The 56160-nt window shown below is 67.5% G+C and carries 56 protein-coding genes (1 of these 56 cut by a window edge); 35 read left to right on the plus strand and 21 right to left on the minus strand.

The genetic code is table 11. The features are described 5' to 3' along the window. Positions 1-92: 92 nt before the first annotated feature. Complete coding sequence (locus BLS42_RS14035; protein ID WP_090582153.1) at positions 93-590, minus strand: universal stress protein; 498 nt, start codon at positions 588-590, stop codon at positions 93-95. A 151-nt stretch (positions 591-741) separates the two neighbouring features. Between BLS42_RS14035 and BLS42_RS14040 the strand changes: the two genes are divergently transcribed. The 3 genes from BLS42_RS14040 (at position 742) to BLS42_RS14050 (ending at position 2499) form a co-directional block, all read left to right on the plus strand. Next, positions 742-954 (plus strand): hypothetical protein, encoded by a 213-nt coding sequence (locus tag BLS42_RS14040; RefSeq protein ID WP_090582278.1) that lies wholly within the window; start codon positions 742-744, stop codon positions 952-954. Positions 955-1033: 79 nt separating this feature from the next. Continuing rightward, the gene (locus tag BLS42_RS14045; RefSeq protein ID WP_090582155.1) at positions 1034-2158 is read left to right on the plus strand and encodes a WD40/YVTN/BNR-like repeat-containing protein; all 1125 of its coding nucleotides are present in this window, start codon (positions 1034-1036) and stop codon (positions 2156-2158) included. Between the two features lie 14 nt (positions 2159-2172). Next, complete coding sequence (locus BLS42_RS14050; RefSeq protein WP_256336473.1) at positions 2173-2499, plus strand: MoaD/ThiS family protein; 327 nt, start codon at positions 2173-2175, stop codon at positions 2497-2499. Positions 2500-2503: 4 nt separating this feature from the next. Here the strand turns inward: BLS42_RS14050 and BLS42_RS14055 are convergent, their stop codons facing one another. From BLS42_RS14055 to BLS42_RS14065, 3 genes are all read right to left on the minus strand, one after another. After that, the gene (locus BLS42_RS14055) at positions 2504-2740 is read right to left on the minus strand and encodes a hypothetical protein (RefSeq protein WP_090582157.1); all 237 of its coding nucleotides are present in this window, start codon (positions 2738-2740) and stop codon (positions 2504-2506) included. Between the two features lie 152 nt (positions 2741-2892). After that, positions 2893-4662 (minus strand): alpha-amylase family protein, encoded by a 1770-nt coding sequence (locus BLS42_RS14060; RefSeq protein WP_090582159.1) that lies wholly within the window; start codon positions 4660-4662, stop codon positions 2893-2895. After that, positions 4659-5654: a TIGR03885 family FMN-dependent LLM class oxidoreductase gene (locus tag BLS42_RS14065; protein WP_090582161.1), complete on the minus strand. Its 996-nt coding sequence runs from the start codon at positions 5652-5654 to the stop codon at positions 4659-4661. Before BLS42_RS14065 ends, BLS42_RS14060 begins: the two co-directional genes overlap by 4 nt. A gap of 116 nt (positions 5655-5770) precedes the next feature. On the opposite strand from BLS42_RS14065, the gene BLS42_RS14070 reads away from it, so the two are divergent. Next, entirely contained in the window at positions 5771-6859 is a 1089-nt protein-coding gene (locus BLS42_RS14070) for an ATP-dependent DNA ligase (RefSeq protein WP_090582163.1), read from the plus strand. Between the two features lie 163 nt (positions 6860-7022). Here BLS42_RS14070 and BLS42_RS14075 read toward each other — a convergent pair whose 3' ends face one another. Further along, entirely contained in the window at positions 7023-8339 is a 1317-nt protein-coding gene (locus BLS42_RS14075; RefSeq protein WP_090582165.1) for an MFS transporter, read from the minus strand. Positions 8340-8564: 225 nt separating this feature from the next. Here BLS42_RS14075 and BLS42_RS14080 point away from each other — a divergent pair, with 225 nt between their 5' ends. From BLS42_RS14080 to BLS42_RS14135, 12 genes are all read left to right on the plus strand, one after another. Further along, positions 8565-9407: an IclR family transcriptional regulator gene (locus BLS42_RS14080; RefSeq protein ID WP_371129583.1), complete on the plus strand. Its 843-nt coding sequence runs from the start codon at positions 8565-8567 to the stop codon at positions 9405-9407. Positions 9408-9588: 181 nt separating this feature from the next. After that, positions 9589-10470 (plus strand): shikimate dehydrogenase, encoded by an 882-nt coding sequence (locus tag BLS42_RS14085; protein WP_090582167.1) that lies wholly within the window; start codon positions 9589-9591, stop codon positions 10468-10470. Beyond that, positions 10470-12497 (plus strand): sugar phosphate isomerase/epimerase and 4-hydroxyphenylpyruvate domain-containing protein, encoded by a 2028-nt coding sequence (locus tag BLS42_RS14090; RefSeq protein WP_090582168.1) that lies wholly within the window; start codon positions 10470-10472, stop codon positions 12495-12497. The genes BLS42_RS14085 and BLS42_RS14090 overlap by 1 nt, the downstream gene beginning before the upstream one ends. Before the next feature lie 42 nt (positions 12498-12539). Continuing rightward, a complete protein-coding gene (pcaH, locus tag BLS42_RS14095) occupies positions 12540-13430 on the plus strand; it encodes a protocatechuate 3,4-dioxygenase subunit beta (protein ID WP_090582170.1) in 891 nt (296 codons plus the stop codon). Beyond that, positions 13423-14007 (plus strand): protocatechuate 3,4-dioxygenase subunit alpha, encoded by a 585-nt coding sequence (pcaG, locus tag BLS42_RS14100; protein ID WP_090582283.1) that lies wholly within the window; start codon positions 13423-13425, stop codon positions 14005-14007. Before pcaH ends, pcaG begins: the two co-directional genes overlap by 8 nt. Further along, positions 14004-15590 carry a lyase family protein gene (locus BLS42_RS14105; protein ID WP_090582172.1) on the plus strand — a complete coding sequence of 529 codons (1587 nt, stop codon included), beginning with the start codon at positions 14004-14006 and terminating at the stop codon, positions 15588-15590. Before pcaG ends, BLS42_RS14105 begins: the two co-directional genes overlap by 4 nt. Beyond that, positions 15583-16401: an alpha/beta fold hydrolase gene (locus BLS42_RS14110; protein WP_090582174.1), complete on the plus strand. Its 819-nt coding sequence runs from the start codon at positions 15583-15585 to the stop codon at positions 16399-16401. The genes BLS42_RS14105 and BLS42_RS14110 overlap by 8 nt, the downstream gene beginning before the upstream one ends. After that, positions 16398-16853: a 4-carboxymuconolactone decarboxylase gene (gene pcaC, locus BLS42_RS14115; protein ID WP_090582176.1), complete on the plus strand. Its 456-nt coding sequence runs from the start codon at positions 16398-16400 to the stop codon at positions 16851-16853. Before BLS42_RS14110 ends, pcaC begins: the two co-directional genes overlap by 4 nt. Then, positions 16850-18076, plus strand: coding sequence for a thiolase family protein (locus BLS42_RS14120; protein WP_090582178.1), 1227 nt, complete (start codon positions 16850-16852; stop codon positions 18074-18076). The genes pcaC and BLS42_RS14120 overlap by 4 nt, the downstream gene beginning before the upstream one ends. Positions 18077-18079: 3 nt before the next feature. Continuing rightward, positions 18080-18769 (plus strand): 3-oxoacid CoA-transferase subunit A, encoded by a 690-nt coding sequence (locus tag BLS42_RS14125; protein WP_090582180.1) that lies wholly within the window; start codon positions 18080-18082, stop codon positions 18767-18769. Between the two features lies 1 nt (position 18770). Continuing rightward, positions 18771-19469: a 3-oxoacid CoA-transferase subunit B gene (locus BLS42_RS14130; RefSeq protein ID WP_090582182.1), complete on the plus strand. Its 699-nt coding sequence runs from the start codon at positions 18771-18773 to the stop codon at positions 19467-19469. Positions 19470-19529: 60 nt separating this feature from the next. Further along, positions 19530-20336 (plus strand): IclR family transcriptional regulator domain-containing protein, encoded by an 807-nt coding sequence (locus tag BLS42_RS14135; RefSeq protein ID WP_090582184.1) that lies wholly within the window; start codon positions 19530-19532, stop codon positions 20334-20336. A gap of 26 nt (positions 20337-20362) precedes the next feature. Here BLS42_RS14135 and BLS42_RS14140 read toward each other — a convergent pair whose 3' ends face one another. Further along, the gene (locus BLS42_RS14140) at positions 20363-20989 is read right to left on the minus strand and encodes a hypothetical protein (protein WP_143019197.1); all 627 of its coding nucleotides are present in this window, start codon (positions 20987-20989) and stop codon (positions 20363-20365) included. Positions 20990-21105: 116 nt separating this feature from the next. Beyond that, positions 21106-21336, minus strand: coding sequence for a hypothetical protein (locus BLS42_RS14145; RefSeq protein ID WP_143019198.1), 231 nt, complete (start codon positions 21334-21336; stop codon positions 21106-21108). Positions 21337-21509: 173 nt separating this feature from the next. Between BLS42_RS14145 and BLS42_RS14150 the strand changes: the two genes are divergently transcribed. Beyond that, positions 21510-22469, plus strand: a complete 960-nt coding sequence (locus BLS42_RS14150; RefSeq protein WP_090582190.1) for a diacylglycerol/lipid kinase family protein — start codon at positions 21510-21512, stop codon at positions 22467-22469. Positions 22470-22505: 36 nt separating this feature from the next. On the opposite strand, the gene BLS42_RS14155 is transcribed toward BLS42_RS14150, so the two are convergent. Both BLS42_RS14155 and BLS42_RS14160 read right to left on the minus strand, forming a co-directional pair. Further along, positions 22506-23291: an ACT domain-containing protein gene (locus BLS42_RS14155; RefSeq protein ID WP_090582285.1), complete on the minus strand. Its 786-nt coding sequence runs from the start codon at positions 23289-23291 to the stop codon at positions 22506-22508. A 197-nt stretch (positions 23292-23488) separates the two neighbouring features. Then, positions 23489-24082, minus strand: a complete 594-nt coding sequence (locus tag BLS42_RS14160) for a DinB family protein (RefSeq protein WP_090582192.1) — start codon at positions 24080-24082, stop codon at positions 23489-23491. Positions 24083-24224: 142 nt separating this feature from the next. On the opposite strand from BLS42_RS14160, the gene BLS42_RS14165 reads away from it, so the two are divergent. Then, positions 24225-24641 (plus strand): hypothetical protein, encoded by a 417-nt coding sequence (locus tag BLS42_RS14165; RefSeq protein ID WP_090582194.1) that lies wholly within the window; start codon positions 24225-24227, stop codon positions 24639-24641. Further along, complete coding sequence (locus BLS42_RS14170; protein ID WP_090582196.1) at positions 24638-24859, plus strand: helix-turn-helix transcriptional regulator; 222 nt, start codon at positions 24638-24640, stop codon at positions 24857-24859. The genes BLS42_RS14165 and BLS42_RS14170 overlap by 4 nt, the downstream gene beginning before the upstream one ends. On the opposite strand, the gene mscL is transcribed toward BLS42_RS14170, so the two are convergent. Further along, entirely contained in the window at positions 24856-25350 is a 495-nt protein-coding gene (gene mscL, locus BLS42_RS14175; RefSeq protein WP_090582198.1) for a large conductance mechanosensitive channel protein MscL, read from the minus strand. The genes BLS42_RS14170 and mscL overlap by 4 nt on opposite strands. A gap of 229 nt (positions 25351-25579) precedes the next feature. Between mscL and BLS42_RS14180 the strand changes: the two genes are divergently transcribed. After that, positions 25580-26674: an FUSC family protein gene (locus BLS42_RS14180; RefSeq protein ID WP_090582200.1), complete on the plus strand. Its 1095-nt coding sequence runs from the start codon at positions 25580-25582 to the stop codon at positions 26672-26674. Positions 26675-26684: 10 nt separating this feature from the next. On the opposite strand, the gene BLS42_RS14185 is transcribed toward BLS42_RS14180, so the two are convergent. Further along, positions 26685-28013 carry an MFS transporter gene (locus tag BLS42_RS14185; RefSeq protein WP_090582202.1) on the minus strand — a complete coding sequence of 443 codons (1329 nt, stop codon included), beginning with the start codon at positions 28011-28013 and terminating at the stop codon, positions 26685-26687. Positions 28014-28144: 131 nt separating this feature from the next. Here BLS42_RS14185 and BLS42_RS14190 point away from each other — a divergent pair, with 131 nt between their 5' ends. From BLS42_RS14190 to BLS42_RS14205, 4 genes are all read left to right on the plus strand, one after another. Beyond that, positions 28145-28924, plus strand: coding sequence for an IclR family transcriptional regulator (locus tag BLS42_RS14190; protein WP_090582204.1), 780 nt, complete (start codon positions 28145-28147; stop codon positions 28922-28924). Between the two features lie 91 nt (positions 28925-29015). Then, entirely contained in the window at positions 29016-30206 is a 1191-nt protein-coding gene (locus BLS42_RS14195; RefSeq protein WP_090582206.1) for a 4-hydroxybenzoate 3-monooxygenase, read from the plus strand. Between the two features lie 129 nt (positions 30207-30335). After that, on the plus strand, positions 30336-30728 hold the full coding sequence (locus BLS42_RS14200) for a nuclear transport factor 2 family protein (RefSeq protein WP_090582207.1): 393 nt from the start codon (positions 30336-30338) through the stop codon (positions 30726-30728). 44 nt (positions 30729-30772) lie between these two features. After that, positions 30773-31825: an FAD-dependent monooxygenase gene (locus tag BLS42_RS14205; RefSeq protein ID WP_176803440.1), complete on the plus strand. Its 1053-nt coding sequence runs from the start codon at positions 30773-30775 to the stop codon at positions 31823-31825. On the opposite strand, the gene BLS42_RS14210 is transcribed toward BLS42_RS14205, so the two are convergent. From BLS42_RS14210 to purB, 5 genes are all read right to left on the minus strand, one after another. After that, entirely contained in the window at positions 31764-32198 is a 435-nt protein-coding gene (locus BLS42_RS14210; RefSeq protein ID WP_079555099.1) for an acyl-CoA thioesterase, read from the minus strand. The genes BLS42_RS14205 and BLS42_RS14210 overlap by 62 nt on opposite strands. A gap of 78 nt (positions 32199-32276) precedes the next feature. Beyond that, on the minus strand, positions 32277-32780 hold the full coding sequence (locus tag BLS42_RS14215; RefSeq protein WP_090582212.1) for a GNAT family N-acetyltransferase: 504 nt from the start codon (positions 32778-32780) through the stop codon (positions 32277-32279). 155 nt (positions 32781-32935) lie between these two features. Then, positions 32936-37783: an NAD-glutamate dehydrogenase gene (locus tag BLS42_RS14220; protein ID WP_090582214.1), complete on the minus strand. Its 4848-nt coding sequence runs from the start codon at positions 37781-37783 to the stop codon at positions 32936-32938. Between the two features lie 157 nt (positions 37784-37940). Then, the gene (locus tag BLS42_RS14225) at positions 37941-38612 is read right to left on the minus strand and encodes a histidine phosphatase family protein (RefSeq protein WP_090582216.1); all 672 of its coding nucleotides are present in this window, start codon (positions 38610-38612) and stop codon (positions 37941-37943) included. After that, positions 38609-40051: an adenylosuccinate lyase gene (gene purB / locus BLS42_RS14230; protein WP_090582218.1), complete on the minus strand. Its 1443-nt coding sequence runs from the start codon at positions 40049-40051 to the stop codon at positions 38609-38611. Before purB ends, BLS42_RS14225 begins: the two co-directional genes overlap by 4 nt. A gap of 149 nt (positions 40052-40200) precedes the next feature. Between purB and BLS42_RS14235 the strand changes: the two genes are divergently transcribed. Continuing rightward, positions 40201-40548 carry a hypothetical protein gene (locus BLS42_RS14235; RefSeq protein WP_256336477.1) on the plus strand — a complete coding sequence of 116 codons (348 nt, stop codon included), beginning with the start codon at positions 40201-40203 and terminating at the stop codon, positions 40546-40548. Next, positions 40548-42026: a hypothetical protein gene (locus BLS42_RS14240; protein WP_090582223.1), complete on the plus strand. Its 1479-nt coding sequence runs from the start codon at positions 40548-40550 to the stop codon at positions 42024-42026. The genes BLS42_RS14235 and BLS42_RS14240 overlap by 1 nt, the downstream gene beginning before the upstream one ends. Here the strand turns inward: BLS42_RS14240 and BLS42_RS14245 are convergent. Continuing rightward, entirely contained in the window at positions 41977-42363 is a 387-nt protein-coding gene (locus tag BLS42_RS14245) for a phage holin family protein (RefSeq protein ID WP_090582287.1), read from the minus strand. The two genes, BLS42_RS14240 and BLS42_RS14245, sit on opposite strands and share 50 nt — an antisense overlap. Before the next feature lie 119 nt (positions 42364-42482). Between BLS42_RS14245 and BLS42_RS14250 the strand changes: the two genes are divergently transcribed. The 4 genes from BLS42_RS14250 (at position 42483) to BLS42_RS14265 (ending at position 47575) form a co-directional block, all read left to right on the plus strand. Beyond that, entirely contained in the window at positions 42483-43601 is a 1119-nt protein-coding gene (locus tag BLS42_RS14250; RefSeq protein ID WP_176803438.1) for a histidinol-phosphate transaminase, read from the plus strand. A gap of 147 nt (positions 43602-43748) precedes the next feature. Next, positions 43749-45026: a thiamine pyrophosphate-dependent dehydrogenase E1 component subunit alpha gene (locus tag BLS42_RS14255; RefSeq protein ID WP_090582225.1), complete on the plus strand. Its 1278-nt coding sequence runs from the start codon at positions 43749-43751 to the stop codon at positions 45024-45026. Continuing rightward, on the plus strand, positions 45026-46006 hold the full coding sequence (locus tag BLS42_RS14260; RefSeq protein WP_090582226.1) for an alpha-ketoacid dehydrogenase subunit beta: 981 nt from the start codon (positions 45026-45028) through the stop codon (positions 46004-46006). Before BLS42_RS14255 ends, BLS42_RS14260 begins: the two co-directional genes overlap by 1 nt. 9 nt (positions 46007-46015) lie before the next feature. Next, positions 46016-47575, plus strand: coding sequence for a dihydrolipoamide acetyltransferase family protein (locus tag BLS42_RS14265; protein ID WP_090582228.1), 1560 nt, complete (start codon positions 46016-46018; stop codon positions 47573-47575). Positions 47576-47720: 145 nt separating this feature from the next. Here the strand turns inward: BLS42_RS14265 and BLS42_RS14270 are convergent, their stop codons facing one another. Then, the gene (locus tag BLS42_RS14270) at positions 47721-48059 is read right to left on the minus strand and encodes a hypothetical protein (protein ID WP_090582230.1); all 339 of its coding nucleotides are present in this window, start codon (positions 48057-48059) and stop codon (positions 47721-47723) included. A gap of 243 nt (positions 48060-48302) precedes the next feature. On the opposite strand from BLS42_RS14270, the gene BLS42_RS14275 reads away from it, so the two are divergent. Then, positions 48303-49943, plus strand: a complete 1641-nt coding sequence (locus tag BLS42_RS14275) for an AMP-binding protein (RefSeq protein WP_090582232.1) — start codon at positions 48303-48305, stop codon at positions 49941-49943. A gap of 4 nt (positions 49944-49947) precedes the next feature. Here the strand turns inward: BLS42_RS14275 and BLS42_RS14280 are convergent, their stop codons facing one another. The 3 genes from BLS42_RS14280 to BLS42_RS14290 form a co-directional block, all read right to left on the minus strand. After that, positions 49948-50376: a universal stress protein gene (locus tag BLS42_RS14280; protein ID WP_090582234.1), complete on the minus strand. Its 429-nt coding sequence runs from the start codon at positions 50374-50376 to the stop codon at positions 49948-49950. A 127-nt stretch (positions 50377-50503) separates the two neighbouring features. Continuing rightward, complete coding sequence (locus BLS42_RS14285; RefSeq protein WP_090582291.1) at positions 50504-51796, minus strand: aminotransferase-like domain-containing protein; 1293 nt, start codon at positions 51794-51796, stop codon at positions 50504-50506. A 153-nt stretch (positions 51797-51949) separates the two neighbouring features. Then, positions 51950-52513 carry an NAD(P)H-dependent oxidoreductase gene (locus tag BLS42_RS14290; RefSeq protein ID WP_090582236.1) on the minus strand — a complete coding sequence of 188 codons (564 nt, stop codon included), beginning with the start codon at positions 52511-52513 and terminating at the stop codon, positions 51950-51952. Between the two features lie 126 nt (positions 52514-52639). Between BLS42_RS14290 and BLS42_RS14295 the strand changes: the two genes are divergently transcribed. The 4 genes from BLS42_RS14295 to BLS42_RS14310 form a co-directional block, all read left to right on the plus strand. Next, positions 52640-53272, plus strand: coding sequence for a TetR/AcrR family transcriptional regulator (locus BLS42_RS14295; RefSeq protein ID WP_218122113.1), 633 nt, complete (start codon positions 52640-52642; stop codon positions 53270-53272). A gap of 360 nt (positions 53273-53632) precedes the next feature. Next, on the plus strand, positions 53633-54619 hold the full coding sequence (locus BLS42_RS14300; protein ID WP_090582237.1) for an ABC transporter permease: 987 nt from the start codon (positions 53633-53635) through the stop codon (positions 54617-54619). A 2-nt stretch (positions 54620-54621) separates the two neighbouring features. Continuing rightward, positions 54622-55626, plus strand: coding sequence for an ABC transporter permease (locus BLS42_RS14305; protein ID WP_090582239.1), 1005 nt, complete (start codon positions 54622-54624; stop codon positions 55624-55626). Continuing rightward, positions 55623-56160 carry the beginning of a dipeptide ABC transporter ATP-binding protein gene (locus BLS42_RS14310; protein WP_090582241.1) on the plus strand. Its footprint extends 1619 nt past the window's final position, so the window shows 538 of its 2157 coding nt (coding positions 1-538); its start codon is at positions 55623-55625; its stop codon lies off the right edge, out of view. Before BLS42_RS14305 ends, BLS42_RS14310 begins: the two co-directional genes overlap by 4 nt.

Consider the following 56160-nt stretch of genomic DNA (forward strand, 5'->3'; position numbering starts at 1 on the left):
GCAGCTTTGGGGTAGGCGGTTCGTCCGGCCTACACATCGAGCTTACTCGGCAGTAGTGGGTAACACCAGCACCCCGAATAAGTACTTTCGCTTTACTTTCTGCCTGCCGGGGCGACCGCCGGAACTATCAGGATCGGACGATCCTGATGGTGGCTCAGCCACGCCGCCACAGAACCGTTGAGCGCCGCGGAGATGCGGTGGCCGATGCCGCGTTCGGGGGTCCCCACCACGATCATGCACGCGTTGGCGTCCGCGGCCAGCCTGCCGATAGCCCGGGCGGGGTCCCCGGCCAGGGTGCGCAGCGTCCAGTCGATCCCCATGCTTGCGCAGCGTGCCTCAATGACGGAACGGAGCTCCTGGGTGGTCGTCCGGATCCGGGTGTCGTCCGCGTCCGGGTGCAGGGACAGGCGGTGCGCGGATCGCGCCGGATCCCACTCCACGAGGTAGCTTGCCTCATCCACGTAGGCGCAGATCATGGGCGCGGAAAGGGTCTTCGCAAGGGATGCCGCCACCTGCAGCACCTCGGGATGCTGTCCCGGAACGACGCCCACCACGAGGGGCGCCGGGCCGTTTGCGGAGTCGTCAGGCATACTTCATTCTGGCGCCGGTGTGCCGCCCTGAACAGGGGCTTCCGCCCCGTTTCCGCAGCTCGGGACGGCGCTGACGCCGTTTCCCGCGGAGTCCCTTGAACAGCCCGTGAACGGGGCCTACGGTTGAAGAACACAGGAGGAGGTGGCCGCCGTGGAGATCTACATGTGGTGGTTGGATCTGGATTTGGCGAGCAAGGAGTGGCTTCGGGAAAACCTCCGGACCATCGAACTGCCCGAGGCCGTGCGGCAGGGAATCGCCGCCGCCGGTGGCCCCCGTCCCGCTGAATCATCCGCCGGCGGGACCTCAGTCTTGACGGCTGCGGACTGGGACTTCATTGAGACGCAGTCGGAGTTCGTCGACTAACACGGATGCCACCGGTGCGGTAGCGCATCCCGGCGGCGCGGGTAGAAAATCATTGCGGCCGTCCGGCGGGGATGGTTGCATGGGACGCATGGCTACTGCAGAGAGTTATGTCCTGGCGATCGGGACCAAGAAGGGTCTTTGGCTGGCGACCAGCCCGGACCGAACGGACTGGTCCCTGTCGGGACCGCATTTTCTGATGAGTGAGGTGCCCAGCATCGGCATCGATACCCGCGATGGCAGGACCCGGATCCTGGTGGGGGTCCGCTCCGAGCACTGGGGTCCCACGGTTTTCCACTCCGATGACTTGGGCGAATCCTGGAGCGAACCCGAAAACGGTGCCATCACGTTCCCCGACGGCACCGACGCCGCCTTGGAACGGATCTGGCAGATCCACCCGGACGCCGACTCCCGCCCGGGCGTCGTGTGGGCAGGCTGCGAACCGATCTCGGTCTGGAAATCGACCGACGGCGGCGAGCACTTCGAGCTCAACCGCGGCCTCTGGGACCATCCGCACCGCAGCGAATGGGGCGCAGGCTATGGCGGCGCCGCCGCGCACTCGATCGTCGTTGACCCCACGGGAGAAAAAGTCCACGTTGCCATGAGCACGGGAGGGGTCTACCGCTCGCTCGACGGCGGCACCTCCTGGGAGCCGCGCAACAAGGGGATTTCCGCGTACTTCATGCCGGATCCCAACCCGGAATTCGGCCAGTGCGTCCACAAGATCGCGGCCGACGCCGCCGTCGACGGCCGCCTGTACGCTCAAAACCACCACGGCGTGTACCGCAGCGACGACGACGCCGAATCGTGGGAGTCGATCGCCGAGGGGCTGCCGGCGGACTTCGGTTTTGTCATGCTGACGCATCCGCGCCGGGCCGGCACGGCCTGGGTGATCCCGCTGAAGGCTGACGGCGAACGAATTCCACCGGACGGGAAGTTGGCCGTGCACCGGACCGATGACGCCGGCGCCACCTGGAAACGGCTCGACGCCGGGCTCCCGGAAGCCGAGTACAACGCCGTGCTGCGCGATGCTGCCAGCGTCGATGGCGCGGAGCCCGCGGGCGTCTACTTCGGGACGCGGGGAGGCAGTGTCTACGCCAGCGCTGACGAGGGGGAACACTTTACCGAAGTCGCGTCGCACCTGCCGGATGTGCTGTGCGTGCGGGCAGCCGTGGTTTCCGCGGCCCTGCTCCCGGCGCAGCCGTGATGGGGTAGAAGCGCATGAACAGCGCCATGATCAGCGGCGACTCCATGCCGGCGGACTCGGCGATCAGCGTGGTCCTGCCGAGCGTCCTCCAACCGCTCGCCGGCGGGCAGTCCATCCTGACTGCGCCCGCGGAGGCGGCGGTAACCGTGGAGTGGTTGCTGGATGCGGTGACCGGGGACTATCCGGCGTTGTCGCGGCGGTTGCGGGACGAGACCGGAGCTGTTCGCCGTTACGTGAATATATACGTCAACGGGAATGAAATCAGGCGGCTGCAGGGCCTGGTGACTGCCGTGGTTCCGGGCCAGGAAGTCCTCATCATCCAGTCTGTGGCGGGAGGCTGACGCCTCAGGCGACCCGCCAGAGCGTGCATTCGTCCGCATTGACGGCTTTGCGCATGCCGGTTTGGCGGTCCATGATCCAGACGACGCCGATTCCGGGGGCGGTGTCCTGGACGCTGCCGCGGCGGATCACGACGTCGTCGTAGTTCGGGCCCACCCGCAGGCGGGCCTCGATCTCATCGCCGCGGTGCAGCTGGTCGAGGGTGCGGACGCGGGTTACCTGGGCTTTCGCGTCTTTGAACATGGCGGGGCCTCCCGGACTGGAGATGGTGCCTGCTCTTGCCGGCACTTCCAGTGTCCTGCGCCAATGTTGCGTCCGCGTTTCAGCACGGTAAGCGGCCGGTTAGTTTTCGACGGCGCCGCGGTTGCCGGCCCGCTTTTTGCCGGCGGGCGCCCTCAGGGGATTTGACGTTCCCCCGGGCGCTGGACCCGGAACCACCGATACCCGTAGCGGTCCAGCGGAAGTTCGAAAGCGCCGTTGTCGGAGAGTGGGATGTCCTCGCCGCCGAGCAGGTCCCGGAGCACGGCCCCGGCGTACGAACGCCCCGCATCTCCCTGCGCGTCCGGCCCCTCTGGCCCGCCGCCCTCACCCTCCTGCGGCGGCGGCGACGTCGCCCCAGCCGTCTCCACCGCCGTCTCCACCGTGGCCGTCACGGACGCCGGCTTGGCGCCGAAGTTGTGGGCGACAATCACGGTGGAACCGTCCCAGGTGCAGCGCTGCAGCAGCACCGCCGGTGAGGCGTGCTTGATGAGTTCGAACGTGCCCCAGCCGAGCTCGGGACATTCCCGGTAGCGCTGGATCAGCGTCGCGACGAAGTTCCACAGCGAGTCGGGATCCCGTTTCGCGGCCGCGGCGTTGATGTGTGCCGGCCCGTAGGGCCCGTCCACGGGCTGGGCCACGAGGTCCCCGGGCGGCGCGGTCGAGAAGCCGCCGTTCCCGCCGTCGTCCCACTGCATGGGGGAGCGGACGGCCGAGCGGCCCTTCGCCCGCAGGTCTTCGCCCATCCCGATCTCTTCGCCGTAGAAGAGCACCGGGGTGCCCGGCAGCGAGAACATCAGGGAGTAGACCATGCGGATCCGGGCGGGGTCGCCGTCGAGCATGGTGGGCAGCCGCCGCCGCAGTCCGCGGCCGTACATCTGCATGTCGGGATCGGGGCCGAAAGCTGCGAAGACCTCCTCGCGTTCGGCATCGCTGAGTTTGTCCAGCGTGAGTTCGTCGTGGTTCCGGACGAACATGGCCCATTGGTTGTCGGGATTGATTTTCGGGCGGCTGCTGAGCGTCCGGGCCAGCGGCCGGGCGTCCTGCCGGGCCAGCGACAGGTACATGTTCTGCATCGAGAGGAAATCAAACTGCATGTTCAGCTCGTTGCCGGCCGGGCCGCCGAAGTATTTCAGCTGCTCTTTGTACGGGAGGTTGACCTCGCCCAGGAGCACGGCACTGCCGTGGCGGCGGTTGAGGAAGCTGCGCAGGGCGCTCAGGTACTGGTGCGGATCGATTTTCGCGGCTTCGTCCTTGGGCTCGCCGAGCAACTCCAGGAAGAACGGCACCGCGTCCAGCCGGAAGCCGTCCAGGCCCAGCTGCAGCCAGAATCCCATCGAATTCGCGATCTGGTCCCGCACTTTGGGATTCATCACGTTAAGGTCCGGCTGGTGTTTGGAGAACATGTGCAGATACCACTCACCGGTGGCCTTGTCCTGGGTCCAGATGGACGTCTCCTCGCCGGGAAACACCACCTGGTCCGAGGTGTCCGGGGGTGTGTCCTTCCGCCAGACGTAGTAGTCGCGGTAGGGGTTGTCCACGGACTTGCGGGCCTGGACGAACCACGGGTGCCGGTCGGAGGTGTGGTTGATGACAAAGTCCGCGATCACCCGGATGCCGCGATCGTTCGCGGTGCGGATGAATTCCACCAGATCCCCCAGGTTCCCGAGCCGGGGATCCACGCCGTACATATCGGTGACATCGTAGCCGTCGTCCCGGTCCGGGGAGGGGTAGAAGGGCATGAGCCAGATGCAGGTGATTCCGAGCGCGGCAAGATAGTCCACGCGCTGGATCAGTCCGCCGAAGTCTCCGGTGCCGTCGCCGTCGCCGTCGAAGAATGTCTCCGGGTCCAGGCAGTAGATCACCGCGTTTTTCCACCAGAGGTCAGAGGTTTCGGCGATTCTCACAGTGCACCGTCCGTTCCGGTCATGGCTTGTCCCGCCGGGCGGAGCTGGGGGAGGACGTGTTCGGCGAAGGCGTCGATAAACGGCGCCTGCTCCTGGCCGACGAAGTGCAGGTACAGCTCATCGAATCCGAGGTCCAGGTAGGAGGCGAGCCATTGGGCGTGCTGTCCGGCATCGGCGGAGACGTTGACGGCCGCCCGCACTTGGTCCTCCTGGACGCCGGCGCTGACGCCGTCGAAATGGGCCGCCGTGGGCAGGTCCCAGGGAATCGGCGGCGCAAAGACGTTGGTGCGCCACTGGTCCACGGCGATCGCGACGGCCTCGGCCTCTGTCGGCGCCCAGGACAGGTGGACCTGAAGGGCAGCGTTCCCGCGGCCACCGGCGTCGCGGTAGGCCGCTAGCATGTCCTTCAGCTTTTCCGGCGGCTGGTTCACGGTGACAAGTCCGTCCGCCCAGGCCGCCGCCCGGCGCGCTGTTTTCACGCTCACAGCCGGCGCAATCAGCGGCGGTTTGGTCTCTGGAACGTCCCAGATCCGGGCTTGCTCCACTGTGACGAGGCCGTGGTGCGTGACCACGTCGCCAGCGTGGAGCCGGCGAATGATGTCAACACACTCCTCCAGCCGGCGCTGCCGCGTCTCCTTCGGCGGCCACGCCTCGCCGGTGACGTGCTCATTCATGTACTCGCCGCTGCCCGGGGCCATCCAGAAGCGGCCGGGAAACATGTCCGCCAGGGTGGCTGAGGCGTGCGCGATGATCGCCGGGTGGTAGCGCTGCCCGGGCGCCGTCACCACCCCGAAGCGCAGCCCGGTGGTGGCCAGCGCGGCCCCGAGCCAGGACCAGGCGAACCCGGAATGGCCCTGCCGGGCGGACCACGGTTCAATATGGTCCGAGCACATGGCGGCATCGAAGCCGGCCTGCTCGGCCAACTGCACGTCCTTCAGGAGGCGGCCGGGGCTGATCTGTTCATGCGAGGCGTGGAACCCGATGGTAGCCATCACCCATGTCTACCGTGGGGGCGGGGCCGTGTCGAGGAACCCTCGTTGAGGAAACCCTCGTAGAGGAACCCCTGCGGGGGTGGCGGTGCCGGGCCCGCGGCGCAAGAATGGGCGCTATGCGACTGCCGTTGATGCCTCCCATTGCGCCCATGCTGGCCAAAGCACTCCCCGCCCTCCCGGTGCCGGACAACGGAACGGGCTGGCTCTTTGAACCGAAGTGGGACGGCTTCCGGTCCATCATCTTCCGCGACGGCGAGGAGGTGGAGATCGGCAGCCGGAACGGCAAGCCGATGACACGCTACTTCCCCGAGCTCGTCGAGGCGCTTAAGACGGAGCTGCCGGAACGCTGCGTGGTGGACGGCGAGATCATCCTGGTGGCGGCCTCCGGTGACCGGCTCGACTTCGATTCGCTCCAGCAGCGCATCCATCCGGCCGCCAGCCGGGTGAAGCTGCTCGCGGAACAGACCCCGGCGCGCTTCGTGGCGTTCGACCTGCTAGCCCTGGGCGACGATGATCTCACGGGCAAACCTTTCGCCGAGCGCCGGCGGGAGCTCGAACGCGCACTCGCAGCCAGCGCGGCCCCGGTCCACCTTACGGCCGCGACCTCCGACCGGGACACGGCGCAGCGCTGGTTCCGGCAATTCGAGGGTGCCGGACTTGACGGCATCGTGGCCAAGACACTGGAGGGCACGTACCAGCCGGACAAGCGCGCGATGGTCAAGGTCAAGCACGAACGGACGGCGGACTGCGTGCTCGCCGGATACCGCGTGCACACCTCCGGTCCGGACCGGATCGGCTCGCTGCTCTTGGGACTTTATGACGACGCCGGGGTGCTGGCGAATGTCGGCGTGGTGGGCGCCTTCCCGATGGCACGGCGCACGGAGCTGTTTGCCGAGCTGCAGGAGCTGGTCACCGGTTTCGAGGACCACCCCTGGGCCTGGGCCCAGCAGGAGGCGGGGGCGCGGACGCCGCGGAATGCCGAGGGGAGCCGGTGGAGCGGCGGCAAGGACCTGTCCTTCACCCCGCTCCGGCCCGAGCGCGTGGTCGAAGTGAAATACGACCACATGGAGGGCGCACGGTTCCGCCATACCACCCAGTTCATGCGCTGGCGTCCGGACCGGGATCCGCGCTCCTGCACCTATGACCAGCTGGAGGAACCGGTGAAATTCGATCTGGCCGCGGTGCTGGGCGCTGGCAAGGACTGACCCCGGGGCTCCCGCCCGGTTCAGACGCTCCCGCCCAGTTGCTTTCCGCGGCCTAACGCGGAACACGCAAAAGCCCGGCGTGTCGCGTGAACACGCCGGGCTTTCCGGTGATGCGGCCGGGGGCAACCGGGCAGGAGTGCTGCGGCGGGGCTACTTGGCGGGTCTACTTAACGCCGAGCTGCTTGGTGGGGACCCGGAAGGTTTCCTTGGCCGTCAGTGCCGAGACCGTAGCGATCAGGCAGATGATGGCGGTGAAGATGCTGATCTGGACCCAGCCGCCGGCCTGGATGCCGCCCATGGCCGCCACGATCGCCGGGGCGAATCCGGCCATGAGGAAGCCGAGCTGGGTGCCGATTGCGAGGCCGGAGAAGCGGACGTTGGTGCTGAACATCTCGGCGTAGAAGGAGGGCCAGACCGCGTTGGCTGCAGCGTAGCCGAAAGAGAAGAATCCGATGGCCGCGAGGAACATCAGCGCGACGTTGCCGGACTCGAGGCTCAGCAGGAAGACGGGGGTCAGGACCGCGCTGGACAGCGCGCCGTAGATGAACACCGGCTTGCGGCCGATCCGGTCCGCGAGCATGCCGAAGAGCGGCTGGGTGCCCAGGGCCATGAAGTTGGCGCCGACGACGAGCCAGAGGGTGGTGGTGCCGTCCACGCCGGCGACGTTCTTGGCGTAGCTGATGGCCAGGGTGCCGAAGACGGTGGACACGGCGGCGATGAACGCGCAGGCGATGACGCGGAGGACATCGCGCCAGTGGCTCTTGAGGAGGTCGGCAACCGGGAGCTTGGAGATCTGGGCGGTCTTCCGTGCCTCCTCGAATGCCGGCGGCTCGTGCAGGGTGCGGCGGATGAAGAACGCGACGAGCACCACCACGGCGCTGAGCCAGAACGGGATGCGCCAGCCGATGGTGTACTTGATCTCGTCGGGCAGGGCCAGGACGGGGATGAAGACGAGGGCCGCGAGGATCTGGCCGCCCTGGGTACCGGTCAGGGTCCAGGAGGTGAAGAAGGAGCGGCGGCCGTCGGGGGCGTGCTCCAGCGTCATCGAGGACGCACCCGCCTGCTCGCCGGCTGCGGACAGGCCCTGGCAGAGCCGGGCCAGTACCAGCAGTGCCGGAGCCCACCAGCCGACCGTGTTGAAGTCCGGGAGGCAGCCGATGACAAAGGTGGAGGCACCCATCAGCAGCAGCGTGAACATGAGGACCTTCCGCCGGCCCACCCTGTCGCCGAAGTGGCCGAGGATGACGGCGCCGACCGGACGGGCCACGTAGGCGAAGCCGAACGTAGCGAACGACATGATGGCCGCGTTGGTGTCGGCGTCCGGAAAGAAGACGTGCGGGAAGATCAGCGCCGCTGCGGAGCCGAAGATGAAGAAGTCGTAATACTCGACGGCGCTGCCCAGGAAGCTGGCAAGGGCCGCCTTCTTCGGCGTCCCCCCTGTGGTCATACCCGCCGTCGTGGACGGGACAGTCTGGCTCATGATGTTCCTTTGGTGTGACGACGTTGTCGCGGATGGATCAGGAAGGTTTCGGCCGCCGCTTATTCAAGTGTTGTGCAACCGGAAGTCCGTGGAAAGACCCGGACTAGTAGCCACATGGCGGAAGCTACTTGTGCGATGTAGAAAGCATGACTGTGAGCGCAGTCACTTGTCAAGAAAATTAATCACCATCTAGAAATAGCTCTCACTATGTGGGAACATGAATGCATGAGTGTGAATCAAGACACAGAAATTCCCGGCACTTCCGGACATCCTGCGGACGCCCCTTCGAAGCCCGCCAAGACCGCCAGGGAGGACTCGCGGACGGACATGGTGGGGAAGGCGCTGGGCCTGCTGGTCCTCCTCGGAGACGAGCCGCGCGGCGCCAGTGCCGCGGAAATTTCCCGCCGGGCGGATCTGCCGTTCAGCACCACCTACCGCCTGCTCGGCTCCCTGACGCGGGACGGCTTCGTGGACTACGAGCCGGATGGCCGCCGCTACCACCTGGGGCTGCGGGTCTTCCAGCTCGGCCAGCGCGTCTCCAATCACCACGGCTTCGCGGGTACGGCCCTGCCCATCCTGCGGCGAGTCACGGAGGAAACGGGCGAGGCGACCATCCTCTCCGTCCGGGACGGCATCCACCACCTCACGGTGAACAAGGTGGACGGCCCGCAGACCTTCCGGGTCACGAGCGACCCCGGTCATCTCGGGGCCCTGCACACCACGTCGGTGGGCAAGGCGCTGGTGGCGTTCGCCGATGACACCACCCGCGCCCAGCTCGTCGACGAGCTGCCCCTGGAACCGCTGACGGCGCTCTCCGTTACGGACCGCGAGGCTTTCCGGGCGGAGATCGAGCAGGTCCGGCGCCAGGGCTACGCCACCATGGACGAGGAAAACGAGCTCGGCATGCGCGCCGTCGCCGTCCCGGTCTTCAACGCCCAGGGGCACGCCTTCGCCTCGCTGGCCACGGCCGTCCCTGTTTTCCGCCTGAGCATGGAGTCCCTGGTGGCCCTCGTGCCGTTGCTGCAGGCGGCGGCCGCGGAGCTGTCGGCCCGGCTGCCCCAGCGGTGACAGCCGGCCGCCCCGGAGGTACAGCCCGACACCCGCGCCGCCGACCTCGTCATAATATGTTCGTCATTCGAACAATAGTGCAACATGTGAACAAAGTCTGTAACGTAATCCCCATCACCCGGCCCGCGGACGCCGCAAGCGTCACCGCCCGCCGAGTGTCGTTGTCAAAGGAGCTAACCGGATGAGCAATCGAGCAGAGTCCTTCCTCGTGGGCCTCGTGGGAGACGGCGTCACGCCCTCCCTCACGCCCTACATGCACGAACGCGAAGGCGACGTTCAGGGCCTCCGCTACCTCTACCGCCCCATCGACCTCACCGAACTCGGCTTGCCCGGCCAGGCCGTGGGAGAGCTGCTCTCCGGCGCCCGGAGCCTCGGGTTCAACGGATTGAACATCACGCACCCCTGCAAACAGCTCGTGCTCGACTACCTCGACGAGGTCTCCGCCGATGCCCGGCGCCTCGGCGCCGTCAACACCGTGGTCATCCGCGACGGCCGCTTCATCGGCTACAACACCGACTTTTCCGGCTTCGCGGCGGCGCTGGCCTCCGGGCTCCCCGCCGCCACCCTGGACCGCGTAGTGCAGCTGGGCGCCGGCGGCGCGGGTTCCGCCGTCGCCTACGCCCTGCTCACCGCGGGAGTCCGCGAACTGGACCTCGTGGACACCGACGCGGCGCGCTGCGCCGCCCGGGCGGCCGAGCTCGCCGGATTCTTCCCGGACCGGACCGTCACTGCCCGGGCGACGGCGGAGCTCCCGCAGCTCATGCCGCAGGCCGACGGCCTGGTGCACTGCACCCCCGTGGGCATGGCCGCCCACCCGGGCGTTCCGCTGGACATGTCCCTCGTGGAGTCCCGGCACTGGGTGGCCGACATCGTGTACAGGCCGATCGAAACCGAGCTTGTCCGCGAGGCGCGCGCCAAGGGCTGCGACGTGCTCGACGGCGGCCGGATGGCCGTGGGACAGGCGGCGGACGCCTTCCGGATCTTCACCGGGCGCCAGGCCGACGCCGACCGCATGCGCTCCCACTTCCTAGAACTCGTGGCCGCTGAAGAAGTGGCCGCCTGATGCGCACCGGAATCGCCACCGTCTGCCTCGCCGGCACCCTGCGGGAAAAAATGCAGGCCTGCGCTGTAGCCGGCTTCGACGGGATCGAGATCTTCGAACAGGACCTCGTGACGTCCCCGCTGAGCCCGGAGGACGTCCGGAAGCTGGCCGCCGACCTCGGCCTCACCCTGGACCTCTACCAGCCGTTCCGCGACTTCGACAGCGTCCCCGAGGACTTGCTCGCCGCCAACCTGCGCCGCGCGGATGCCAAGTTCCGGCTCATGTCCCGCCTGGGCATGGACACCATGCTGCTGTGCTCCAACGTCGGCACGGCCACGATCGACGACGACGAGCTCCGGGCCACCCAGCTCTCCCGGCTCGCGCACCTCGCGGGCGACCACGGCGTCAAGGTCGCCTATGAGGCCCTGGCCTGGGGCAAATACGTCAACGACTACGAGCACGCCCACCGGCTGGTCGACACGGTGGACCACCCCAACCTGGGCACCTGCCTGGACTCCTTCCACATCCTCTCCCGGGACTGGGACACCGCACCGATCGAGGCCTTCAACCCGGAGAAGATCTTCTTCGTCCAGGTGGCCGATGCCCCCAAGCTGTCCATGGACGTGCTGTCCTGGAGCCGGCACTACCGGGTGTTTCCGGGCGAGGGCCAGTTCGAACTCGCCACGTTCATGGGCCATGTGGTCCGCGCCGGCTACGCCGGGCCGGTGTCGCTGGAAGTGTTCAACGACGTCTTCCGCCAGTCCGACGTCGAACGCACCGCCGTGGACGCCATGCGGTCGCTGATCTGGCTCGAAGAGCAGAGCGCCGCATGGCTTGAGGCAAACCCGGCCACAGCCGAAGGCGAGGTGGCCAGCGGTGTGACAGGCCAGGTGTCCGGCGCCCCGGCCCGGCGCCGCTACCCCATGGAGCTCGCCACGCTTCCCCGGGTGGCCGAGCCCGCCGGCTTCAACTTCGCCGAGGTCCGGGCAGGGGACACCGCCGGCCTGGAAACCCTGCTCGGCCAGCTGGGGTTCGCGTTCAACGGGCGGCATCGGACCAAGAACGTGCAATTGTGGACCATGGGCCAAGCCCGCGTGATCATCAACGAAGAACCCGCCGCTTTTGGCACAGTAGCGGCCGCAAGCGCCGGGACCGCCGCGGTGCCCGCAATTTCTGCTGCAATTCCTGCCTCTATTTCTGCTGCAATTTCTGCCGTGGGCTTTGACGTCGACTCTCCCGTCATCGCCGCCGCCCGCGCCCAGCAGCTTAAGGCCCCGGCCGTACCGCGGAAGAGCCAGGCCAATGAGGAGATTTTCCAGGGCTTCGCGGCCCCGGATTCCACCGAGATCTTCCTGTGCCAGGGAAACCCGGACGGCACCGCCGCGTGGACCCGGGAATTCGGTGACGGCCTGGACGTCCCCGCGGCGGATCGGGCCGGGGACCCCGGCGCGGTGATCGACCACGTCAACCTCGCGCAGCCGTGGCAGCACTTCGACGAGGCCGTGCTCTTCTACACCAGCGCCCTCGCGCTGGAACCGCAGCCGTTCGCCGAGGTGGCCAGCCCGAGCGGGCTGGTCCGGTCCCAGGTGATGCTGACGCAGGACCGGGGCGTCCGCCTGGTGCTGAACTTGGCCCCGCTGAACCAGCAGGAAGGGACCACCGGAGGCGCCGAAGCTACTGGCGGCACCGGCCCCCGCCCCGGCTACCAGGAACACATCGCGTTCGCGGTGAATGACCTGGTGGCGACGGCCCGGGCCGCACGGGACCGCGGGCTGGATTTCCTGCAGATCCCGGCGAACTACTACGAGGACCTCGATGCCCGGTTCGCGCTGGAGCCGGCATTCCTGGCCACGCTCCGCGAGCTCAACCTGCTCTATGACCGTGACGCCGATGGCGAATTCCTGCATTTCTACACCGCCACCGTGGGCAGCGTGTTTTTCGAAATGGTGGAACGCCGCGGCGCCTACGACGGCTACGGCGCTCCGAACGCGCCCGTGCGGCACGCAGTCCAGTACGACCACCTGCACCAGCTGGCCCGCCGTCCCTGATCCCTGCCCGAACAACAATCACACCATCGAAAGGAGGCTGCTGTGCCGGAAGAAATCAACCTCGAGATATTCAACGCCGACCCGATCACCGAGGACTTGGCCAACGAGACCACGGAGGCCGCACCAAAGACGTACGCGCTCGACGCTGCCGCAGAGTCGCAGGCGGACCTCAGCGCCGAGATGAAAGCGATCGGCGAGTCCTACGCCCGCGCCCTCAAAGACGGAGCCCCGGCCGAGATCCAGCCGCGGCTGGACTACGCGCCGTACCGCAGCAGCGTCCTGCGCCACCCCACGAAGAGCCTGCACCACGCGGACCCGGAAACCATTGAACTGTACTCGCCGGCGTTCGGGCACATGGACGTCCACGCGCTCGAATCGGACCTCACCATCGCGCACAACGGCGAGCCGCTGGGCGAACGCATCGTGGTCTCCGGCCGCGTGCTCGACGGCGACGGACGCCCCGTCGCCGGCCAGCTGGTCGAAATCTGGCAGGCCAACTCCGCCGGCCGCTACATCCACAAGCGCGACCAGCACCCGGCGCCGATCGACCCCAACTTCACCGGCGTCGGCCGCTGCATAACGGGCCCGGACGGCACCTACAGCTTCACCACCATCAAACCCGGCGCCTACCCGTGGAAGAACCACCTCAACGCCTGGCGGCCGGCCCACATCCATTTCTCCCTGTTCGGCTCCGAATTCACCCAGCGGATCATCACCCAGATGTACTTCCCGGGCGACCAGCTGTTCCCGCTGGACCCGATCTACCAGTCGATCGTGGACCAGGACGCCCGCGACCGGCTCGTGGCCACCTACAACCACGAGCAGACCAAACCCGAATGGGCCATGGCCTACAACTGGGACATCGTCCTGACCGGGTCCAAGCGGACCTGGACCGAAAACGAGGCCCTCGGAGCGGACGATGACCATGAATAAGCCCACCCAGCTGACGCCAACACCGGCGCAGACAGTCGGACCGTTCTTCGGCTATGCCCTGCCTTACGCCAAGGACCGCGAGCTCCTGGCCCCCGGTTCCCCGGGATCCATCCGGCTCCAGGGCACCGTGTATGACGGCGCTGGCCACCCGATCCCGGACGCGATCCTGGAAATCTGGCAGGCTGACGCGGACGGCAGCGTCCCGCAGCACACAGGCTCCCTGGTAAGGGACGGCTACACCTTCACGGGCTTCGGCCGCACAGCCGTGGGGAACGCCGGCACGTTCACGTTCACCACCGTCAACCCGGGCCCCACCGAAGCCGGCGCTGCGCCGTTCATCGCCGTGGCCGTGTTCGCCCGCGGCCTCATGAACCGCCTGTTCACCAGGGTCTACCTGCCAGATGACGAGGCGGCACTGGCCCGGGACCGGCTGCTCAGCTCGCTGGACCCGGACCGGCGCCGGACCCTGATCGCGCGCCGGGATCCCGACGGCGGCCTGAGCTGGGACATCCGCCTCCAGGGCGACGGCGAGACGGTGTTCTTGGATTTCAGCGGCGTCGAGGGACCCTCAACGTGACTTTCTTCGAAACCGACGGCGACGCCGGCCTGCACGGCGACTTTGGCCTACTGAGTCCCGTGTCGGCGTCGCCGCTTGTGGCGGCATTGACCGGGGACCGTGCAGTGCTCGCCGCCATCCTCAAGGTGGAAGCGGCCTGGGCTGCGGTCCTGGACGATGCGGGCCTCGCCCCGGCCGGGTCCGCCGCGGTGGTGGCCGCCGCCGCGGACGTGCAGCGATACGACGTCGCGGGCATCGCCGTCCGCGCCCAGGGCGGCGGCAATCCCGTCATCCCGCTGCTCGCCGACCTCCGAGAGCAAGTCAGGAACCTGGACACTGCCGGACTTGGCGCGGTGCAGGCCGTTCACACGTCGCTGACCAGCCAGGACGTGCTCGACTCGGCCCTGATGGTGCTGGCTGCCGGGGCCGTGCGCGAACTGCTCGCCGAGCTCAAGGCGGCAACGTCCGCTCTCGCCGGCCTCGCCGAAGCCCATGCGCCCACGCTTTGTGTTGCCCGCAGCCTGACCCAGCATTCACTGCCCTACAGCTTCGGACTGCGGGCCGCGCAGTGGTTCAACGGGCTTGCCGCCGCGGCCAGCCGGCTCGAGGCCCTCGACCTGCCGGTACAGACCGGCGGCGCCGCCGGGACCCTCGCCGCCGGCACGGTGCTGACTGACGGCGCAGTGTTGACTGACGGCGCAGTATTGACTGACGGCGCAGTGTTGGCTGGCGCTGGGCAGGGCGGTGCCGGGCGGCTGTCCCCGTTTGACCTCGCCGACCGGCTGGCCGCCCGCCTGGGTCTCGCCACTGTTCCTGCCCCCTGGCACACCAACCGCCTTGCCGTGACCGCGCTCGGCGACGCGCTGGCGGCCGTGACGGACGCGGCCGGCAAGATGGCCGCCGACGTCCTGTTCCTGAGCCGGCCGGAGGTGGCCGAGCTCGCCGAACCGCGTACTGCCGGGCGGGGCGTGTCCTCGGCCATGCCGCAGAAGCAGAACCCCGTGCTGTCCGTGCTGATCCGCAGCGCCGCCCTGCAGGCCCCGGCCCTGGCCGCACAGCTGCACCTCGCGGCCGCCAATTCCAACGACGAACGCCCCGACGGCGCCTGGCACAGCGAATGGGCGGCCCTGCGCCAGTTGCTGCGTTTGGCCCTCGGTGCGGCCGGGCAGCTCCGCGAATTGGCCGAAGGGCTGCAGGTCTTCCCCGGGGCGATGCGCCGCAACCTCGACCTCACCGGTCCGCTGCTGCTCTCCGAAGCCGTCAACGTCGCCGTCGCGCCCCTTTTGGACGTCCGCAGCGCCGAGACGGGATCGCGCCGCTCCGGCAAGCAGCGTCTGCAGGCCGTCGTGGACAAGACCCTTCAGGCCCCGGCGGTGGAGCAGCCGGCCACCTACCGGAAACTGCTCCGCGAGGCGGTCCCCGAGGGTCTACTCGCGGACGCCCGGCTTGAGGAGCTTTTGGATCCGGCCAACTACCTCGGCCAGGCAGCAGCCATCACCAGCCGCATCCTCGCGGCGTACCCGGAATACGCGGCCGGATCGGCCTCACCTGAATATGACCGTGCCACCGCCCACCAACTCCAGAATGGAGCCTCCCGTGGCTAGACCTACCGTCAAGGCAGTCCTGCTCTCGCCCCAGCGCGCGCTGGGCGACAAGCCCCTCCTCATCGTCGGGCCCTCGCTCGGAACATCCTCCCTGCTGTGGAGCCAGGCCGGCACCCTGCTGGGCGACGACGTCGACGTCATCGCCTGGGACCTGCCCGGACACGGCGTCTCGCCCGCGGCGCAGGAGACCTTCACCGTCGCCGACCTGGCGGATGCCGTGATCGGCCTGGTCGATTCGATCGCCCCGGGTGCGCGCTTCCACTACGCCGGCGTGTCCCTCGGCGGGGCCACCGGCCTGCAGCTTGGCGTCAAGCACGGCGACCGGCTCAAGAGCCTCTCCGTGCAGTGCTCCGGCGCGAAGCTCGGCACTCCCGAGGGCTGGCTGGAACGCGCCGAAACCGTGCGAACGCATGGAACCCCGGTGATGATCCAGGGGTCGGCGCAGCGCTGGTTCGCCCCGGGATTCATGGAGAGCCAGCCCGAGCTCAGCAGCCGGCTCCTGCACACCCTCCGGGACGCCGACCGCTTCAGCTACGCCTTCTGCTGCGAGGCCCTGGCCGGCTTCGACGTGCGGGACCAACTCGGCACCATCCGCGTCCCCACCCAGGTCATTGCCGGCGTCCTGGACGCCGTCGCCCCGCCGTCGATGGCCGAGGAAGTGGCCGCGGGCATCGCCTCCGGCGGCGGCACGGCCACGGCCGTCAGCCTGGAGGGCGTGGCACACCTGGCGCCCTTCGAGGCGCCGGGCCACATCGCCGAGCTGCTGAAGGGCCTCATCACCTGGACCGAGACCCAGGGAGCAGGCGCATGACCGGCCCCGAACGCAACGGGGTAGTCCAGCCCGGCGCTACCAGCCAGGAAATCTACGATGGCGGCATGAAGGTCCGCCGCGAGGTCCTCGGCGCCGCGCACGTGGACCGCGCCAACGCCAACAAGGATTCCTTCACTGAGGACTTCCAGGACATGATCACCCGGATCGCCTGGGGCGGCATCTGGACCCGGCCCGGGATCAGCCGGCAGATGCGCTCAGCCGTCACCCTTACCGCCATGGTGGCCCACGGGCACTGGGAAGAACTAGCCATGCACATCCGCGCCGCCATCACCAACGGCCTGAGCCGGGACGAGATCAAGGAAATCCTGCTCCAGACCGCCATCTACTGCGGGGTCCCCTCCGCCAACACCGCCTTCAAGACCGCCCAACAGGTGTTCCATTCCATGGACGAGGCAGAAATGGACAGCACTGAAATGGATAAGAACTCATGAACCAGGCCTTTGTGTACGATGCCGTCCGGACCCCGTTCGGGAAGTTCGGCTCCGGCCTCGCCGCCGTCCGCCCGGATGACCTCGCCGCGCACGTGATCGGTGAGATCGTCAGCCGCGCCCCGGCCCTGGACCCCGAGCGGATCGACGAGGTGGTGTTCGGCAACGCCAACGGCGCCGGCGAGGAAAACCGCAACATCGCCCGGATGGGCACCCTGCTGGCCGGGCTGCCGGTCTCGATCCCCGGCACCACCGTCAACCGGCTCTGCGGCTCCTCGCTGGACGCGGCGATCATCGCCTCCCGCCAGATCAACACCGGCGACGCGGAGCTCATGCTGGTCGGCGGCGCCGAATCCATGTCCCGCGCCCCCTGGGTGCTGCCCAAGACCGAGAAGCCCTACCCGGCCGGAGACCTGACCCTGGCCTCCACCACGCTGGGCTGGCGCCTGGTGAACAAGGCCATGCCCAAGGACTGGACCATCTCGCTGGGCGAGGCCACGGAACGGCTCCGCGAGAAGTACGGCGTGACCCGCGAGCAGCAGGACGACTTCTCAGCCAACTCCCACAACCTCGCCGCCGCGGCCTGGGACGTGGGCTTCTACGACAACCTCGTGGTCCCGGTCCCGGGCACGGAACTGGTCCGCGACGAAGGCATCCGGGCCGGCTCCTCGGCCGAGAAACTCGCCGGGCTCAAGACGGTGTTCCGGACCGAGAACGGGACCGTCACCGCCGGGAACGCCTCCCCGCTCTCCGACGGCGCCTCCGCGGCCTGGCTGGGCAGTGAGGCTGCCGCCGGGCTGCTCGGCCTGGACCCGCTGGCCCGGATCGCCGGGCGCGGCGCGCACGCCAACGACCCACAGTACTTCGGCTACGCCCCCGTCGAGGCCGCCAACAAGGCCCTCGCGAAGGCCGGCATCGGCTGGGACCAGGTGGGCGCCGTCGAACTCAACGAGGCGTTCGCGGCGCAGTCCCTGGCCTGCATCAACGCCTGGGGCATCGACCCGGCAATCGTGAACCGGCACGGCGGTGCCATCGCCATGGGCCACCCGCTCGGCGCCTCCGGCGGCCGGATCCTCGGCACCCTGGCCCGCAGCCTGCAGGCCTCCGGGCAGCGCTGGGGCGTCGCCGCGATCTGCATCGGCGTCGGCCAGGGCCTGGCCGTCGTCCTCGAAAACGTCACAACCGCCCCGGCAACAACACAGCCGGCACAACCAGCGAAGGGCTAGGCCATGCTGAATTTCATTGACACGGTCGGCGAGGCCGTCGCCGGCATCAAGGACGGCTCCACCGTGATGATCGGCGGCTTCGGCAACGCCGGGCAGCCGTTTGAACTGATCGACGCGCTGCTGGACTGCGGCGCCACCGACCTGACCGTGGTGAACAACAACGCCGGCCAGGGCGACCAGGGCCTGGCCCTGCTCATCAAGGAAGGCCGGGTAAAGAAAATGATCTGCTCCTTCCCGCGGCAGTCCGACTCCTGGCACTTTGACGCCAAGTACCGGGCAGGCGAGATCGAACTCGAACTCGTCCCGCAGGGGAACCTCGCCGAGCGGATCCGCGCCGCCGGCGCCGGGATCGGCGGCTTCTTCACGCCCACCGGCTACGGCACCATGCTCGCCGAGGGCAAGGAAACCCGCATCCTCGACGGCCGCGGCCAGGTCTTCGAGACCCCCATCCATGCCGACGTCGCCCTCATCAAGGCCCTCACGGCGGACGGCAGGGGCAATCTCGTCTACCGCAAGACCGCACGGAACTTCGGTCCCATCATGGCCGCCGCCGCCAAACACACCATCGTCCAGGTGTCCGAGATCGTCCCCACCGGCGGCCTGGACCCGGAAATCATCGTGACTCCCGGAATCTACGTCAACAGCATCGTCCGCGTGGCCGCAGCCGCAGGCGAGACAGAAAGGGTGGCCTGAGATGAGCATCCCTACCAATGACCAGGCGAGTGTCCGGACCGGCATCCAGGCTTCCGAGACGCCGCTGGGCCGTGACGATCTCGCCCGCCTCGTGGCCCGCGACATCCAGCCCGGATCCTTCGTGAACCTCGGCATCGGCCAGCCCACCCTGGTCTCCAACTACCTCGAGCCGGAGCAGAACATCACGCTCCACACCGAGAACGGCATGCTCGGCATGGGCCCGGAAGCAGCCGGGGACCAGATTGACGGCGACCTCATCAATGCCGGGAAGATCCCCGTGACCGAGCTGCCCGGGGCGTCCTACTTCCACCACGCGGACTCCTTCGCGATCATGCGCGGCGGCCATCTGGACATCTGCGTGCTGGGCGCCTTCCAGGTGTCCGCCACGGGTGACCTCGCCAACTGGCACACCGGGGCGCCGGACGCGATCCCCGCCGTCGGCGGCGCCATGGACCTCGCCACCGGCGCCAAGGACGTCTTCGTCATGATGACGCTCCTGACCCGCGACGGCGTGTCCAAGCTCGTGGAGGCGTGCAGCTACCCGATCACCGGGATCGGCTGCGTGACCCGCGTCTACACCGACAAGGCCGTCTTCCTGACCGGACCCGACGGCGTCCAGGTGCGGGAGACCTTCGGCTGCACGCTCGAGGAACTCCAGGCCATGGTCCCGGTGCCGCTCCGGGCGGCGGACCCAAGCTGACAGTCCTGCGGGCGGATGACCTGCGCCCGGCTAAAGTGATGCGGGACCGAGAGGCGAGAAATGATTGAGCCAGCCAAGAGTGGCGGCGCGCCCGCGGCCAGCGACCAGTACGTGCAGTCGCTGGCGCGCGGGCTCGCCGTGATCCGTGCCTTCGACACGGAACACCCCAAGATGACGCTGACCGAGGTGGCGGCCCGGACCGAGCTGACCCGGGCCACGGCCCGGCGGTTCCTGCACACGCTCGCGGAGTTGGGCTATGTCCGCACGGATGGCAAGATCTTCGCCCTGACCGCCAAAGTGCTGCAACTCGGCTACGCCTACCTGTCAGGGCTGTCCCTGCCGCAGCTCGCCCAACCGCATCTGGAGGAGCTCTCGCTCGAACTGGGGGAGTCGACGTCGGCCGCGGTGCTCGAGGGCACCGACATCGCCTACATCGCCCGGGTGTCCACCCGGCGGATCATGACGGTCGGCATCACGGTGGGCACCCGTTTCCCCGCCTACGCGACCTCCATGGGCAGGGTGCTGCTCGCGGCCCTCCCGCCGGCAAAACTGGACGACTACCTCGCGGCCGCCGAGATCCGGCCCCTCACTCCGGGGGCCATCGGAACGCGCGCTGCCCTACTCGCGGAGCTGGACACGGTCCGCGCCCAGGGCTGGTGCCTGCTGGACCAGGAACTGGAGCTGGGACTGATGTCCATTGCGGCGCCGGTCCATGACGGGCCCAAGGTGGTGGCGGCGATCAACGTCTCGCTGCAGGCCCAGACGGTGTCCGCGCAGCCCGACCCCAATGCCTATCTGGCTGCGGTGCGCGAGGCGACGGTGGCCACGGCGGAAGTCATCTCCGAGGACCTGACCTCGGGACGCTAAGGCGAACCCCGGCCGTTCGGTGGTGCCTAGCCGCGGCGGGACTGGGCGAACAACTGCCGCAGCGTGAAGAAGCAGCCCAGGGCGCTGAACAGCAACGCCATCAGGAACTCACCCTTGAGGTTTTCGACCAGGTCCGCGTTGTTGGCCAAGTTATAGCCCAGCAGGTCCCACGCCTCGGGTTCGAACAACAGCGCCAGCGGTGAGGCGCCGCCCATGTAGTCGGCCAGATCCAGCCAGATGGTGCCCAAGAACGACAGCAGCACCGTCGCTATGGTCACGGCCACGACGACCCACGCGCCGCCCCTCGTCATGGTGCCGCCGCTGCCCGCCGTGCTGCCGGCAATGTACAGCCGGGCGGCCCCGGCCGCCGTCAGGAAGGCAACAATCGAGCCTATCCAGCCCAGCTTCCACAGGATCAGCCAGAGGGCGACGCCGACCGGGACCACGGCAAGGGCAAAGACCGTGCCCCGCACCGAGTTTTCAAGGGACTCCGCCCGGATCCGGGGAACGGGCAACGCCGGCAGCTGTGCCGGCCGGTGGTCGGAAGAATCCGGCCAAGGGGCCCCGTCCGGCCAGAGCTGGCCGTAAGCCGGCTGGGCCCCGCCGAAGGATTCGGATTCTTTTCTGGCGTCGAAATCTGCGCGCTCTGTCATCATTCCCCCAAATGAGATGAGTGTTTCCGGTCCACTGTGTGCCGGTAAATCCCGCTTATTCTGGCACAACAAGGCGGGGAATTGATTATTTTCCCGACACTATTTCAAGCCGGGCGTCAGTCGGCGGAATCCGCCAGCGTTGAAACCGTGATCGTGACGCCCCCGGGCTCGTCACTGATTTTCAGGTGCAAGTTCCTGCCCACCACCAGCGCATGGATGTCGTCGCTGCCTCCGGGCGCGATCTGCTCGGCCAGCCGCGTGAGCGCCAGCGCCATCGCCCGGCCCCAGTCGTGGGGATCCATGCTGGATGATTCAGCCGTTGCTGAATACTTCTCTGGTTCAGTCATCTGCCCCCGCTTTCGGCGTCCGGAGAGCAGCCCCCGGAACATCACCTAGCCCAGTCTAGTGAGGTGGCGGAGCGCACGTCCACGGTTTGCGCCGGCCGTGCGGAGGTTACGCGGGCACTGCGGCTAGGATTTCAGTTCGGGACCTCTTTTGCCCAATTGCCCCTAAGGACGCCATGACAGAGAACAACACCGCGACGCCGGGAACCCCGAAGACCCAGGACAACGCAGCGTCCCGGCGCGCCGCCGTGGTTATCAACCCCATGAAGTCTCCCGGCGAGAGCTTCCGGGCCTCCTTCTTCCGCCTGTGCGAGACCCAGGGCTGGGCCGAGCCGCTGTGGCTGGAGACCACCAAGGAGGACACCGGGATTGGCCAGGCCCGCGAGGCACTGGATGCCGGAGTCGACGTCGTGATCGCGGCGGGCGGGGACGGAACGGTCCGCTGCGTGGCGGAGGTCCTCGCGGGCACCGGAACGCCGATGGGACTGGTGCCCTTGGGCACCGGCAACCTGCTGGCCCGCAACCTCGGCGTCGACATCACGGACCCCGTGGCCGCCAGCTACGACGTCCTCAGCGGCACGGACACCAAGGTGGACGTGGTGAAGGCCAGGCTGGACCACGCCGAGGAGGAGCACATCTTCCTGGTCATGGCCGGTCTCGGCTACGACGCCGCCATCATGGCCAACACCGTGGATGAACTCAAGGACCGCGTGGGCTGGCTCGCCTATGTTGAAGCGGGCGTCCGGCACCTGCCGGGCAAGCCCATCAGGGCGAAGATCAGCATTGACGGCCAGCATTCCGTGCGGCGCCGGATCCGCAGCGTGATGGTGGGAAACTGCGGCAAGATCATGGGCGGCGTGGAGATCTTCCCCGACGCGAAGATCGACGACGGCATCCTGGATGTCGTGATTTTGGCCCCTATCGGCCGGTTCGGCTGGCTGGATGTGCTGGCTGGCGTCTTCGGCCGGAAGAACTCCAAGAACGAGTCGGTCGAATATTTCGCCGGAAAGTCAGCCGAGATCGAACTCGCTCACGAGCAGGAATTCCAGCTCGACGGCGACCCCCTCGGCAAGGCCAAGCACCTCGGCGTCACGGTGGAGCACGGGGCCCTCACCATCCGGATGACGGGCATCTGACCCAGCGCCAGCCGCTTCGGTGCCGGCCCGCGTCGGCTAGCGTGCCGCGGGCCGGTACGCCAGGATTTCAGCGAGTTCGGCCAGCCGGTGCGCGCGGGCGGATTCGGCAGGCGTGAACGGCTCGTCGGGCCGGGAAAATGTGATGGGCCCGTGCCACGCCGTAGGAATTTTCAGCACCGTCCCGTCCCCGCCCGCCGGGGGCGGCACCCCGGCGCTGCCGGCGGCCGGTCCCGGGATGATCCGTGCCCGCAGCAGTTCCGCGACGGCAAGCGGCAGCTCCTCCGGGCTGGCGGCGATCCGGGCGGCCAGGCTCAGCGCGCCGGTTTGCCCGTCGGCCATTGCCAGGGCGGTGGTTGGCCAGACGTGCGGATCCGCTCCGCCGCCCGCCCGCAGCGCCCGGAGCAGCTCGGCTTCGCGGACTTCGCCCGGTGCCGAGAGCACGAACTCGTCCAGCACGCCGCCGGCCACGGGGTGAACATGAATGCTGAGGATGTTCGTGTTCAGCCCGGCCAGGGCCTGCGTCAGATTCTGCAGCGACCCAGGCTTGTCTTTCAGGACGGTCCGCGCCCGCCACAGGGCAGGCGCGGAGACGAGCCGTTTGCGGTGGCGCAGGGCCGGAGCATGCAGCCAGCCCCTGAGCATCCGGGCCGCCGAGGGTTCGGCCACCCAGATCACCAGGATGGTTGCGGTCATGGTCAGAACGAGGACCTTGGCCACGTACGGCAGATGTGTTTCCACCACCGCCGCGTGCACCAGAAGTTCGATCGGAAGCATCACGGCGACATTGGCCAGGGTCAGCCGCGCCTTGGTCGGTTCAGGCATCTGGCCGCACACTTCGCAGCTCAACTCGGAGGCGGCCGGGGACTGGGTTTTGACTGGGGTTCTGGCAGGGTTTTTGCCTGCGGCGGTGCGCGTCATGTTCCCATGATTCCGGCCCGCTGTTTCGGCCGGGTTGCCGCCGGGTGACGGTTTCGGACCGGGACCGGGACCGGGACCGGGACCGGGACAGGAGAGGCTCGCTACAGGGCCGGTCGGTCCTCCGAACTGCGTTGCAGCAGGTGGCGGTGCGCGTAGAGGTCCCGGAGCAGGGCGACCTCGGCCAGGTGATGGATCATCTCGCGGTTGATGTGCAGGACCAGGGCTGCCAAGGGGGCATCGGCGAACGGGCCTTCGGACGGACCGCATGGCGCGCCCAATCCCGCGTCGTGGAGGTCCTTCACGCCCTGGATCCATCGGGCGTAATAGTCGTCCAGCTGAGCCAGTGCCAGGGCCGCCGTGCCCGGGTAGGCGAAGTTCTGGTAATCCACTGCCGGACCGCCAAAGTGCGATGCCGTGCGCGCGCCCAGCACGCCGACCAGAATGTGGCACAGGCGCCAAGCAATAGTCGTCACCGGAGCCGGAACGGGCTCCGGGTAGCTGAAATCAATGGTGAAGTCACCCGTACCCGGCGCGGCCGGGGACGTTGAGGCGTCCCTGCGGCGGACATTCCAGCCCGGAACCGGCTCCCAAAAGTACTCGTGGTCAGTCAACCCGTCCAGCCTCGGGCGGGCCTGATTGGCAAAATGCCAGTCCAATTGGTCCACCAGCTCGTGGTTCCAGTGAACATCCGGCATGGGGGTTCCTCCTCGGCGTCCAGGCTCGAGCGGCGGGCGTGTGTACATCAAAGTACTCCGGACCTCCCGCCCGCCATAGAGCCGGCAAAAATCGATGACAAGCACCCTTGACAGGGCTAGGCGACAACTCCAAGATAGAGCCATGACAAACAAACTTGACAGCAAGGATCGTAGCGAGGGCGACCGCGAGAAGTCCCGCGCGTATCAACGCGAATTTTGGCCGGGGATACTCGCCTACGGGGTGGTGCTCATCGGCGTGCTGGTGTGGGGTGACCTGGACGGCGATAGTCCGTGGCGATTCCTCTGGGCGGTCCTGCCGGTGATTCCAGCGTTGTGGATCGTGCGGGCCGTTCTGCGCCATGTGCGGCGGATTGACGACTACCAGCGGCTGCTCCTGCTGCAGGCGCTCGGGGGAGGGTTCGCCGTCGCCATGATTGCTTCGGTGACGCTGGCCTTCCTGGAGATTGCCGGGCTCAGCATTCAGGGAGTCGGGTGGATCATTTACGGTGCGGGGATGCTTGGTTGGATTATCTCCGGCGCGGTCGTTGGAAGACGATGAAAAACGGGCTCAAGACACTGCGGGAGGACCGTGGCTGGACCCAGGGTGCACTCGCCGACCGGCTCGGGGTCTCACGGCAGACCGTAAACGCCCTGGAAACGGGCCGCTACGACCCCGCTTTGCCCCTGGCTTTCCGTATCGCCCGGCTTTTCGGTCAACCTATTGAGTCCATCTTTACCCCACCCGAGGATCAAGGCGTCCAAGAGTTTGAAGCCTAACGGCGGCCTGAAAGGCCGGCAGGTTCGGCCGGCTGTGCCTTCCCATCCGGGTGCTCCCCGGCGCCGGCGCGGTTGGCGTCGGATTCCGGACCGGCCAGATTGGCCAGCAGGTCGCGGATCTCGGCCAGCAGCGCGGTGTCGGCCGGGATCGGTTTCTCCTCGGGCTCGGCTGCCTTGATCCGGTTCTTGACCATGCGGTTGATCCGGTTCATGGGGGCCACGAAGATGAAGTACACCACCGCGGCGGTGATGAGGAAGGTCAGGAAGGCCGTCACCACGGCGCCGATGTTGACGAAGGTCTTGTCGTTGCCCGGCCACACGTAGAAGCCCAGGCCGTGGGTCTCGACCCCGCCGGCGGCAGCCAGGATCGGGTTGACGACGTTTGCGGTGAAGGCACTGACCAGGGCCGTGAAGGCGGTGCCGACCACGACGGCAATGGACAGTTCGATCACGTTGCCGCGCAGGATGAAATCCTTGAATCCTTTGAGCATGGGGGAACCTCCGGTGTGCGTTGCTGGCTTGATTCAACCGATAGACGCTACCACTTCGCGGCGCGTCCGGCAGATCCCGATCAACGGATTCCGATGCCGCCGCCGCGCCGTTCCGGCGTAAACTCCGTCTTGGATGCCAGCGCCGCCGTCGTAATCCTCCGGCTGCAAGGAAAGGCGTCCGACTCGTGAGAACCGCCCATGAAAACTTCTTCGCTGTGAGGCCGCTGCTGTGAAGTTGTTCGCCGAGATGTTCACCATCGCACCGGGCAACAAGGACCACCAGGTTGCCTTCCGCTGTGCCGTGGGGGTCTTTGTTCCGCTGATCACGCTGGTGCTGCTGGACCGCCTGGATCTGGCAATCTTCGCTTCCTTCGGCGCCTTCACCGGGATCTACGGCCGCAATGAGCCGCACGCCAGGCGACTGACCTTGCAGGTGAGGGGCGGCGGGCTGATGCTGCTGGTGATGTTCCTGGCCGCCCTCACCGCGCGGGTGGACGCTCTGGCCGGGCTGTCGGCTGCCGGCACCACTTGGGTCCTGGTGGTGGCCACCACCGTGATCGCGTGGGGCTGCTCCCTGGTTGTCGCGTGGTGGCGCCTGCGTCCCTCCGGCTCCCTGTTCCATATCTTCGCGTTCGCGGCCATCGCGTCGATCCCCAACCAGCCGCCGCTGTGGCAGGCCATGCTGGTGGCGGTGCTCACGGTCGCTTTCTCCCTGATGCTCGGTCAGTCCTCGCGCGTGGCACGGAGCCGCCGGACCCCGTGGGTGAACCCGAGACCGGAGGGACTCACGCCGGACGAGAAGCGCGCCGCGTGGCACGAAAGCGCGGGCTACCTCGTGGCGGCAGGCGTGGCGGGAACGCTGGGTACCCTGGCCGGGGAATGGCTTGGAATCGGCCACAATTACTGGGCGATGGTGGCCGCCGTCGTTCCGCTCGTGGGTCACACCACCCGGCACCGCGTCAGCCGCGGTCTGCAACGAATTGCGGGTACCGCTTTGGGGTTGGTGCTGCTCGCCGGAATCCTGCTCCTGCGGCCGACGCCCTGGCAGACGGTGTTGGTGATTGCCGCGTGCCAGTTCGGCGCCGAGATGTTCATCGCGCGCCAGTACATGCTGGCGCAGGTCTTCGTCACGCCGCTGGCCCTGACCTCCACGCTCCTCGTGGCGCCCGTGCCGCCCGGCCTCCTGCTCCGCGACAGAATCGTGGAGACCATCATCGGCGCCGCCGTCGGCATCGCCGTCGTGCTGGCGCCCGGCGCGAGGCGCCGCGTCAGGGGCCGCGTCAGGGGCCGCCGCGGTACGGCGGCCCCAAGGCGCATCTCCTAGTTCCTGACGCCTAGGCGTGCCCGACGCCGGCGCCGGTGCGGGACACTGCCGCCACAGTCTGCGGGACGAAGGCGAGGGCGATGACCGCCAGGACTGCGGCGGCGGCGAAAACGTAGAAACCCCACGGGTAGGCGATGCCGGCGGCGACCAGCGCGCCGGTGACGGCCGGGCCCAAAATGGCTCCCAACCTGCCCACGCCGGCGGCGAAGCCCAGGGCGGTGCCGCGGAGCCGGACCGGGAAGAGCTGGCTGACCCAGGCGTAGACCAGGACCTGGGAGCTGAAGACGAACACGCCGGTGACAAAGACGGCGGCATAGAGCACGACTTCGTTCTGGATCTGGATGCTGAGTGCGGTGAGGAACACGGCGGAGAGGCCAAACCAAAGCAAGACGATCTTCTTGGTGCCGTGCCGGTCTGCCAGGACCCCGGCGATCAGCAGGCCCACCACGGCGCCCACGTTCAGGACCAGGAGCAGGGCGAGGCCGGCGTTCAGGCTGTAGCCGGCGGAGGCCATGAGCTGGGGCAGCCAGGTGTTCAGGCCGTAGACCAGCAGCAGCCCCATGAAGGATGCCACGGCGACGCCGGCTGCGATCAGCGGGTAGGGCTTGCGGCCCAGATCCCGGAAGCTGGCGCGTTCTTCCGCCGGTGCGGCCACGGGCGCGGCTTCCGCCGCAGCCACTGCTCTGTTATGGGTGGCCGCCGGGGCGCCGGCCGATGAGATGCCCGCCGGGGACTTGGCGGGTGCGGGGATGTGGATGACCGGCGGCAGGGTCTCCGGAAGCTTGAACCACAGGAAGGGGACCAGGGCAAGGCCGGCCAGGCCGCCCACCACGAACATGGTCCGCCAGCTCGGAATCACCATGAGGGCCAGGAACGCCGTGGCCACGGCGCCGACGTGGTATCCGGTCATGGTCCGGGTGGTGGACTTTCCGGCCGTTCCGGCGGGCGCGTAGTCGTTCATGTACGCCAGAGCGGCGGGCAGGCAGGCGCCCAGGCCGAGGCCGGCGAGCAGCCGGAACGTGCTGAACCATGCCACGTTCGGTGCGAACACGACGGCGATCGTAAAGATGGAGAACCACGTCACGCAGGCCACCAGCAGGTTGCGCCGGCCGAGGCGGTCCGAGAGCGGGGCGATGAAGAGCGCGCCGAGCCCCACGCCCACCAGGGAGATGGTCGCGGCGAACGTTGCCCCGACTGCGTCGAAGCCAAGTTCCTGCGACTTGATGAGGGTCGGAATGACAGTACCGAGCACGACCAGGTCAAAGCCGTCCAGCACCATGGCCAGCCAGCAGAGCCACACGGGCCACCGTGATTTGTTACCCAATGACGACATTGACATTGTTACCTCAGCGCTAGTATTTACGTGATTTCGTGTGCCCGCCCGTGACGGCCGGACCTTCCTGCTGTGAGAGTTCTATCACTCCAGGGTGTTGCGTGGGACACTAAAAACCATTCAATGGAAGGAGGGGCGTGGCCAATTCGAACTCCGGCGATTCGGTGGTGGACCGGATCCTGCGGCTGATTGCCGCCTTCCCGGAGGGTGTCACGGCTCTGCAGCTCTCGGAGCTTGCAGCGCGGGCGGACCTCCCGCTGACCACCGCGCACAGGCTCGTCCGGCAACTGGCCGGGCACGGCCTGCTCGAAGTCGGTCCCGGCGGCTCCGTCAGCCTGGGCCTGCGGCTCTGGGAGCTCGCCAACCGCAGTTCCCCCACGCTTGAGCTCCGCCAGGCCGCCCTGCCGTTCATGGAGGACATCCAGCAGGTGCTGAACCAAAACGTGAACCTCGCCGTGCTGGACGGCCGGGAAGCGCTCTTTGTGGAGCGGTTGTCCCGTCGCGGCTCCGTCGCCAACCGGGCGCAGGTGGCCGGCCGGATGCCCGTGCACGTATCCTCCGCCGGACTGGTGCTCATGGCCAACCAGCCCCGCGCCGTCCAAGCCGAGTACCTCGAAGAATTCAGCGATCCGACCGGGCGGCTGGCCCCCGAGGACCTCCGCGCCCTCCTTGGCGAAGCTGCCCATCAGGGCTATGCGCAGCTGGCCGGCGTCGTAGACGCAGACACGTGGGGGATCGCCGTGCCCGTGCTGGACCACAGGAAGCGCGCCGTGGCGGCCCTCGGCGTCGTCGTCCCCCTTCGCGAAGTGCGCCTGCAGGCGCTCGTTCCCGCCCTCCAGACCGCGGCCCGCGGAATCGGGCGGCGGCTCGGCGAGCCCCGCGAGGGCTCCGCATTCCATTCAGCGGAATCCATGTAACGCGCATCACGCCTCGGGGAGCACACTGTTAGCCGGAGTCGAAAACGGCCCCGGCCTGACCGCCCGGACCCCGCAACGAAGCGAGACACACATGGCACAGCGAAAAGTCATCACCACCCAGGTAGCGATCATGGGTGCCGGCCCGGCCGGGCTCATGCTGTCCCACCTGCTGGCCAAGGCCGGCATCGAATCCACCGTCCTCGAGATCCGCAGCCATCAGGAGATCTCAGAGACGGTCCGCGCCGGCATCCTGGAGCACGGCTCGGTCAACATGCTCGTAGACAGCGGCGTCTCCGACCGCGTGCTGCGCGACGGCGACCGCCATGACGGGATCGAACTGCGCTTCAACGGCGAAAGCCACCGGATCGACTTTCAGGACCTCGTCGGGGAATCGGTCTGGCTCTACCCGCAGACGGACGTGTTCCTGGACCTCTCCGCCAGCCGGAAGGCCGACGGCGGGGACGTCCGGTACGCCGTCACGGACACTACCATCCACGACATCGAAGCCAGACCGAAGGTCTGGTTTACGGATGCGGACGGCGTCGAATACGAACTCCAGGCCGACTTCATCGCCGGCGCGGACGGTTCGCGCAGCCTCTGCCGCTTCCAGATTCCCGAGGCGCACCGCAAGCGGTACTTCCACGAATACCCTTTCGCCTGGTTCGGCATCCTGGCCGAGGCGCCGCGCAGCTCCGACGAGCTGATCTACGCCAACTCGGAGAACGGCTTCGCCCTGATCAGCCAGCGCACCGAGACGGTCCAGCGGATGTACTTCCAGTGCGACCCCAAGGAGGACGTCAACAACTGGGATGAGGGCCGCATCTGGGACGCCTTCCGCAGCCGCGTCAACGGCAACGGCTTCGAGGTCAAGGAGGGGCCCGTGATCGACAAGACGGTCCTGAAGTTCCGCAGCTTTGTCCACGCCCCCATGCGGCACGGCAACCTGTTCCTCGCCGGAGACGCCGCGCACACGGTGCCGCCCACCGGGGCCAAGGGCCTGAACCTGGCGCTGAATGACGTCAAGGTCCTCTTCGAGGGCTTCGACAGCTTCTACTCCACTGGTTCCACCGCGGTCCTGGATGCCTACAGCGACCGCGCACTGAACAGGGTGTGGAAGGCCCAGCAGTTCTCCTACTGGATGACCTCCATGCTGCACACCGCCGCGGACGCGGACGACTTCTCCCGCGCCCGCCAGCTCGGCGAGCTTCAGTCCGTGGTGTCCTCCCGCCACGGCCGCGCCTACCTCGCGGAGGCCTACACCGGCTGGCCGGGAGCCCGCTAGAGCTCTGCCAGCAGCCCTGCCCTATGTACACCTTCGGGGTGCATATTTCCGTCGACACTTACCGGGGCCAGGACTAGCCTTGAACCGTCCCAGCATGGCCCGACAAGGATGACGGAGAGGTGTCCGATCATGGGAACCGCAGAGAATGTTGAACTGGTCCGGCGGGGGTACACGGCCTTCAACGCAGGGGATATGGCGAGCCTCAGCGAGTTGTTCGCGGAGGACTCAGTCTGGTACGCCGCCGGAAGCGGCGTGCTGTCCGGGACCAAACAGGGGCGGGACGCTATCCTGAGCTACTTCGGTGAGCTCGGTGCCCGCTCCCAGGGTTCCTTCCAGGCGGACGTCAAGGACGTCATCGGCGGGGAAAACTACACGGTGGGGATCCAGCAATCCCGGGCAGAAGGCAACGGCAAGAAAATGGACCTCGCCACCGTCATCACGTTTGTGGTCCGCGACGGAAAGATCACGGAGGGCCGCGAGTTCTTCGAGGACACGGCCAAGGCAGACGATTTCTGGACCTGACCGAACAACCGCATGATCGGCCGCGCGCGCAGGCTGTTTCCATCATCGGCGGCGGCATCGCTGGGCTGGCCCTCGCAGCCCGGCTGGATCCCGCGCGTTTCGAGGTCACCGTCACCGAGCAGCGGTCCGGGCTCCCGACCGTGGGGACATCCTTGGCCATGTGGCCCGCGGCCCAGCGCGCACTTGGCGATTTGGGCATCCTGGACGCCGTCCGGGAGGCCAGCCCGGTGATCGACGGCATGACCGTCCGGGCGGCCTCCGGCAGGCCATGGACAGCGGCACAGGCGTCAGGACTGATCGGCGTTTCCCGGGTTGACCTCATCAGGCTCCTCGACGGCGCCGTTCCGGCCAGCGTGGGCCGGGTGGCCGGCCGCCTCGACGTCGTCCGGCCGGACCCGGCCGGCCTTCTGGTGGGAGCCGACGGCGTCCATAGCTCGGTCCGCCGCAGCTGCTGGGGCGCCCGCTCCGGGGCGCGGCCCACACCGTATCTCGCTGTCCGCGGCGTGGTTCCCGGATCGCTCTGGCGGGGGCACACGGGCGAATACTGGGGCCGCGGGCAGCTCTTCGGGATTGGTCCCGCGGCGGCCGGGACCAACTGGTACGCGGCGTTCCGCTCCGGGGCCGGTCACGGAAACCCCGACGTCGCCGCGATCCTGGCGGAAACCCGCGCCCGCTACGCAGGCTACTCCCCGGGGATCCTCGCAGTCCTGGCCGCGGCGGCACCGGAAACGTCCCTGGTGCAGCGGGTCTGGACGACGCCGCCGCTTGGAAGTTATGTCCGCGCCCGGGTGGCACTGCTCGGCGATGCCGCCCACGCGATGACACCCAACCTTGGCCGGGGCGCCTGCGAGGCGCTGGTCGACGCCGTGACCCTCGCGGCGCTGCTCAATACCCGACCCATGGGCGAGGCGCTGAGCGCCTACAACCGGGCGCGCCACCTGCGCACGCAGGCGCTGCGGTGGGCGTCGTCGGCCGTGATGCGGCTGGCCCTGGCGGAGCGGGGCCAGCCTGTGAGGGACGCGCTGCTGGGCTTGGCTAGTCCTGGTCCAGGGTCTCGGTCAGGTGGTGCGTCGGAATCCGGTCCCGGTCATAGGTGATTTCTGTGTAGCCATGCGGCTCTGGCTTCCCGGACGGGCTCAGGTTCACGAAGACGATCTCATCAATGGTGAGGATGCTCCGGCGCGTGATCATGTTCCGAACTTCGGCTCGCATGGTCAGCGATGTCCGGCCGAAGCGGGTCGCGGTCAGGCCCATCTCGATCAGGTCGCCCTGGACGGCCGAGCTGACGAAATTGATTTCGGAGATGTACTTGGTGACGGCCCGGCCGTTGCCCAGCTGCAGGATGGCGTAAATGGCCGCCTCCTCGTCGATCCACTTCAGCAGGCTCCCGCCGAACAAGGTGCCGTTGGCATTGAGGTCCTCGGGCCGCACCCATTTGCGGGTGCGGAAAGTGATGTCGGCCGATTCCATAGTGCGAGGTTAGCCGACTCCGTGACGGGCGGCGTTGTGTGACGCAGCGCGCCGGTACCAGTGCGCTGCCGCGCGGCCTCAGGCCATGGCGGTGTGCGCAGCGCTGTGCGAATCGATCGGCTTCGCGTAGCAGTGCGAGTGCACCACGCCGACATACGGTCCGAAGTTCGGCACGGACACAAAGCCCGAGTTCTCGTAGAACTGCCGTCCGTCGGTCTGCACCGAGCCGGCCTCTGCCGTCAGGGTGGTGATCCCCAGTGCGTGGGCGTGGGCTTCGAGGGCCGCGAGGATGGAGCTCGCCACCCCTGAGCCGCGGGTGTAGGGCACCACATACAGGCGCTTGATTTCGGCGGTCTGGGCGTCCAGCATGCGAAGGCCGCCGCAGCCGACTGGCTGGCCTGAGGCTTTGTCGTGCGCGACCAGGAACACCGCCGTGTCAGCTTCCGACGGCGGCGCCCCGGGCTCGTGGTCTGGCCGGCCGAAGCGGGCCTCGAGTTCCGCCTGCTGGGCGGCCCTCAGGTCCGCGCCGACGGGGTTCGCCCAGGTGACCTGACGAATGTTAAGCCGCGGGTTGGTCTGCATCACTGCCTCGATTCGCCGAAGTGTTATGCAATCTAAGGCTAGGCGCCAGCGGTTTCGGCCGTGTTTCCTTCCGGTAAGCGTCGGGAGAACTGTGGGATGGCATGCAGCTGCGGCCTCCGGCTCGACTTTCGGGTGGACCTGGCGACGGCCACTGCCTAGCGGCGCACCAGTGTCCGCAGGAGCTTCAGCGCCACGGAGATCGAGGCGATATCCACTTGACCCGGTTTGGTCACTTCCGCGAAGGTGTCCTTGATCCGTCCCAGTTGCTCCTGGTGGCCGCGTTCCCACACCACGATGCGCTCCACGGCATCGGACGGGCCGGCGTCGTGGACTTGTGTTGTCTCCATCACCGAGACGGTCATGTCCGCTACGGCGGAGTACACATCATCGCGCAGTGCGGCCCGCGCGAGGGCGTCCCAGCGGCTCTGCCGCGGCAGGTCGGTGATGCTGAGCAGTAGGTTCGCGGCGCCGATTCGCTGGAACACGGCGTAGTACACGTCGGCGATGGTGGCGATTGGTTCGCGCACCTGTTCGGAGATCACGGAGATGTCCAGCAGCCCGAAACTCTCCAACAGGTCCGAGGCGCGTAGGCCCAGCTCACGGGGCATCCCCACGGCGTCCCAGTGCGCGAGCCTTTCTTGCACGTGGTCCAGGTCGGAGCCGCGGAGGTAGTCCACCGTGCGGGTCCGCAGCAGTTCCAGTGTGGGCTGGATCCTGCCCAAGGCCACGTCCACCGGCTGGTCGCGATGGTCATGCGTCACGTACCACCGCGTGGCCCGGTCGAGGACCCTGCGCATGTGCAGAGTCGCTTCGGCCACGTGTTCGTTGGGATATCCGGCGGGGAGTGCGGCCAGCCGGTTGACGATCGACGGCAGGTCGTAGGCTTCCCGCGCCACCACAAAGGCCTTGGCTACACCGGCGGCCGTCGCAGTGGTTTCCTCGATGGCGCGGAAAGCGAACGTGATTCCGCCGAGGTTGATCATGTCGTTGGCCAACACTGTGCACACGATCTGGCGGCGGAGCGGATGAGCCTCCAGCTCTGCTTCAAAGCGTTCGGACAGCTGGCGCGGGAAATAGCCCCGGAGGACGCGTCGGAACCACGGGTCGTCGGCAAGGTCGCTGGAGTTGAGCTCCGCTGCCAGTTCGATCTTGGCATAGGCGGCCAGCACCGACAGTTCCGGCGCGGTCAGGCCTTCACCTGACCGCAGCCGTTCCCGGAGTTGTTCGTTGGTGGGCAGGCCCTCCAGGCTGCGGTCAAGGTCGGTGGCGTTCTCGAGCCAGTCCATGGTCCGTTCGAAGCCCGGGCTCCACTCCCGCACCAGGTGCCGGTCGTTGAAGAGCAGGACATTCTGGTCGGCGTTGTTGGCCAGGACAAGACGGGCCACCTCGTCCGTGAGCGAATGCAGGAAGCCGGTGCGTTCCGGCGACGGCATCTTTCCCGCCGCGATCATCCGGTCCACGAATATCTTGATGTTTACCTCATGGTCCGAGCAGTCCACGCCTGCTGAGTTGTCGATCGCATCGGTATTCAGCAGGACTCCCGACAGGGCGGCCTCAATCCGCCCGAGCTGCGTGATTCCCAGGTTCCCGCCCTCGGCGATGATCTTCGCCCGCACCTCATTGCCGTTGACCCTGACGGGGTCGTTCGCCTTGTCGCTAACGTCCGCGTTGTCCTCCGACGAGGCCTTGACGTAAGTTCCGATGCCGCCGTTGTACAGAAGGTCCACGGGCGCCCGGAGGATGGCCTGAAGCAGAGCGTGCGGTGGCAGCGACACGGTGCCCGAGTCCAGGCCGAGAGAGTTCCTGACCTGTTCCGTAATGCTGATGGACTTGGCCCGGCGGGAGTGGACACCGCCGCCCTCGCTGATCAGCGCTGGATCGTAGTCCGCCCAGGACGAGCGGGGGAGGGCAAAGAGCCGCCGTCGTTCCTCGAACGAGGCACCCGCATCCGGCGCCGGGTCCAGGAAGATGTGCCGGTGATCGAAAGCCGCCACCAGTCGGATGTGGCGGGAGAGGAGCATCCCGTTCCCAAAGACGTCGCCGCCCATATCGCCGATGCCGGTGACTGTGAAGTCCTCTTCCTGGCAGTCCATCCCGAGTTCGCGGAAATGGTGTTTCACCGATTCCCAAGCCCCGCGGGCCGTGATGCCCATCTGCTTATGGTCATAACCAACGGTCCCGCCGGACGCGAAGGCATCGCCCAGCCAGAAGCCGTACTCCTCGGCCACAGCGTTCGCAGCGTCCGAAAATGACGCTGTTCCCTTGTCCGCCGCCACCACGAGGTAATAGTCGTCGACGTCGTGACGCACCACGCGCGCCGGAGGCACCACTGTTTCGCCTTGCACGGTGGTGGCCAGGTTGTCGGTGACTTCCAGCAGCCCGCGGACGAAGATCCGGTAGCATTCCAGGCCTTCCGTCAGCCAGACGTCGCGGTCCAAGGACGGGTCCGGTAACTGTTTGGGATAAAAACCGCCCTTGGCGCCGGTGGGCACTATCACCGAGTTCTTCACGTTCTGCGCTTTGACCAGGCCAAGGACCTCGGTGCGGAAATCCTCGCTTCGGTCGGACCAGCGCAGCCCGCCCCTGGCCAGTGCCCCGAAGCGCAGGTGGACGCCCTCCACCCGGGGCGAGTACACCCAGATTTCGTATTTGGGACGGGGAAATGGCGCACTTGCGATGGCGGAAGGGTTTAGCTTGAAGCTCAGGTGGGGCCTCGCCTGGAAGTAGTTGGTGCGGAGCGTGGATTCCACCAGGTTCATGAAGGTGCGTAGCAGCCGGTCGGCGTCCAGCACGGGAATATCGTCGATCGCGGCCATCAGATCCCTCCGGGCCGCGTCGGTGTCCCCGAACCGGCGTGGCTCCTCCAGGTCGGGATCAAACTTGGCCCGGAACAGTGCCAAGAGCGCGTGGGTTGCCCGGACATTGACCAGCAGGGTTTCGGCCATAAAGCCGTAGGAGGTTGTTGTGCCCAATTGCTGCAGGTACTTGGCATAGCTACGCAAGATTGCCGCCTGGCGCCATTCGATGCCCTCCCGGAGGACGAGGCCGTCAAAGCGGTCCGATTCCGAGTCCCCCCGCATGGCAGCTCCGAAGGCATCCCCCAGCAGCCCGCTGGTCTGGGCCGGATCCACGCCGGCCGGGTACCGGACGCCAAGGTCATAGAGGAACAACGCCCGGTCGCTCCCGCGCACCACATCGAAGGGCCGTTGGTTCAGCACCTCCAGTCCGAGATTGTGGAAGAACGGCAAGATCCGCGTCAGGCTGTGGGCCGCGGTCAGGTAAAGCCGGATCCGTGCGTCTTCGGCCAGCGTCGGGGAGGCATCCGTGCGGACATAAACGGCCAGCTGAGGATCGTTCAGCGGCCGCCCTCCCGTGCCGTCGAGATCGAACTGCTCAAACGTCTTGATGTCCTCGATCGCGTCCTCGACCTCGAAATCAGCCCGGTAGCTGGCCGGGAAGGCGGCGGACCACAGCGCCGACAACCGGCTGGCATCCGCCGACGGTAACCTGTCACGGAGCGCTTCGTCCAGGCCCTCGGCCCAGGTCCGCGTTGCGCTGACGATTCTCCGCTCCACCGCAGCGGGATCGACGTCGGACATCCCACGGGCGGGCAGCAGTATCCGGAAGAACAGGCGGGCCATCGGGGATTCACTCAGCCTGACTTCGAATTCGAGCGAGGAGGACCCGAGAGCCTGTTTGAGCTCGTGTTCGATCCGGAGGCGGACGGCCGTGCTGTACCTGTGCCGGGGGAGGAACACCAAGGCGGTCATGAAGCGCCCGTAGGTGTCAGAGCGCAGGAACACCCGTGTCTGGTGGTGGGCCTGCAGGCGCAGGATCTCACGGGCAAGCCCGGAAAGTTCATCCAGGTCCCGGTGGAAAAGCTCGTCCAAGGGGAAGGACTCAAGGACGGTGAGAAGCTGTTTGCCCGGATGGGACGCCTCGGTGAAGCCGAAGCGCTCCTGGATGGTGCGTACCTTGTCCCGGATGACCGGGATGCGCCGCACGGACCGGCCCGTCGCGCCCGGGGCGAAGAGGCCCACGAACCGTACTTCTCCCGTGGCCTTCCCGGCGCTGTCGAAGGTCCGGACGAGGATTTCATCCAGGTAAGCCGGGCGGGGGACGGACGACCTCAGATCCGAAATAGAAAGGGTAAGGACCTGCGAATGGGGCAGCCCCGTGACAGGCTGGCGGGCCTCCGGCCGCCCGTCCCGGAGCAGGCCCAGTCCCGCGCCGGGCCGCAACGAAACGACATCCGGACCTTCCGCCGTCGGGTATTCATATTCGCTGTATCCCAAAAACGTGAAGTTGCCGCGGTCCAGCCAGCCCAGGAGCTCACCGAGCTGCTCCGGAGTCGGAACCATGCCGGCGGGCAGCCGGTCCAGGGAGCTGATGGCGCGGTCGAGGCGGGCGTGGATGGCAGGGGCGTCATCAGCGACCAACTGGACGTCCGCCAGGACGCGCCGCACGTTGTCGGTGAGCTCCGCGACGGCCCGCGACCCCGGCAGACGGCCTATCTCCGCCGCCACCCAGGTTTCGGACCTCCACCCCGGCGGGTCCTGGGCGGTGCCGGTCGCCGCGGCGCCCGGGATGCCGGCGATTCGGCCCGCAGGTCCGGACTGCGATAACCCATGCCGTACTTCCAACAGCCGGTCAGTCCGCGGATCCCGCCGGACCAGAAAAATGGGGTGCACCAGTAGCCTGATGGACTCGCTTTGGCGGGCGAGCTCCGCAGTGAGCGAATGGATCAGGTGCGGAATGGCGTCGGCAACCACCAGCAGGACGCTGGCGTCGCTTTCGTTCAGGATGTCGACGGCCGCCGTGCCTGCCGGGCGGCTGTCCGCCAGTTCCGCATGGTGCCTGGACCGCTGCTCCAGGTTTTCGGGACTGTAGCCTTGGAGGTCCTCCGGCGCAGCGTGCTCGTAATAGGCAGCGAGGAACTGTTCATCGAACCCGTGGAAGACTCCGGCGGGCGCATGCCCCGGGTGTACCGATTTGCGTGACATGCCCTTGCGCCTCCACTGCGCGGGCGCAACCGCATGCCGCGGCCGACCATCCTGTCCCCACGCCTGTTTTCATCATCGCCGCGTTCAGGTGAGCAGTCCAGTCCCGGTACGCCCCGCCGGGACGGCCTGTACGCCTCGCCGGGGACGGATCGGCCCGCTACGCCGGACGGCCGGTGGGATCCTCCGCCGTCGGATCCGCCAGCGCCAGGCCGCCGACGGGGCTGTCGTCCCAGTGGATGAGGTCCCAGCCGCGGTCGGGATCTCCTTCCAGCGCCACGATTCCGGTGTTGTCCAGCACGTGCCTGATGGCAAAGTCCGGTTCGATGTTGGCTGCCCGCAGGCCGGCCCATACCCGGATGGCGGCGCCGTGGCTGACCACGGCTACGGATCCTGAGCCCCCCGCTTCAGTGGCCCGTTCCGCTACTTTGGCGATCGCGGCGTCGTAGCGCTCGAAGAAGTCCCGGCCGCTGGGACCGGCAGGCATCCGGCGGTCCAGGTCGCCGTCCGCCCAGGAAAAAATGGTGCCGATGTACCGCCTGTGCGATTCGTGGTCGGTCCGCTTCTCCAGCTCCCCGGCCTCGATCTCGTGAATGCCCTGCAGCACCTCGGTTTCCAGCCCGTGCACCCGGGCTAGGGGTGCGGCCGTGATCTGCGTCCGGATCAGGGTGGAAGCGTAGAGGGCGTGGATCCGCTCGTTCGCCAGGGCGCGGGACAAGGACTCTGCCTGCCCCTCCCCGAGCTCGGTCAGCCCGGGCCCAGGGTGCGCCGTGTCCAGCTGGCCCAGGACGTTCCCGGGCGTCTGCCCGTGCCGGATGAGCAGGAGCCTCACTTGAGGTGGTCCACCAGCTGGTCCGCGATGCCCGTGTACTTGCCCGGGGTCAGGGCCAGGAGCCGAGCTTCGGCGGCGGGGGACAGCCCGAGTCCCTGGACGAATTCCTGCATCCGGGCCGCGTCCACGCGGTGTCCGCGGGTCAGGTCCTTGAGCCGCTCGTACGGGTTCTCCATGCCTTCGACGCCGGCGATGGCCTCGGCGCGCATGACCATCTGGATGGCCTCGCCGAGGACTTCCCAGTTGGTGTCCAGATCCGCGGCCAGCACGTCCTCGGCAACCTTGAGCCGGTCCAAGCCCTTGGCGACGTTCGAGATGGCGAGCAGCGAGTGGCCGAACGCCACGCCGATGTTGCGCTGCGAGGAGGAGTCGGTGAGGTCGCGCTGCCAGCGGGAGGTGACCAGGGTGGAGCCCAGCACGTCCAGCAGGCCGGAAGAGATCTCGAGGTTGGCCTCGGCGTTTTCGAAACGGATCGGGTTCACCTTGTGCGGCATGGTCGAGGAGCCGGTGGCGCCCGCCACCGGGATCTGCACGAAGTAGCCGATCGAGATGTAGCTCCAGATGTCCGTGCAGACGTTGTGCAGGATGCGGTTGAAACGCGCGACGTCGGCATAGAGTTCGGCCTGCCAGTCGTGGCTTTCGATCTGGGTGGTCAGCGGGTTCCAAGTCAGGCCGAGGCCTTCCACGAAGCCCTTGGAGACGTGCTCCCAGTCGGCGCCCGGGACGGAGGCAACGTGGGCGGCATAGGTGCCGGTGGCACCGTTGATCTTGCCGAGGTATTCGGTCCGGGCAATCCGGTCCAGCTGCCGGTTGAGCCGGTGCGCAATGACGGCCATTTCCTTGCCCAGCGTGGTGGGCGTGGCGGGCTGGCCGTGGGTGCGGGAGAGCATCGGCACCGCGCGGTTGTCTTCGGCCATGGCGCTGATCTGGGCAACGAGGGCACGGGCCGCGGGCAGCCACACGTCCTCCACGGCTCCCTTGACGCCGAGGGCGTAGGAGAGGTTGTTGATGTCTTCCGACGTGCAGCCGAAGTGCACCATGGCAGTCAGGTGATCGATCCCGATGCCGGGCAGGCGGCGGCCAATGTAGTACTCGACAGCCTTGACGTCGTGCACCGTCACTGCCTCGATCTCGGCCAGTTCGGTGACGGATCCGGCGTCGAACTCCGTGACGATCGCGCGCAGTTGCTGCTGCTGTTCTGCCGTGAGCGGGCCGGCCCCGGGCAGCACGCTGTTGCCGGTCAGGTGGATCAGCCACTCGACCTCAACAGCCACGCGGTCGCGGTTCAGGGCCGCTTCGGACAGGTAGTCCACCAGCGGCGCGACGGCGGCCTGGTAGCGGCCATCCAGCGGGCCGAGCGCGATCTGGTGGTCGGACGCGGCGAGGGCCAGGCGTCCGGACGGCGTGCGGGTATCAGCTGTGGCGGCAGTTTCAGGCATGTGCCGATTCTTTCACGAAGTGCTGCCGGGCCTTAAGCGCACCGATTCGTGTGACACCGCCGGCTGGCAGCGCCCGGCGGTCCGGGAGGTTGTCCACATAGCCGGGCGGCGCTCTACAGGCGGTCCTGACTGCCCGTTAGCGTCGGTTCATGAGTAGTTGGATGTCCAGTGGGATGGCTCCCGGAGCGGCGGGCAGCGTGGCTGTTTTTGGCGTGACGGCCGCCGATGCCCTCGAGTGCGCTTCGCGCAGTTATGAAGTCCAGCAGCTCGCCGGGCGCGTTGCGAGGTGCGCCGATGAGGCGGACGCAGTGCTCGCCGCTCTTGCCCGCCTTGAGCTGCAGACGTGGCAGTCACCGGCCGGCCGCGCTTACCGGCTGGCCCTGTCCCTGCACGCGGCGGCGCTGCGCCGAAGCCGGGACGCCCTGGTCGATGCTGTTGCCGTGGTGCGCAGGCACGCCCAGAACGTGGCGCAGCCTGCGGACCGGATGGGCCCCTGATGGCCGAGGTGACTCCGGCAGGCTCCGGCGGCGCCCCCGTGGTTTCCGCGCCGCCGGCTGACGGCAGCCTGCGCATCCGGGGCGGGATCGGCGGGGTGAGCTTCCAGTTTGAGGAGCTGCTTGCCGGCGCCGCGGCACTGGACGGGCTGGTCCGGCAGCTGCAGTCGGTCGAGGTGGAGGCCGACGCCGTGAAGCACGCGCTCTTCCCCTATCAGCCCGACTCCTACACCAGCGGCAGCAACGCCATCGTCACCGTGGGGGAGGCCGGCCGGGACGTCGGCCGCGTCCGGTCACAACTTCAGCACATTGGCGACGACGTCCGCGCCAGCCACCGCGAGTACGAATATGCCGAAGCCCGGAATGCCCTGCTGCTGCGGATGGGGTTTCACGGCTCCGAGTACGGAGCAGCCCCGGAGCCCTTCGCCCTGCCCGGGGTGCGCGGCATCGTTGAAGACTGGGTCGCCATGGCGCCCCGGAATCTCGCAGTGCTGCTTGGCCTGCCCGGGCCCCTGGCCGCCGTCGCCGGGGGCCTGAGTGGGCCCACTGACATCCGCCGCCTGGTCCGGGACGCCACGGACGCGCCGGGGCTCATGTTCCTCAAGCCCCGGCCTGTCAGCATCGTGGGCCGGGAGAAGTTTACGGCCGACGTCGACCTCTCACCGGCCGGGCTGTTGCGGCGGGCAGGGGCAGTGGGTGAGCAGGGTGGCCGGATCGAGGTCATCGAGGTCGACGGCGGGAGCCGGCCGGCGTGGGTGGTGATCATTCCCGGAACCCAGCAGGGCGGCCTGCCGGAAGGTGCCAACCCCTTTGACCCCGCCGGAATCGCCGAGGCCCTGGGTTACGACTCGGAATGGACGGCAGGCGCCATCCGGCAGGCTTTGCAGCAGGCCGGAGCCGAGGCCGGTGATCAGCTCGTGGCCGTCGGCTACAGCCAGGGTGGGATCCACGCGATGAACCTCAGCAAGGACAGGGCTTTCCTGGCCGAGTACGATCTCAAATTCGTGCTGACGGCGGGCTCGCCGGTCGGCGGGATCAGCCCGGGGCCGGGGATCCGCAGCCTGCACCTTGAACACGAGCAGGACTGGGTGCCGGGAGCAGACGGACTGGCGAACCCGGACACCAGGGACCGGGTGACCGTGACCCTCACCAACCCGCTGGCCGTGCCGCCGCTGCAGGACTTCGGCCTGGGGCCGGGGCACCGGCTCGAGAATTACGCGGACGGGGCCGCACTCGTCTCGGCGAGCTGGGACAACACGCTGAAGGACTCCACGACGGCGCTGGCCGCAGTCGTGGGGACCGGCGGGGCGGCGACCGTGACCCGGTTCTCGCTCCGGCGCGAGGCACGGCCCGCAGCACCGGGAACGCCCGCAACGCCCGCACCGCGCGGAATGCCCGGGGCTACTGCACCGCGGCACGGGCCGGGAGCTTCTAGCGGTCGAGGGCGGGAAGGAAGCTCGCCACGAGGGACACCAGGCTGATGATGATGGCGGCGAACACCGCGGTCCAGAAGAACGAGTCGATGGTGAAGTGCACAGTGGTGTAGCTGCTGATCCAGGACGTCAGGTAGAGCATCGCCGCGTTGATGACCACCGTGAACAGGCCCAGGGTGAGGATGGTGATCGGCAGCGACAGAAGGCTGACGATCGGCTTGACGAACGCATTGACCAGGCCGAAGATCAGACCGATGAACAGGTAGCCCAGGACGATGTTGATGGTGCCGTCACTCTGGGTGGAAATATCCAGCCCGGTGAGGATCCAGCAGGCGATTGCCAGGGCCAACCCGTTGACGATGACTCGCACGATAAATGAGCGCATGGCCCCATGCTGTCATACGCCCGGCGGCAGCGGCAGAGATCATATTCACCCTAGCGATTCCCCGTAGCGGCAGCGGCCATCCCCGAACAGTGCCAGCGACCCGAAGTAGGCTAGTTGGCATGACTTCATCAGAGAACCCGGCCGGAGGCATCAGGCCCCGTCCGGTGGTAGACCTCCTCCCCCGCTACGCGGCCGGAAAACCGCCCGTCCCCGTGGAAGGCCTGGTCAGCTACAAGCTTTCCTCCAACGAAAACCCGTTGCCCCCGATCCCTGCAGTGCAGCAGGCCATCGCGGCGCAGACCGACTTCAACCGCTACCCCGATCCGCTCAGCAGCAAGCTGCGCGAATCACTCGCCCGCTTCCTCGATGTTCCCGCCGAGGACATCGTCACGGGCGCCGGCAGCCTGGGCGCCCTGAACCAGCTGCTGACCACCTTCGCCGGCCAGAACGACGACGGCAAGGCCGACGAAGTCATCTATGCCTGGCGCTCGTTCGAGGCCTACCCGATCTGCGTTGGACTGGCGGGCGCCGATAGCGTCCGGATCCCGCTGACGGCCGACGGGCGGCATGACCTGGACGCCATGGCTGCCGCAGTGACCGCGCGGACCCGGATGATCCTGCTGTGCACGCCCAACAACCCGACCGGACCCATCCTGACGGCCGAGGAAACGGAGCGCTTCATCAACGCCGTTCCGGCCGATGTTGTGGTAGTCATCGACGAGGCCTACCAGGAATTCGTGCGCGCCGGCGACGCTGTGGACGGCATCGCCATGTACCGCAAGTACCCCAACGTCGTCGTCCTTCGGACGTTCTCGAAGGCGCACGGCCTCGCCGGACTCCGCGTGGGCTACAGCGTCTCCCGCCCCGACCTCACGCAGCACCTGCGGGTTGCCGCCACACCCTTCGCGGTATCCCAAATCGCGGAAACGGCTGCCGTCACGTCGATCGAGCACTTCGCCGACGTTGTAGAAAGGGTACAAAGCCTGGTTGACGAACGGGACCGGGTCACGGCCGGACTGCGGGAACTCGGATGGTTCTTTCCGGAGGCCCAAGGTAACTTTGTCTGGCTCAATCTGGGCGCAAACAGCGCGGAATTTGCCGCCCTGGCGGCCGAGCGGGCATTGTCCGTGCGCGCCTTCGGCAACGAGGGCGTCCGGGTCAGCATCGGCGAACCGGAAGCCAACACCCGGTTCCTGGAGCTCTGTGCGATCTATACAAAACCTCCACGGCGTTCCTAGCGCTTAACACGGCGCGGTCAATCTGCCCTGTGCGGATAAAGTAAGGACCAGTAAGCCAAAATATATGCCGAGCGGGGAATGTATTCCCTGCTCGGCATATATCCCAGCGATTGCGGCGCATTCGGATGCGGCAAGCAAGGAGACGGTATGGGCGCCACACATCTGCCCTCTACCGAGTTCGACGGAACCGAGATGGATGACCGGCTCGAGGCGGAGGCCGAGGCCCAACTGGGCGCCCCGGCCGAGCCGATGGTGCAGTTGCTGGGTCCTGACGGCACCCTGGGCTCCGACCCGGTTTTCTCAAAGTACGCCGAGAAGCTGGATCCGGACACGCTGCGCGGCTTTTACGCGGACATGGCCAAGATCCGCCGCTTTGACGTGGAAGCCACCGCCCTGCAGCGGCAGGGCCAGCTGGCCCTGTGGGTCCCGCTCACGGGACAGGAAGCCGCCCAGATCGGCTCCGGCCGCGCCAGTCAGCCGCAGGACTACATCTTCCCGACCTACCGCGAGCACGGCGTTGCCCTGACGCGGAACGTGGACCTGGCCGAGCTGCTGCGTCAGTTCCGCGGCGTCTCCAACGGCGGCTGGAACCCGAAAGACACGAACTTCCACCTCTACACGCTGGTCCTGGCCGCCCAGACCCCGCATGCCGTCGGTTACGCCATGGGAATCCAGCGGGACCAGAAGCTGGCGGCCGCCAACGCCGTCGCCAGCGGGGAAGCGGGACAGGCCGTGGAGCCCAACGCTGCCGTCATGGTGTACTTCGGTGACGGCGCCAGCTCCGAAGGGGACGTTCATGAATCCATGGTGTTCGCCTCTTCCTACCAGGCGCCCGTGGTCTTCTTCTGCCAGAACAACCACTGGGCGATCTCCGTGCCGAGCTCCGTGCAGACCCGCATCCCGCTCGCCAACCGCGCCAAGGGCTACGGATTCCCCGGCATCCGGGTGGACGGCAATGACGTGATCGCCGTCCACGCCGTCACGGAGTGGGCGCTGGAGCAGGCTCGCGAGGGCCACGGTCCGGTCCTGATCGAGGCGTTCACCTACCGGGTCGGGGCGCACACCACCGCCGACGATCCCACCAAGTACCGTGGATCCGCCGAAGAGGGACTGTGGCGGGCCAAAGACCCGCTGGAGCGGCTGGAGAAGTATCTCCGGGCCGAGGGCCTCGCGGACGACGCCTTCTTCGAGCAGGTCAAGGCCGACGGCGACGAGCTCGCCGCCTATGTCCGCAAGACCACCCACGACCTCGAAACCCCGGACATCCGGACTGCCTTCGCCAACACCTATGTGGAGGCCCACCCGCTGGTCGCCGAGGAACTGGCCTGGTTCGAGGATTACAGCGCAGGGTTCGCCGACGCCGAAACCGCACAGGCAACATCAGATCCGGCACCGGCTGAGCAGACGGACAGGGCGGCCCAGTAATGACCACCATGACCATTGCGAAGGCCATCAACGAGGGCCTACGGGCCACGTTGAACAACAACCCCCGCTCGCTGCTGATGGGCGAGGACATCGGGGCCCTCGGCGGCGTCTACCGGGTCACTGACGGGCTGATCGCCGAGTTCGGCGCCGACCGCGTCGTGGATACCCCGCTGGCCGAATCCGGCATTATCGGCACCGCGATCGGACTCTCTCTGCGCGGCTACCAGCCGGTCTGCGAGATCCAGTTCGACGGCTTCGTGTTCCCGGGCTTCAACCAGATCACCACCCAGCTGGCCAAGATGCACTCGCGCAGCAACGGCAACCTGACCGTTCCCGTCGTCATCCGGATCCCGTACGGCGGCGGCATCGGCTCGATCGAGCACCACTCCGAATCGCCGGAGGCGCTGTTCGCCCACACGGCCGGCCTGCGCATCATCACGCCGTCCAATCCGCACGATGCCTACTGGATGATCCAGCAGGCCGTCGACTGCCAGGATCCCGTCATCGTTTTCGAGCCCAAACGCCGCTATTGGCTCAAGGGCGAGGTCGACACTGAGACCCCCGGCGCGTCCGCGGACCCCTTCAAGGCGCATGTGCTCCGCGAGGGAACCGACGCCACCGTCGTCGTCTACGGGCCGCTCGTGCCCGTTGCTCTCGCCGCGGCGGAGGCCGCCGCCGAGGACGGCCACAGCGTCGAGGTCATCGACCTCCGTTCCATCTCGCCGATCGACTTCGACACCGTCACGGCATCGGTCCGGAAGACCGGCCGGCTGATCGTGGCCCACGAGGCCCCCACCTTCGGCGGCATCGGCGGCGAAATCGCCGCGCGGATCAGCGAACGGGCGTTCCATTCACTGGAGGCACCGGTCATCCGCGTCGGAGGATTCCACATGCCCTATCCCGTGGCCAAGGTCGAAGAAGACTACCTGCCGGACATCGACCGCATCCTTGAGGCGCTGGACCGCGCCCTGGCGTACTGACGAGGACCCATGACGCTCAACAAGTTCAACCTTCCCGACGTCGGAGAAGGGCTGACGGAGGCCGAAATCGTCGCCTGGAAGGTCAAGCCCGGCGATACCGTGGCCATCAACGACGTCCTGTGCGAGATCGAGACGGCCAAGTCTCTGGTGGAACTGCCCTCACCCTTCGCGGGGACCGTCACGGAACTGCTGGTTCCCGAGGGAGTCACGGTGGATGTCGGCACGGCGATCATCAGCGTGAGCGACGCCGTCGCCGCGTCGTCGTCTCCTGCCCCCGCATCTCCCGCCGCGGCATCTCCCGCCGCGGCATCTCCTGCCCCCGCATCCCCCGCCGCGGCGCCCATGTACGGCACGCTGCAGGCTGACACGTCCGACGCCGGCGAAGCAGCCGGGCGCCCGGCCGGCGGCCCGCTTGTGGGCTCCGGTCCCAAGGCCGACGCCGTCAAGCGCCGTCGGCGGATTTCGGCCCCGGCGGCCCCGAGCCAGGGAACCCCGGCTGCCACGGCCGGCCCCGGCGCTGCCGCCCCGGTGGTGGAGCGGGCGGACATCGAGACGCACGACGTCCGGATCAGCCCGGACGCCGTCGGCCACCCGGCTTCGGAGACCACCGGCCCGGCCGACTCCGTAGACCTGCGCCCGACGTTGGGCGGTGCCATCAGCGGCCTGGTCGGCAAGGTGCTGGCCAAGCCGCCGGTCCGCAAGATCGCCCGGGACCTCGGGATCAACCTGGCCGACGTCGTGCCCACCGGTGCCCGCGGTGAAGTGACCCGCGAGGACCTGGTGAGCTACCAGGCCCAGCGTGATGCCGAGGTGGACAAGGCGGACTCGTTCTGGGGCAAGTCCGGCCGCCCGCAGGACCAGCGGATCGAGCGGATCCCGGTCAAGGGGGTCCGCAAGGCCACCGCAAAAGCCATGGTCGAATCGGCTTTCGCGGCGCCGCACGTCAGTATCTTTGTCGACGTCGACGCCAGCCGCACCATGGAATTCGTCAAGCGCCTGAAGGCCTCCCGAGACTTTGAAGGCATCAAGGTGTCTCCGCTGCTGATCCTGGCCAAGGCGGTCATTTGGGCCGCGGCGCGAAACCCGAGTGTCAACGCGACGTGGGTGGACAACCCGGACGGCAGCGATTCCGCGGAGATCCACGTCAAGCACTTCATGAACCTGGGCATCGCGGCCGCGACGCCCCGCGGACTGATGGTGCCGAACATCAAGAACGCCCAAGACCTCTCGCTCAAGCAGTTGGCCCTGGCCCTGAACGAGCTCGCCACCACGGCGCGGGCCGGCAAGACCCAGCCCGCCCAGATGCGGGGCGGCACGCTCACCGTGACCAACATCGGCGCCCTCGGGATCGACACCGGCACGCCGATCATCAACCCGGGCGAGGTTGCGATCGTGGCATTCGGCACTATCAAGCAAAAGCCCTGGGTCCTGGACGGCGAAGTCATTCCGCGCTGGATCACTACCCTCGGCGGCTCCTTCGACCACCGGGTGGTGGACGGTGACCTTTCGGCCCGTTTCATGGCCGACGTCGCTGCCATCCTGGAAGAGCCGGCACTGCTGCTGGACTGACACGGCCCGCAGGCCGGGGGCCGCAACGTTCCTTCCCAGTTGCTTCGGCTCCCGCAGCCCTGCACCCGCGGGATACCGCGGGTTCCCCAGGCCGAAGCGACGTCCCGCGGCCAGCAACTGGGACGGAGCGGTGGACCCGGGGCGCTTAGTTTCCCGAGTACGCGGTCAGCATCTGAACCAGCGCGGGATCGCCGCTCATGCCTGCGACGGCGGCCGAGGCGGCAGACACCAGGCCCGCGAGCACCACGCCGCACGCGCTGATCCCCGTGAGGAACTTCCAGTCCTCACGGAGCACGCTGCGCAAGGTCTCGGGCATACGCAGGCCCGGGAAAATCAAGTTGGGGGCGCTGTCTGTTGATCCGTCGTCCAGGAACGCGACAACGCGGCCGGCACTGCGGTCCACGCGCATGGCGCTGATGTGGTTGCCGTGCCGGGCCAGCAGGATGTCGTGGCCAACCAGCTGGCGGCGCTGAAGCATGATCATGGGGCTCCCTTGGGTGGGTGGGTTCTCGGATGTCCGCACCATCGCAGGGCACTTCCCATTTTATCGAGCCGTTCCCTTCCGGGAGGCTCCCTCGGCGGTGAGGCTGCCCACGGGAGGGGGTGATCCTCCTCAAGTCCGATCACAGTCATGTCCGCGCCGTCCCGTCATGGAGACACATTCAGGGCATTAGAGTGGCACCAGCCGCCGACAGCCCGGGCGGACGCGGATCAAAGGAGATGTTGCGTGTTTTCAAGCCCGTACCCCGACGTCGATGTTCCCAATATCGGCATTTACGACTACCTCTTCGGCGCTCTGGCAGAGGAGGACCTGGACCGGATCGCCGTCGTCGACGGCGCCAGCGGCGCAGAAACCACTTACCGGGCGCTCCGTGGGCAGATCGATGCCCTCGCCGGTGCCGTGGCCGCCCGAGGCCTCGGCGTCCACGGCGTGGCAGCCGTCCTGTGCCCCAACGTCCCCGCCTTTGCGGCCGTCTTCCACGGACTGCTCCGGGCCGGCGCCACGGTCACCACCATCAACTCGCTGTACACGGCGGACGAGATCGCCAACCAGCTCACCGACGCCGGCGCCGGCTGGCTCTTCACCGTCTCGGCGTTGCTGCCGGCCGCCCGGGAGGCAGCGTACAGGACGGGGATCCCGGCCTCGCGGCTCGTGGTGCTCGACGGCGCCGACGGCCACCCCTCGCTGGGTGACTTGCTCGCCATGGGCGCGCCGGCGCCCCAAGTCTCTTTCGATCCGGCCACGCATGTGGCCGTGCTGCCCTATTCGTCCGGCACCACGGGCCGGCCGAAGGGCGTCATGCTCAGCCACCGGAATCTGGTCGCCAACGTGGAACAGGCCAGGGGGCTGCTCGGCGTCGTCCCCGAGGACAGGCTCCTGGCGCTGCTGCCGTTTTTCCACATCTACGGGCTGACAGTGCTGCTGAACCTCGCACTGCGCCAGCGGGCCAGGCTCGTCACGATGCCCCGGTTCGATCTGCCCGAGTTCCTGCGGATCATCCAGGAGCACCGATGCAGCTACCTGTTCATCGCACCTCCCGTCGCCGTGGCGCTGTCCAAGCACCCGCTGGTTGCCGAGTACGACCTCGGCTCGGTGCACACCGCCCTCTCCGGCGCGGCGCCGCTGGACGGTGAGCTCGGCACGCGCCTGGCCGAACGGCTCGGCTGCCGGGTCCTGCAGGGCTACGGCATGACCGAGTTGAGCCCGGTGTCGCACCTCATTCCGCGCGATGGGGGCGACGGTCGCGACGTCCCCGTCAGCTCCGTGGGCTACACGGTGCCGAACATGCAGTGCCGTCTCGTGGACCCGGCCACGGGGGAGGACATCCCGGTTCCCGCGGAAGGAACCAGCGCGCCGGGGCACCTCTTGTGCCGCGGTCCGAACGTGATGCTCGGCTATCTCAATCGGCCGCAGGAAACCGCGGACACCCTGGACGCCGACGGCTTCCTGCACACCGGAGACATCGCCACGGTGCGGGCAGACGGGGTTGTGACGATCGTGGACCGGCTCAAGGAACTGATCAAATACAACGGCTACCAGATCGCCCCGGCGGAGCTGGAGGCGCTGCTCCTCACGCACCCCGGCATTGCCGACTCCGCGGTGATCGGATCCTTCGACGCCGACGGCCAGGAAGTGCCGAAGGCGTTCGTGGTCCGCCAGCCCGGCGCGGAGGGCGATGCCTTGGACGTGGCGGGCGTCATGGACTTCGTGGCGGCCAAGGTGGCGCCGTTCAAGAAGGTCCGCCGGGTCGAGTTCATCGAGGCCGTGCCGAAGTCCGCCTCAGGAAAAATCCTGCGCCGGATGCTCAAGACTGCAGAGCCCGCAGTGTCAGCCGTAGAGGCGCCCGCGGTGCCCGAGCGGCAGTAGTGCCTTAGTCGGCGTCGGTCTTGGCGATGTAGACGTCGCAGGGGGCGTTGTGGGCCACGCTGTTCGCAACGCTCCCCAAGACACGGCCGATCCCGCTCATGCGGCGGTTGCCGACCACGATCATCCGGGCACCGGTCCGTTCGGCTTCCCGGATCAGGGCCTCGGCGGGCTTGCCCCGGGCGGCGGCATGGGTGACGGTGGTGTCCGGGCGGCGCAGGCCGTCCGCCACCGTCCGCGCGACCTTCTCCGCGTTACCGGCGTCGGAAACGATCCACTCGTCACTGCCGCTGCCAAAGACCTGGGTCTTGTCGCTGTCAAAGGCGCTGACCACATGAAGTGTCGCCCCCATGGAAACTGCGAGGTCGCGCGCGGTGTGCGCAGCCCGCAGGGCAGTTTCACTGCCGTCGACGCCGACAACGATAATTTCGGTCATGGACCGCTCCTCTTTCAACGAGTAATGCTGTTCAATGTGCACGTTCGATAGGCCCTGCTGTTCAACAACTGATGTTGTTCAACGAGTCGCAGCGAAACCCCGGCGGCGAGCCCTGCCGGTGTTCACGCTACAGTGCGGCCAACGCTTCCCGCAGGACCGGCGCGAGCCGCCGCACGCCCTCACGGATCGACTCGGGCGGCACCGCGCTGAACGCCAGCCGGATCTTGTTCGACGTGTCGTCCGAGTTCGTAAAGGCCGCGCCCGGAATGAAGACGACGCCGGCGTCAATGGCCTTCTTCAGCAGCGGGTAGGTGTCCACGCCGTCGGGCAGCGTGACCCACACGAAGAAGCCGCCCTCGGGGCGCGTCCAGCTCAGTCCGTCCGGCATGTATTCGGCCAGGGCGGCAAGCATTGCCTCGCAGCGTTCCTGGTACAGCCCGCGGTACGTCTCGATCTGGCCGCGCCAGTCGTAGTCGCGCAGATAGGCCGACACCAGCATCTGGTTCAGCGTCGGCGGGCACAGGGTGACGGCCTCCGATGCCAAGTAATACCGGCGTTGCAGGTGGGCCGGGACGAGGGCCCAGCCGATCCGCAGGCCCGGGGCGAAGATCTTGGAGAAGGACCCCATGTAGATGACGTCATCCGGGTTGGCTGCCCGCAGCGGAGTCAACGGCTTGCCGTCGAAGCGGAGCAGGCCGTAGGGGTTGTCCTCCAGCACCAAGATATTCGCGCGACGGCATATATCCACCACGGATTGCCGTCGTTCCGCGGACAGGGTGATGCCGGACGGGTTGTTGAAGCTGGGGATGGTGTAAAGGAACTTGACGTTCCTGCCCGCGGTCTGGAGGGCGGCGATCTTTGCCTCCAGCAGGTCCGGGATGATGCCGTCACCGTCCATCGGCACCGTTTCGACCTCCACCTGGTAGGCCTCGAACGTGTTGAGGGCGCCCACATAGGTGGGGTCCTCCACGAGGACCACGTCGCCTGGATTGCAGAAGACCTTGGTGGCCACATCCTGCGCGGACTGCGACCCCGCGGTGATGATGATGTTCGCGGGGTCTGCGTCGAGGATCCCCTCTGCCGCCATGACCTCGCAGATCTGGGTGCGGAGTTCCTCAGTGCCTTGGCCACCGCCGTACTGCAGGGCGGTCATCCCCTGCTCGGCGATGATCTTCGCGGCGGTCTGGCCCAGGCGTTCCAGCGGGAGGGACTGCAGGTAGGGGCTCCCTCCGGCGAGGGAAACCAGGCCGGGGCGCATCGAGATGTCGAAGACGTCCCGGACTGCCGACTGCTTGATATTTGCTGCGCGCTCCGAAAACAGGGTCTCGTGGCGATGGGCGGACGTAGCCGCACGTTCGATTGCGTCAATGGCCTCGGCCGGAAGTACTGCTGCGGCGGCATCAAGTGTTTCGTGGGTCACAAACCCAAGGATACTACCCGTGTTGTCACGGGGGAAACGATTGTTGTCCATGACTCCCCGGTCTGAAATCCGCCGGGTGTGCTCCGGACAGGCCGAGGCCCCCGGCAGCCGTGTGCTGCCGGGGGCCTCGCTGGAACTTCGGGGTGCGGAGGGTTACGCCGCTTCTGCCGCGGGGGCCTCGGCCAGCGCGTCGAACACGCCCTTGATCTGCTCGACAACTTCGGCGTCGTCCTTGGGGTGGATCTCGGCGAAGCGGACCATCGAGCCGGGGACTGCCAGCTTGACGTTCTCGAGGACCTGGGCGCCGGCGATGCCGACGGCCTTGCGGGCCTCGTCCTGGGCCCAAACGCCGCCGAACTGGCCAAAGGCGGTACCGACAACTGCGGTGGGCTTGCCGGACAGGGCGCCGGCGCCGAACGGGCGGGACAGCCAGTCGATGGCGTTCTTCAGCGATGCCGGGACGGTGCCGTTGTGTTCCGGCGTAACCAGCAGGATGGTGTCGGCGTCATTGGCGGCGGCGCGCAGGGCGGCGGCGGCCGCGGGCACCTGGCCTTCGACGTCGATGTCCTCGTTGTAGAACGGGATGTTGCCCAGGTTCTCGTGAATGACCACGTCCACCTGGTCCGGGGCGTTGAGCGCGATAGCCTCGGCCAGCTGAAGGTTGGTGGAGCCGGCGCGAAGGCTGCCGACGAGGGCGAGGATGGTCTTCTTGGACATGTGTACTCCTGTGCATCACGCCGCAGGATGGTTCCGGCGGCTGGCGGATCGTGGGGCTTTTGGGGCCTTCATCCATGCTAAACGGACTGCGGTCCGGTTATATTCCGAGGCGCTAGAATCAGCGGTGTGAGCCTCATCCCGATCCGTCCCGGTGCCCAGCCCGGGGAAGGGCGCGCCGCCGCACCCGCCGCAGAATCAGGGCGCCGTGACGCGGCGCGCAACAGGGAACTGCTCCTCTGCGCCGCCCGGGAAATCGTGGAGGAATCCAGCGTCGACGCCCTCACCATGGACCGGCTGGCGCGGCGCGCCGGAGTTGGAAAAGGGACAGTCTTCCGGCGGTTCGGCAGCCGTGCCGGCCTGATGATGGCCCTCCTCAGTGACGCCGAGGCCGAATTCCAGGGCCGGTTCATGTTCGGTCCTCCCCCGGTAGGTCCCGGCGCGCCGCCCCTGGAGCGGTTGATCGCCGTGGGTGCCGCCCGCATTGCCTGGACCCTGGAGTTCGGGGAGCTGGCCCGGGCCGCCGATGCCTCGGCCCACAACAGGTTCGATGTACCGCCGGCCGTCCTCTGGCACCGCCACCTTGAGATGCTGCTGCGCGAGGCCGGCGTGACGGCGGATCCGTGGCTCATGGCGTCGGCCCTGGGGGCGGCGCTGGAGCCGGAACTGCTGCTCCATTCCGTCGGCGTGCACGGGATTTCGCCCGAACGGCTCGCGGAAACCTGGCGGGAACTTGTCACGCGCGTCGTGGGCGGACAGTAGCGTAACGCGGCCTTGCCGATTCCGCGGGTCAAAATCCATTCCACGGAGTGATTCATAACGATCTGGTACTGGAGCCGCCGTGTCGCGGCCGCCGGGAGCGCGGTGAGACCCGGCATATGTGATAGCTTCCTCTGGAATGTGACCCGCAACATAGTCAACAAGGACTAAGCCGCAAGGCATGCGGGCGGCCGAAACCAGCTGGCCCATGATCCCGAACCGGCGGCGGAACCCGCTGCCGGATGGGGGACAACGGAAGGACCGAAGTTGTGAATAGTCTTGTCATCCCGGCCAGGCCGGCTCTCCGAGCCGCTTTGACGCCCGGATCCGCTCGGGCAACGGCGATCCAGAACTAACCGGTCCATGCTTCGATATCTCGCCAAACGTGCCATCACGTATGTCTTCATGATCTTCCTGACCACCAGTGCCGGCTATCTACTGGCTGTAAGCACGCTGCAGCCTGCCCTGCTCGAGCAGGAGCGGATTCCGCGGCCCACCCCCGAACAGGTGGTCAACTCCTTCCGGCTCAAGGGGCTCGATCCGACGCTCAACCCGTGGGAACGCTACGTCGACTGGCTCACGGGCATTGTCACCCGCTGGGACTGGGGGCGGAGCCCCAACGGCGCCTTCATCAACGCCGAGTTCGGCGACCGGGTCTGGATCTCAACCCGGCTCTTCCTGGCCTCGATCATCCTGACCCTGGTGATCGGCGTCGCCCTCGGCGTCTACACCGCCGCCCGCCAGTACAAGGCCTCGGACCGGGCCATCACCTCGTACAGCTACCTCATGTACATCGTTCCCGCCCCGATCGCCTACTTCCTGGTCCAGCTCGGCGCCATCAACATTAACGAGTCGGTCGGGGAGCGCGTCTTCTTTGTCACCGGCATCTCCACCCCGGGCCTCGACGGCGACGGCTGGGCCCAGCTTGTCGACATGCTCGCCCACTACGCCGTGCCCACGTTCGCCATCACGATTGTGGGCTGGGGCGCGTACCAGATCGCCCAACGCCAGTATCTGCTGGACAACGTCAACGCCGACTTCGTCAGGACGGCACGGGCCAAGGGCCTGACCCGCAACCAGGCCATCAGCCGGCACGCTCTGCGGGTGTCCTTCATCCCCGTGGCGCAGAGCATTGCGTTCACCATTCCGGCCATCTTCGCCGGCGGCTTCTTCGCCGAAAAGATCTTCGCCTGGCACGGCGTCGGGTCCTGGTCCATCGACTCGATCGCCCTGCAGGACGTCAACGCGGCCACCGCGACCCTCGCCTACGGCTCGGTCATCTTCGCGGTCGGAGCGATCCTCGCCGACTTCGCCACCACGCTCGTCGACCCGAGAGTGCGGGTGCAGTAATCATGACCAACCTCAACACGATCGACCCGGCCGCCGCCCTCGACGAACGAAAGTTCGGGGACGACGACGTCGTGATCGGCAAGTCGCGGATCATCCTGCGGCGCTTCCTGCGCAACCGGACAGCCGTCGCCGGCCTGGTCATCTTCCTGGCCCTGACCCTCTTCTCCTTCATCGGCGGCTTCTTCAGCAGCTGGGACAAGGAGACCATCGACCCCTTCAACATCGGCATGCCGCCCTCCGCGGAGCACCTGCTGGGCACCTCCCAGGCCGGGATCGACCTCTACGCCCTGACCGTCGAGGGCACCAGGGTCTCCATCCTGATTGGCGTCGTCGTCGGCCTCGTATCGGTGCTGATCGCCGCTGTCTACGGCTGCACCATGGCGTTCTTCGGCCGCAAGGTGGACAAGGTCATGCTGTTCATCCTCGAAGCCCTGATCATGATGCCGGCCCTGCTGGTAGTCGCGGTGGCCACGAGCGGCGGCGCCAACGGGCTGAAGAACACTGTCCCGAGCTGGCTTCTGCTCATCATCGTGCTGCTGGTCTTCAGCTGGATGGGCACCGCACGCCTCATCAGGTCCCTGTCGCTCTCACTCATGCAGCGTGACTTCGTCAAAGCATCCCAGTACATGGGCATCCCGCCGCGCCGGATCGTCTGGCGGCACCTCGTACCGAACATCGGCTCCCTGCTGGTCCTGGAAGTCACCCGCGGGGTCACCGGCGCCATCCTCGCCGAGGTCGCTTTTTCCTTCATCGGCATCGGCATCAAGGTCCCGGACGTGAGCCTGGGCGTGCTGATCGGCCAGTCCACCTCCCAGGTCTCCACCTTTCCGTGGATGTTCTGGGCTCCCCTGATCGTGATGTTCCTGCTGACCGGCTCGCTGGCCATGATGAATGACGGCCTCCGGGACGCGTTCGACCCCAGCTCCAGCTCCGTGGGCCGCGCCAAGAGGTCCAACGCCAGACTTGGCAAGACACAGACTGGCAAGACACAGAAGAAGAACAAATGACCAGCGATACCACCACCCAGACCACCGCCGAGCGCCTCCGCGTCGCCGGGCTGCACGCCCCTACCGACGCGGTCCTCTCTGTCCGGGACCTCAACGTCCGGTTCAACACGGAAAACGGCGTGGTGCACGCCGTGCGCGGCATCGACTTCGACGTGATGCCCGGCAAGACGCTGGGCATCGTGGGCGAGTCCGGCTCCGGCAAATCGGTCACGTCCATGGCGATCATGGGCCTGCTGCCCCCGACGGCGGAAATCAGCGGTTCCGTCCGGCTGCAGGGCAAGGAGCTCCTGGGGCTCAGCGACAAGGCCATGTGCCGGCACCGCGGCAGCGACCTCGCGATGGTGTTCCAGGATCCGCTGTCCTCCCTGACCCCCGTGTACACGGTCGGCACCCAGATCATCGAGGCCCTGACGGTCCACAACCCGTCCATGAGCAAGCAGGCCAAGGAGGCCCGCGCCGTCGAACTCCTGGGGTTGGTCGGCATCCCCAGCCCGAAGGACCGGCTCAAGGCCTTCCCGCACGAGTTCTCCGGCG

It is taken from the genome of Arthrobacter sp. ov407, from assembly GCF_900102895.1.
GTDB lineage: Bacteria > Actinomycetota > Actinomycetes > Actinomycetales > Micrococcaceae > Arthrobacter.

What these genes read in the sequence shown, in the direction of transcription:
- BLS42_RS14035 (WP_090582153.1), bottom strand. Translation starts at nt 590, where the DNA reads ATGCCTGACGACTCCGCAAACGGCCCGGCGCCCCTCGTGGTGGGCGTC.
- BLS42_RS14045 (WP_090582155.1), top strand. Translation starts at nt 1,034, where the DNA reads ATGGGACGCATGGCTACTGCAGAGAGTTATGTCCTGGCGATCGGGACC.
- BLS42_RS14050 (WP_256336473.1), top strand. Translation starts at nt 2,173, where the DNA reads ATGAACAGCGCCATGATCAGCGGCGACTCCATGCCGGCGGACTCGGCG.
- BLS42_RS14055 (WP_090582157.1), bottom strand. Translation starts at nt 2,740, where the DNA reads ATGTTCAAAGACGCGAAAGCCCAGGTAACCCGCGTCCGCACCCTCGAC.
- BLS42_RS14065 (WP_090582161.1), bottom strand. Translation starts at nt 5,654, where the DNA reads ATGGCTACCATCGGGTTCCACGCCTCGCATGAACAGATCAGCCCCGGC.
- BLS42_RS14070 (WP_090582163.1), top strand. Translation starts at nt 5,771, where the DNA reads ATGCGACTGCCGTTGATGCCTCCCATTGCGCCCATGCTGGCCAAAGCA.
- BLS42_RS14075 (WP_090582165.1), bottom strand. Translation starts at nt 8,339, where the DNA reads ATGAGCCAGACTGTCCCGTCCACGACGGCGGGTATGACCACAGGGGGG.
- BLS42_RS14080 (WP_371129583.1), top strand. Translation starts at nt 8,565, where the DNA reads ATGAGTGTGAATCAAGACACAGAAATTCCCGGCACTTCCGGACATCCT.
- BLS42_RS14085 (WP_090582167.1), top strand. Translation starts at nt 9,589, where the DNA reads ATGAGCAATCGAGCAGAGTCCTTCCTCGTGGGCCTCGTGGGAGACGGC.
- BLS42_RS14090 (WP_090582168.1), top strand. Translation starts at nt 10,470, where the DNA reads ATGCGCACCGGAATCGCCACCGTCTGCCTCGCCGGCACCCTGCGGGAA.
- pcaG (WP_090582283.1), top strand. Translation starts at nt 13,423, where the DNA reads ATGAATAAGCCCACCCAGCTGACGCCAACACCGGCGCAGACAGTCGGA.
- pcaC (WP_090582176.1), top strand. Translation starts at nt 16,398, where the DNA reads ATGACCGGCCCCGAACGCAACGGGGTAGTCCAGCCCGGCGCTACCAGC.
- BLS42_RS14120 (WP_090582178.1), top strand. Translation starts at nt 16,850, where the DNA reads ATGAACCAGGCCTTTGTGTACGATGCCGTCCGGACCCCGTTCGGGAAG.
- BLS42_RS14125 (WP_090582180.1), top strand. Translation starts at nt 18,080, where the DNA reads ATGCTGAATTTCATTGACACGGTCGGCGAGGCCGTCGCCGGCATCAAG.
- BLS42_RS14130 (WP_090582182.1), top strand. Translation starts at nt 18,771, where the DNA reads ATGAGCATCCCTACCAATGACCAGGCGAGTGTCCGGACCGGCATCCAG.
- BLS42_RS14135 (WP_090582184.1), top strand. Translation starts at nt 19,530, where the DNA reads ATGATTGAGCCAGCCAAGAGTGGCGGCGCGCCCGCGGCCAGCGACCAG.
- BLS42_RS14140 (WP_143019197.1), bottom strand. Translation starts at nt 20,989, where the DNA reads ATGACAGAGCGCGCAGATTTCGACGCCAGAAAAGAATCCGAATCCTTC.
- BLS42_RS14145 (WP_143019198.1), bottom strand. Translation starts at nt 21,336, where the DNA reads ATGACTGAACCAGAGAAGTATTCAGCAACGGCTGAATCATCCAGCATG.
- BLS42_RS14150 (WP_090582190.1), top strand. Translation starts at nt 21,510, where the DNA reads ATGACAGAGAACAACACCGCGACGCCGGGAACCCCGAAGACCCAGGAC.
- BLS42_RS14155 (WP_090582285.1), bottom strand. Translation starts at nt 23,291, where the DNA reads ATGCCTGAACCGACCAAGGCGCGGCTGACCCTGGCCAATGTCGCCGTG.
- BLS42_RS14160 (WP_090582192.1), bottom strand. Translation starts at nt 24,082, where the DNA reads ATGCCGGATGTTCACTGGAACCACGAGCTGGTGGACCAATTGGACTGG.
- BLS42_RS14165 (WP_090582194.1), top strand. Translation starts at nt 24,225, where the DNA reads ATGACAAACAAACTTGACAGCAAGGATCGTAGCGAGGGCGACCGCGAG.
- BLS42_RS14170 (WP_090582196.1), top strand. Translation starts at nt 24,638, where the DNA reads ATGAAAAACGGGCTCAAGACACTGCGGGAGGACCGTGGCTGGACCCAG.
- mscL (WP_090582198.1), bottom strand. Translation starts at nt 25,350, where the DNA reads ATGCTCAAAGGATTCAAGGATTTCATCCTGCGCGGCAACGTGATCGAA.
- BLS42_RS14185 (WP_090582202.1), bottom strand. Translation starts at nt 28,013, where the DNA reads ATGTCAATGTCGTCATTGGGTAACAAATCACGGTGGCCCGTGTGGCTC.
- BLS42_RS14195 (WP_090582206.1), top strand. Translation starts at nt 29,016, where the DNA reads ATGGCACAGCGAAAAGTCATCACCACCCAGGTAGCGATCATGGGTGCC.
- BLS42_RS14200 (WP_090582207.1), top strand. Translation starts at nt 30,336, where the DNA reads ATGGGAACCGCAGAGAATGTTGAACTGGTCCGGCGGGGGTACACGGCC.
- BLS42_RS14210 (WP_079555099.1), bottom strand. Translation starts at nt 32,198, where the DNA reads ATGGAATCGGCCGACATCACTTTCCGCACCCGCAAATGGGTGCGGCCC.
- BLS42_RS14215 (WP_090582212.1), bottom strand. Translation starts at nt 32,780, where the DNA reads ATGCAGACCAACCCGCGGCTTAACATTCGTCAGGTCACCTGGGCGAAC.
- BLS42_RS14220 (WP_090582214.1), bottom strand. Translation starts at nt 37,783, where the DNA reads ATGTCACGCAAATCGGTACACCCGGGGCATGCGCCCGCCGGAGTCTTC.
- purB (WP_090582218.1), bottom strand. Translation starts at nt 40,051, where the DNA reads ATGCCTGAAACTGCCGCCACAGCTGATACCCGCACGCCGTCCGGACGC.
- BLS42_RS14235 (WP_256336477.1), top strand. Translation starts at nt 40,201, where the DNA reads ATGAGTAGTTGGATGTCCAGTGGGATGGCTCCCGGAGCGGCGGGCAGC.
- BLS42_RS14240 (WP_090582223.1), top strand. Translation starts at nt 40,548, where the DNA reads ATGGCCGAGGTGACTCCGGCAGGCTCCGGCGGCGCCCCCGTGGTTTCC.
- BLS42_RS14245 (WP_090582287.1), bottom strand. Translation starts at nt 42,363, where the DNA reads ATGCGCTCATTTATCGTGCGAGTCATCGTCAACGGGTTGGCCCTGGCA.
- BLS42_RS14250 (WP_176803438.1), top strand. Translation starts at nt 42,483, where the DNA reads ATGACTTCATCAGAGAACCCGGCCGGAGGCATCAGGCCCCGTCCGGTG.
- BLS42_RS14255 (WP_090582225.1), top strand. Translation starts at nt 43,749, where the DNA reads ATGGGCGCCACACATCTGCCCTCTACCGAGTTCGACGGAACCGAGATG.
- BLS42_RS14260 (WP_090582226.1), top strand. Translation starts at nt 45,026, where the DNA reads ATGACCACCATGACCATTGCGAAGGCCATCAACGAGGGCCTACGGGCC.
- BLS42_RS14265 (WP_090582228.1), top strand. Translation starts at nt 46,016, where the DNA reads ATGACGCTCAACAAGTTCAACCTTCCCGACGTCGGAGAAGGGCTGACG.
- BLS42_RS14270 (WP_090582230.1), bottom strand. Translation starts at nt 48,059, where the DNA reads ATGATCATGCTTCAGCGCCGCCAGCTGGTTGGCCACGACATCCTGCTG.
- BLS42_RS14280 (WP_090582234.1), bottom strand. Translation starts at nt 50,376, where the DNA reads ATGACCGAAATTATCGTTGTCGGCGTCGACGGCAGTGAAACTGCCCTG.
- BLS42_RS14290 (WP_090582236.1), bottom strand. Translation starts at nt 52,513, where the DNA reads ATGTCCAAGAAGACCATCCTCGCCCTCGTCGGCAGCCTTCGCGCCGGC.
- BLS42_RS14300 (WP_090582237.1), top strand. Translation starts at nt 53,633, where the DNA reads ATGCTTCGATATCTCGCCAAACGTGCCATCACGTATGTCTTCATGATC.
- BLS42_RS14305 (WP_090582239.1), top strand. Translation starts at nt 54,622, where the DNA reads ATGACCAACCTCAACACGATCGACCCGGCCGCCGCCCTCGACGAACGA.